At 64.0% G+C, this 54,797-nt stretch carries 55 protein-coding genes, 2 tRNA genes and 2 riboswitches (1 of these 59 running past the window's edge); of the genes, 35 read left to right on the top strand and 22 right to left on the bottom strand.

The window, feature by feature from the left end; genetic code table 11:
* Window positions 1–888, top strand: the 3' portion of a protein-coding gene (locus NKJ40_RS16325) for a PhzF family phenazine biosynthesis protein (RefSeq protein ID WP_352466889.1). The gene continues 18 nt to the left of window position 1, outside the view; 888 of the gene's 906 nt are visible here — the last part of the coding sequence; its start codon lies beyond the left edge, outside the window; the stop codon is at window positions 886–888.
* A gap of 105 nt (window positions 889–993) precedes the next feature.
* Window positions 994–1,069 (top strand) — tRNA-Lys (locus NKJ40_RS16320).
* 77 nt (window positions 1,070–1,146) lie between these two features.
* Here NKJ40_RS16320 and NKJ40_RS16315 read toward each other — a convergent pair.
* From NKJ40_RS16315 to cbiE, 8 genes are read right to left on the bottom strand one after another with little or no spacing between them, the layout of a single operon-like run.
* Entirely contained in the window at window positions 1,147–1,887 is a 741-nt protein-coding gene (locus NKJ40_RS16315) for a hypothetical protein (protein WP_352466888.1), read from the bottom strand.
* Window positions 1,888–1,913: 26 nt separating this feature from the next.
* A complete protein-coding gene (gene cobT / locus NKJ40_RS16310) occupies window positions 1,914–2,924 on the bottom strand; it encodes a nicotinate-nucleotide--dimethylbenzimidazole phosphoribosyltransferase (RefSeq protein WP_352466887.1) in 1,011 nt (336 codons plus the stop codon).
* A 24-nt stretch (window positions 2,925–2,948) separates the two neighbouring features.
* Entirely contained in the window at window positions 2,949–3,710 is a 762-nt protein-coding gene (locus tag NKJ40_RS16305) for an adenosylcobinamide-GDP ribazoletransferase (protein ID WP_352466886.1), read from the bottom strand.
* Window positions 3,707–5,020 (bottom strand): cobyrinic acid a,c-diamide synthase CobB, encoded by a 1,314-nt coding sequence (locus tag NKJ40_RS16300; protein ID WP_352466885.1) that lies wholly within the window; start codon window positions 5,018–5,020, stop codon window positions 3,707–3,709. The genes NKJ40_RS16305 and NKJ40_RS16300 overlap by 4 nt, the downstream gene beginning before the upstream one ends.
* Window positions 5,017–5,823, bottom strand: coding sequence for a uroporphyrinogen-III C-methyltransferase (gene cobA / locus NKJ40_RS16295; protein WP_352466884.1), 807 nt, complete (start codon window positions 5,821–5,823; stop codon window positions 5,017–5,019). The genes NKJ40_RS16300 and cobA overlap by 4 nt, the downstream gene beginning before the upstream one ends.
* Window positions 5,820–6,584: a precorrin-4 C(11)-methyltransferase gene (gene cobM, locus NKJ40_RS16290; RefSeq protein ID WP_352466883.1), complete on the bottom strand. Its 765-nt coding sequence runs from the start codon at window positions 6,582–6,584 to the stop codon at window positions 5,820–5,822. The genes cobA and cobM overlap by 4 nt, the downstream gene beginning before the upstream one ends.
* Entirely contained in the window at window positions 6,581–6,961 is a 381-nt protein-coding gene (locus tag NKJ40_RS16285) for a cobalamin biosynthesis protein (RefSeq protein WP_352466882.1), read from the bottom strand. Before NKJ40_RS16285 ends, cobM begins: the two co-directional genes overlap by 4 nt.
* Window positions 6,958–8,199, bottom strand: a complete 1,242-nt coding sequence (gene cbiE, locus NKJ40_RS16280) for a precorrin-6y C5,15-methyltransferase (decarboxylating) subunit CbiE (protein WP_352466881.1) — start codon at window positions 8,197–8,199, stop codon at window positions 6,958–6,960. Before cbiE ends, NKJ40_RS16285 begins: the two co-directional genes overlap by 4 nt.
* Before the next feature lies 1 nt (window position 8,200).
* On the opposite strand from cbiE, the gene NKJ40_RS16275 reads away from it, so the two are divergent.
* A complete protein-coding gene (locus NKJ40_RS16275; protein ID WP_352466880.1) occupies window positions 8,201–8,983 on the top strand; it encodes a cobalt-precorrin-6A reductase in 783 nt (260 codons plus the stop codon).
* Here the strand turns inward: NKJ40_RS16275 and NKJ40_RS16270 are convergent.
* From NKJ40_RS16270 to NKJ40_RS16235, 8 genes are all read right to left on the bottom strand, one after another.
* Entirely contained in the window at window positions 8,947–9,711 is a 765-nt protein-coding gene (locus NKJ40_RS16270; protein WP_352466879.1) for a precorrin-3B C(17)-methyltransferase, read from the bottom strand. The two genes, NKJ40_RS16275 and NKJ40_RS16270, sit on opposite strands and share 37 nt — an antisense overlap.
* Complete coding sequence (locus NKJ40_RS16265; protein ID WP_352466878.1) at window positions 9,708–10,466, bottom strand: precorrin-2 C(20)-methyltransferase; 759 nt, start codon at window positions 10,464–10,466, stop codon at window positions 9,708–9,710. The genes NKJ40_RS16270 and NKJ40_RS16265 overlap by 4 nt, the downstream gene beginning before the upstream one ends.
* A complete protein-coding gene (locus NKJ40_RS16260) occupies window positions 10,463–11,110 on the bottom strand; it encodes a precorrin-8X methylmutase (RefSeq protein WP_502903720.1) in 648 nt (215 codons plus the stop codon). Before NKJ40_RS16260 ends, NKJ40_RS16265 begins: the two co-directional genes overlap by 4 nt.
* The gene (cobG, locus tag NKJ40_RS16255) at window positions 11,107–12,573 is read right to left on the bottom strand and encodes a precorrin-3B synthase (RefSeq protein ID WP_352466876.1); all 1,467 of its coding nucleotides are present in this window, start codon (window positions 12,571–12,573) and stop codon (window positions 11,107–11,109) included. The genes NKJ40_RS16260 and cobG overlap by 4 nt, the downstream gene beginning before the upstream one ends.
* Window positions 12,570–16,208, bottom strand: coding sequence for a cobaltochelatase subunit CobN (gene cobN, locus NKJ40_RS16250; RefSeq protein ID WP_352466875.1), 3,639 nt, complete (start codon window positions 16,206–16,208; stop codon window positions 12,570–12,572). Before cobN ends, cobG begins: the two co-directional genes overlap by 4 nt.
* 18 nt (window positions 16,209–16,226) lie before the next feature.
* Window positions 16,227–17,267, bottom strand: a complete 1,041-nt coding sequence (cobW, locus tag NKJ40_RS16245) for a cobalamin biosynthesis protein CobW (RefSeq protein WP_352466874.1) — start codon at window positions 17,265–17,267, stop codon at window positions 16,227–16,229.
* Window positions 17,264–17,698, bottom strand: a complete 435-nt coding sequence (locus tag NKJ40_RS16240) for a DUF1636 family protein (RefSeq protein ID WP_352466873.1) — start codon at window positions 17,696–17,698, stop codon at window positions 17,264–17,266. The genes cobW and NKJ40_RS16240 overlap by 4 nt, the downstream gene beginning before the upstream one ends.
* A 38-nt stretch (window positions 17,699–17,736) precedes the next feature.
* A riboswitch (cobalamin riboswitch) is annotated at window positions 17,737–17,940 on the bottom strand.
* Between the two features lie 29 nt (window positions 17,941–17,969).
* Window positions 17,970–19,169: a winged helix-turn-helix domain-containing protein gene (locus tag NKJ40_RS16235; RefSeq protein ID WP_352466872.1), complete on the bottom strand. Its 1,200-nt coding sequence runs from the start codon at window positions 19,167–19,169 to the stop codon at window positions 17,970–17,972.
* 335 nt (window positions 19,170–19,504) lie between these two features.
* Between NKJ40_RS16235 and NKJ40_RS16230 the strand changes: the two genes are divergently transcribed.
* The 24 genes from NKJ40_RS16230 (at window position 19,505) to NKJ40_RS16115 (ending at window position 42,934) form a co-directional block, all read left to right on the top strand.
* A complete protein-coding gene (locus NKJ40_RS16230; protein WP_023676631.1) occupies window positions 19,505–19,870 on the top strand; it encodes an NADH-quinone oxidoreductase subunit A in 366 nt (121 codons plus the stop codon).
* Complete coding sequence (locus NKJ40_RS16225) at window positions 19,861–20,442, top strand: NuoB/complex I 20 kDa subunit family protein (protein ID WP_352466871.1); 582 nt, start codon at window positions 19,861–19,863, stop codon at window positions 20,440–20,442. The genes NKJ40_RS16230 and NKJ40_RS16225 overlap by 10 nt, the downstream gene beginning before the upstream one ends.
* 5 nt (window positions 20,443–20,447) lie before the next feature.
* Window positions 20,448–21,050, top strand: a complete 603-nt coding sequence (locus tag NKJ40_RS16220) for an NADH-quinone oxidoreductase subunit C (RefSeq protein WP_023720748.1) — start codon at window positions 20,448–20,450, stop codon at window positions 21,048–21,050.
* Window positions 21,051–22,241 (top strand): NADH-quinone oxidoreductase subunit D, encoded by a 1,191-nt coding sequence (locus NKJ40_RS16215; protein WP_352466870.1) that lies wholly within the window; start codon window positions 21,051–21,053, stop codon window positions 22,239–22,241. It abuts the gene before it with no gap.
* Window positions 22,238–22,618 (top strand): hypothetical protein, encoded by a 381-nt coding sequence (locus tag NKJ40_RS16210; RefSeq protein ID WP_352466869.1) that lies wholly within the window; start codon window positions 22,238–22,240, stop codon window positions 22,616–22,618. The genes NKJ40_RS16215 and NKJ40_RS16210 overlap by 4 nt, the downstream gene beginning before the upstream one ends.
* On the top strand, window positions 22,619–23,689 hold the full coding sequence (gene nuoE / locus NKJ40_RS16205; RefSeq protein ID WP_352466868.1) for an NADH-quinone oxidoreductase subunit NuoE: 1,071 nt from the start codon (window positions 22,619–22,621) through the stop codon (window positions 23,687–23,689).
* A gap of 10 nt (window positions 23,690–23,699) precedes the next feature.
* Complete coding sequence (gene nuoF / locus NKJ40_RS16200; protein ID WP_023676626.1) at window positions 23,700–25,004, top strand: NADH-quinone oxidoreductase subunit NuoF; 1,305 nt, start codon at window positions 23,700–23,702, stop codon at window positions 25,002–25,004.
* A 78-nt stretch (window positions 25,005–25,082) separates the two neighbouring features.
* Window positions 25,083–25,778 (top strand): helix-hairpin-helix domain-containing protein, encoded by a 696-nt coding sequence (locus NKJ40_RS16195; protein ID WP_352466867.1) that lies wholly within the window; start codon window positions 25,083–25,085, stop codon window positions 25,776–25,778.
* Window positions 25,779–25,852: 74 nt separating this feature from the next.
* Complete coding sequence (nuoG, locus tag NKJ40_RS16190) at window positions 25,853–27,934, top strand: NADH-quinone oxidoreductase subunit NuoG (RefSeq protein WP_352466866.1); 2,082 nt, start codon at window positions 25,853–25,855, stop codon at window positions 27,932–27,934.
* Between the two features lie 2 nt (window positions 27,935–27,936).
* Complete coding sequence (gene nuoH, locus NKJ40_RS16185; RefSeq protein WP_292663045.1) at window positions 27,937–28,980, top strand: NADH-quinone oxidoreductase subunit NuoH; 1,044 nt, start codon at window positions 27,937–27,939, stop codon at window positions 28,978–28,980.
* A complete protein-coding gene (locus tag NKJ40_RS16180) occupies window positions 28,980–29,237 on the top strand; it encodes a hypothetical protein (RefSeq protein ID WP_352466865.1) in 258 nt (85 codons plus the stop codon). The genes nuoH and NKJ40_RS16180 overlap by 1 nt, the downstream gene beginning before the upstream one ends.
* On the top strand, window positions 29,234–29,725 hold the full coding sequence (nuoI, locus tag NKJ40_RS16175) for an NADH-quinone oxidoreductase subunit NuoI (protein WP_023676622.1): 492 nt from the start codon (window positions 29,234–29,236) through the stop codon (window positions 29,723–29,725). Before NKJ40_RS16180 ends, nuoI begins: the two co-directional genes overlap by 4 nt.
* Before the next feature lie 118 nt (window positions 29,726–29,843).
* Window positions 29,844–30,464, top strand: a complete 621-nt coding sequence (locus tag NKJ40_RS16170; protein ID WP_352466864.1) for an NADH-quinone oxidoreductase subunit J — start codon at window positions 29,844–29,846, stop codon at window positions 30,462–30,464.
* Between the two features lies 1 nt (window position 30,465).
* Window positions 30,466–30,774: an NADH-quinone oxidoreductase subunit NuoK gene (gene nuoK / locus NKJ40_RS16165; protein WP_023676620.1), complete on the top strand. Its 309-nt coding sequence runs from the start codon at window positions 30,466–30,468 to the stop codon at window positions 30,772–30,774.
* Window positions 30,775–30,784: 10 nt separating this feature from the next.
* Window positions 30,785–32,758, top strand: coding sequence for an NADH-quinone oxidoreductase subunit L (gene nuoL, locus NKJ40_RS16160; RefSeq protein ID WP_352466863.1), 1,974 nt, complete (start codon window positions 30,785–30,787; stop codon window positions 32,756–32,758).
* Window positions 32,758–34,263 (top strand): NADH-quinone oxidoreductase subunit M, encoded by a 1,506-nt coding sequence (locus NKJ40_RS16155; RefSeq protein WP_352466862.1) that lies wholly within the window; start codon window positions 32,758–32,760, stop codon window positions 34,261–34,263. The genes nuoL and NKJ40_RS16155 overlap by 1 nt, the downstream gene beginning before the upstream one ends.
* An 18-nt stretch (window positions 34,264–34,281) precedes the next feature.
* The gene (nuoN, locus tag NKJ40_RS16150) at window positions 34,282–35,718 is read left to right on the top strand and encodes an NADH-quinone oxidoreductase subunit NuoN (protein WP_292663035.1); all 1,437 of its coding nucleotides are present in this window, start codon (window positions 34,282–34,284) and stop codon (window positions 35,716–35,718) included.
* A gap of 4 nt (window positions 35,719–35,722) precedes the next feature.
* The gene (locus tag NKJ40_RS16145; RefSeq protein ID WP_352466861.1) at window positions 35,723–36,544 is read left to right on the top strand and encodes a biotin--[acetyl-CoA-carboxylase] ligase; all 822 of its coding nucleotides are present in this window, start codon (window positions 35,723–35,725) and stop codon (window positions 36,542–36,544) included.
* Window positions 36,545–36,628: 84 nt separating this feature from the next.
* The gene (locus NKJ40_RS16140; protein WP_352466860.1) at window positions 36,629–38,299 is read left to right on the top strand and encodes a ribonuclease J; all 1,671 of its coding nucleotides are present in this window, start codon (window positions 36,629–36,631) and stop codon (window positions 38,297–38,299) included.
* A 98-nt stretch (window positions 38,300–38,397) separates the two neighbouring features.
* Entirely contained in the window at window positions 38,398–38,802 is a 405-nt protein-coding gene (gene mce, locus NKJ40_RS16135) for a methylmalonyl-CoA epimerase (RefSeq protein WP_352466858.1), read from the top strand.
* Window positions 38,799–39,083: a DUF1467 family protein gene (locus tag NKJ40_RS16130; RefSeq protein WP_292663027.1), complete on the top strand. Its 285-nt coding sequence runs from the start codon at window positions 38,799–38,801 to the stop codon at window positions 39,081–39,083. Before mce ends, NKJ40_RS16130 begins: the two co-directional genes overlap by 4 nt.
* Before the next feature lie 559 nt (window positions 39,084–39,642).
* The gene (gene proS, locus NKJ40_RS16125; RefSeq protein WP_352466856.1) at window positions 39,643–40,971 is read left to right on the top strand and encodes a proline--tRNA ligase; all 1,329 of its coding nucleotides are present in this window, start codon (window positions 39,643–39,645) and stop codon (window positions 40,969–40,971) included.
* Window positions 40,968–42,254, top strand: a complete 1,287-nt coding sequence (locus tag NKJ40_RS16120) for a lipoprotein-releasing ABC transporter permease subunit (RefSeq protein ID WP_352466855.1) — start codon at window positions 40,968–40,970, stop codon at window positions 42,252–42,254. Before proS ends, NKJ40_RS16120 begins: the two co-directional genes overlap by 4 nt.
* Entirely contained in the window at window positions 42,251–42,934 is a 684-nt protein-coding gene (locus NKJ40_RS16115) for an ABC transporter ATP-binding protein (RefSeq protein ID WP_254818120.1), read from the top strand. The genes NKJ40_RS16120 and NKJ40_RS16115 overlap by 4 nt, the downstream gene beginning before the upstream one ends.
* A gap of 390 nt (window positions 42,935–43,324) precedes the next feature.
* On the opposite strand, the gene lipB is transcribed toward NKJ40_RS16115, so the two are convergent.
* Window positions 43,325–44,068 carry a lipoyl(octanoyl) transferase LipB gene (gene lipB, locus NKJ40_RS16110; RefSeq protein ID WP_352466854.1) on the bottom strand — a complete coding sequence of 248 codons (744 nt, stop codon included), beginning with the start codon at window positions 44,066–44,068 and terminating at the stop codon, window positions 43,325–43,327.
* A gap of 177 nt (window positions 44,069–44,245) precedes the next feature.
* On the opposite strand from lipB, the gene NKJ40_RS16105 reads away from it, so the two are divergent.
* A tRNA-Leu gene (locus tag NKJ40_RS16105) sits at window positions 44,246–44,330 on the top strand.
* A 157-nt stretch (window positions 44,331–44,487) separates the two neighbouring features.
* Here the strand turns inward: NKJ40_RS16105 and NKJ40_RS16100 are convergent.
* Window positions 44,488–45,399, bottom strand: coding sequence for a phosphatase PAP2 family protein (locus tag NKJ40_RS16100; RefSeq protein ID WP_352466853.1), 912 nt, complete (start codon window positions 45,397–45,399; stop codon window positions 44,488–44,490).
* Window positions 45,400–45,744: 345 nt separating this feature from the next.
* On the opposite strand from NKJ40_RS16100, the gene NKJ40_RS16095 reads away from it, so the two are divergent.
* Entirely contained in the window at window positions 45,745–46,062 is a 318-nt protein-coding gene (locus tag NKJ40_RS16095) for an ArsR/SmtB family transcription factor (RefSeq protein ID WP_352466852.1), read from the top strand.
* The gene (locus tag NKJ40_RS16090) at window positions 46,059–46,541 is read left to right on the top strand and encodes an SRPBCC family protein (RefSeq protein ID WP_352466851.1); all 483 of its coding nucleotides are present in this window, start codon (window positions 46,059–46,061) and stop codon (window positions 46,539–46,541) included. Before NKJ40_RS16095 ends, NKJ40_RS16090 begins: the two co-directional genes overlap by 4 nt.
* 196 nt (window positions 46,542–46,737) lie before the next feature.
* On the opposite strand, the gene NKJ40_RS16085 is transcribed toward NKJ40_RS16090, so the two are convergent.
* Window positions 46,738–46,959, bottom strand: a complete 222-nt coding sequence (locus tag NKJ40_RS16085; RefSeq protein ID WP_352466850.1) for a hypothetical protein — start codon at window positions 46,957–46,959, stop codon at window positions 46,738–46,740.
* 295 nt (window positions 46,960–47,254) lie between these two features.
* On the opposite strand from NKJ40_RS16085, the gene mgtE reads away from it, so the two are divergent.
* Together mgtE and NKJ40_RS16075 are read left to right on the top strand one after the other, a co-directional pair.
* Entirely contained in the window at window positions 47,255–48,652 is a 1,398-nt protein-coding gene (mgtE, locus tag NKJ40_RS16080; protein ID WP_502903722.1) for a magnesium transporter, read from the top strand.
* A gap of 138 nt (window positions 48,653–48,790) precedes the next feature.
* Complete coding sequence (locus tag NKJ40_RS16075) at window positions 48,791–49,177, top strand: MerR family transcriptional regulator (RefSeq protein ID WP_023676566.1); 387 nt, start codon at window positions 48,791–48,793, stop codon at window positions 49,175–49,177.
* Between the two features lie 19 nt (window positions 49,178–49,196).
* On the opposite strand, the gene NKJ40_RS16070 is transcribed toward NKJ40_RS16075, so the two are convergent.
* Both NKJ40_RS16070 and NKJ40_RS16065 read right to left on the bottom strand, forming a co-directional pair.
* On the bottom strand, window positions 49,197–49,703 hold the full coding sequence (locus tag NKJ40_RS16070) for a methyltransferase family protein (RefSeq protein WP_352466848.1): 507 nt from the start codon (window positions 49,701–49,703) through the stop codon (window positions 49,197–49,199).
* 16 nt (window positions 49,704–49,719) lie between these two features.
* A complete protein-coding gene (locus tag NKJ40_RS16065; RefSeq protein WP_352466847.1) occupies window positions 49,720–50,718 on the bottom strand; it encodes a heparan-alpha-glucosaminide N-acetyltransferase in 999 nt (332 codons plus the stop codon).
* A gap of 246 nt (window positions 50,719–50,964) precedes the next feature.
* Here NKJ40_RS16065 and NKJ40_RS16060 point away from each other — a divergent pair, with 246 nt between their 5' ends.
* Window positions 50,965–52,164 carry an MFS transporter gene (locus NKJ40_RS16060; RefSeq protein WP_352466846.1) on the top strand — a complete coding sequence of 400 codons (1,200 nt, stop codon included), beginning with the start codon at window positions 50,965–50,967 and terminating at the stop codon, window positions 52,162–52,164.
* Here NKJ40_RS16060 and NKJ40_RS16055 read toward each other — a convergent pair.
* Window positions 52,143–53,330 carry an aromatic ring-hydroxylating oxygenase subunit alpha gene (locus NKJ40_RS16055; RefSeq protein WP_352466845.1) on the bottom strand — a complete coding sequence of 396 codons (1,188 nt, stop codon included), beginning with the start codon at window positions 53,328–53,330 and terminating at the stop codon, window positions 52,143–52,145. The two genes, NKJ40_RS16060 and NKJ40_RS16055, sit on opposite strands and share 22 nt — an antisense overlap.
* Window positions 53,331–53,470: 140 nt before the next feature.
* Window positions 53,471–53,668, top strand: a riboswitch (cobalamin riboswitch).
* A 36-nt stretch (window positions 53,669–53,704) separates the two neighbouring features.
* On the opposite strand from NKJ40_RS16055, the gene NKJ40_RS16050 reads away from it, so the two are divergent.
* A complete protein-coding gene (locus NKJ40_RS16050) occupies window positions 53,705–53,884 on the top strand; it encodes a CbtB domain-containing protein (RefSeq protein ID WP_023720718.1) in 180 nt (59 codons plus the stop codon).
* 15 nt (window positions 53,885–53,899) lie between these two features.
* A complete protein-coding gene (locus NKJ40_RS16045; RefSeq protein WP_352466844.1) occupies window positions 53,900–54,682 on the top strand; it encodes a CbtA family protein in 783 nt (260 codons plus the stop codon).
* Window positions 54,683–54,797: the final 115 nt, after the last annotated feature.

Raw genomic sequence — 54,797 nt, 5'->3', positions numbered from 1 at the left:
TTGCTTTACGACGTATTCACCGCCAACCGGCTGGCCGGCAATCCGCTGGCCGTGGTGCTCGACTGTGACGGGCTGGACGTTGCGGCGATGCAGGCGGTGGCGCGCGAGTTCAACCTGTCCGAAACCGTCTTCGTGCTGCCGCCGGACAATCCGAAGCACCGGGCCCGCATCCGTATCTTCACGCCCGACTATGAAATGCCGTTCGCCGGCCACCCAACCGTCGGCTCGGCGATAGCGCTCGCCGAATTGGCGGGAGAGGCCGCCGGCATCTTCGTGCTGGAGGAGAATATCGGCCCGGTGCGCTGCGCTGTCAGCAAGCACGATGGTTCGACCTTTGCCGAGTTCGACCTGGCGAAACTGCCGGCGCAGCTGGAATTGTCGGCCGATCCCGAGGCGATCGGCGCCGCACTTGGCCTCGGACCGCACGAGATCGGCTTCGAGAACCACCGCGTTTCATTCTGGTCGGCTGGAGTGCCTTACGTGACCATCCCCGTCGCCAATCTGGAGGCGGCTGCCCGGATCAGGCTGGATAACCAGGCGTGGTCGGAGCTCGCACCACGCAAAAGCGAATGGGCCTTCGCCAGCCCCTACATCTATTGCCGCGAGACGGTGCACCACGACAGTGCCTTCCATGTCCGCATGATGGTGCCCGGTAATCCGTCCTACGAAGACCCGGCGACCGGCTCAGCGGCGGCCGCGTTCGCTGGCGCGATCATGCATTTCGACCGCCCGACCGACGGCGTTTCACAACTGTGGATCGAGCAGGGGCTGGAGATGGGCCGGCCGTCGCGCATTCGCCTCGAACTGAATGTCGAAGGTGGCAAACTGACGGCCGCCCGCATCGGCGGCCATGCGATCAAGGTGGCGGAAGGCAGGCTTTTTGTTTGACGGGCGCGGCACTTCGGCAATTTGTCGGGAAATGAATCCCACCGGGCTGGACATGGCGGATGTCGGCGGCTATATGCCCGCCAACGCCGGTTTTGCCGGCCGAGTGGGTGCGTAGCTCAGTTGGTAGAGCAGCTGACTCTTAATCAGCGGGTCCACAGTTCAATCCTGTGCGCACCCACCAAAAATCTCCAGGATTTGGTGGAAAGACCCTACAGCGGGATGTTTTGCGGCCGTCCGGTGGCCGCATTCATTCGAGTGCTATTGGATGGTTGGTCGCAGATAGCTGAGGATCGCCCGCGTTATGGCGAGCACGCCGTCGACGGCTTCGAAGTTTGTCTTGCTTTTGCCAGCGATCCATTCGAGTTCAGGATGCCTGGGCAGTCGAAGTGTATGGAATAGCGCCTCGCCCGAGAGACCGCCCAGTTCAAAGAATGTAGGTTCATCGTCTGCGTAGTAAGGAAAGTGAAAATTCAGCCGGATCGGCCCACCATATCCAAGCTTGAAGGTCATTCTGACTGTAACATTGTGACCAAATCTGTCCTCAAAAATTCCGCAGAAACCAAGGTCCCTGGCATCGTAGTTATGCCATTGCCTCGCCAATCCCAAAGAACTCCATGCCTTAAGGGTATGGGCTTTCAGTTCTTTGCGATTAGGGAAAGTCGTCAATTCTGGAGTTAGATGGGTTGGCGGATCGTAATAGCCGCTTTCTGCTCGCCATTCTTCTGCGGCATTGCGAAGATCTTCAAAAATCTGGACGATTCGCGGATTCGTCGGATTCCCAGAGCGGACTGAAATCCGCCATCGAGAAATCATCTCGCACAGCTCTTCGACCGTATGGCCTGATCGCTCTGCCCAATCTTCTGTGGCCAGTATCCACGGCGAATTGTATTTCAGCCCGGCAAAAGCTCCGCTCTTGCTGTCGAAATCTCCGATAATCCGAGCAAGAATATCGCGAAGCCCCTGTTTGGGGTCTCCGAAAATCTGTGAAGGTTCGTTCATCAATGGAATCCGCGCTTAGGCCCGCATTACTTCTCCGAGACCCCAGCCTCGGCAAAACTTGCCATGCGGGCGTGGCATTCCAGTGCCGAGCGGACGATGTTGACCGCCAGGCAGGCGCCGGAGCCTTCGCCGAGACGCATGCCGAGATCGAGCAAGGGTGGCAGACCGAGCGCCTCCAAGAGGCGGCGGTGGCCGGATTCGGCTGAGACGTGAGCGGCCATGGTGTGGGCAAGGCCGGCGGGATGCAGTCCGGCCAAGGGTGCTGCGGCGGCGGTGCAGACGAAGCCGTCGAGCAATACCGGCACGCCGAGATGGCGCGCTGCCAGCGTTGCGCCCAAGATCGCCGCAAGCTCGCGCCCGCCGAGGGCTGCCGCTACCTTCAGGGGATCGGCCAGCGCCGGGGCGTGGCGCTTCAGGCCGGCCTCGATGGCGACGATCTTGCGCACGAGGCCGGCGTCGTCGACGCCGGTGCCGCGCCCAGTCCATCTTTCCGCGCCACCGCCGAACAGCGCGGTCGAGATGGCTGCCGCCGGCGTGGTGTTGCCGATACCCATTTCGCCGAAACAGACTAGGTCGAGATCCCTGCTGATCGCGTCGTAGCCTGCCGAGACGGCGGTGAGGAAGGCCTCGTCGTCCATCGCCGGCTCTTGCGTGAAGTCGCCGGTCGGACGGTCGAGGTCGAGCGGGATGACGTCCAGCTCCGCGTCGGCGATACGGGCAAGCTGGTTGATGGCGGCGCCGCCGCCGGCGAAATTCGCCACCATCTGCACGGTGACTTCCGACGGGAAGGCCGACACGCCTTGCGCGGTAACGCCGTGATTGCCGGCAAAGACGAAGACCTTGACGCGGTCGAGCTTTGGCATGTCGCGGCCCTGCCAGCGCGCCAGCCAGGCGGCTATTGTCTCCAGCCGGCCGAGGCTGCCTTGCGGCTTGGTCAGCGTGTCCTGGCGGCGGGCGACGGCATTGGCGGCGGCATCGCTGCCACTGGGCAGGTCGAGGCAGGCGGCGCGCAGTTCATCGAACGATTTGAAAGGCATGGGGACGAAATCTCCGAAACAGAGTCAGGAAAGGGAAACGGAAGCGACAAGCAGGATTGCGATCTCGCCCAGCTGCTGCAGGGCGCCGACGGTGTCGCCGGTCTGGCCGCCGATCTGGTTGAGGCACAGCGCGCGGAACGCGGTAAATAAAAGCGCAAGCAGGATGAGGGCGAAAACGGCGGCGCCGAACCCAAGCGCTAGCAGCGCGGCCGCACCGAGCACAGCACCGGCTATAGCGGTTTCGGCCGTGACTGTGCCTGCATCAACCGAGAGGCCGTCGGCGCGGGCCGGTGGCAGCAGGTGCATGAAGGCGCCGAGCAGGCCGCGCGAAGCCGCTTGCGCGGCAATGAGGGCCCAAAGGACATGAGCCGGGCCGGCGAATCCAGAGAGCACGCTCCAGCGGATCAGCAGCGAGATGCCGAGCGCGCAGGCGCCGTAGGCACCGATGCGGCTGTCGCGCATGATCTCCAATTTCCGGTCGCGCGTCTTGCCGCCGCCAAAGCCGTCCGTGACGTCCGAAAGCCCGTCTTCATGCAGGCAGCCGGTGGCAAGCAAGATTGCGGCAAGGGTCAATGCCGCAGCAGGACCCTCGGCAAGGCCGAGCCTCGTCCCGACGGCGTACACCAGCGCACCGGCCAGAGCGACGGCGAGACCGGCGACCGGTGCCGCCCAGATCGCAGCGGCAAAGCTGCGGCCACGGAAGTCGGCCCTCGGCAGCGGCAGCCGGGTGAAGAAGACGAGGCAAAGCGCGATGTCTTCGAGAATTTGCTGTTGCGACGCCTTCATGCGCCCCTCGCAATGGCATGGAAGAAGGTGCCGCTGACATTTTCGCGCCAGTAGCCAGAGGCGCCGAGCGGATTGCCTTGTCCGTCGGCGAGGTCGGCCAGCGGCTCGTCATTGCCGGTCGCAATCATCTGCGCGTAGTGGAATTCGTGGCCGCGGATCAGCGTGCCTTGGCTGCCGAGCGGACACCCGGAACGCAGCCGCGCCTCGCGGTAGCCGAGATTCATCTTGCGCTTGGCGAAGCTGGTCGAATGGCCTAGCAGGCCGAGCATCCGATGCGTCTCGCCCGAGGCGTCCTCGAGCGCCTCGCCGAGGACCATGAAGCCGCCGCACTCGCCATGCACCGGACGCGTGGCGGCGAACCTCGCCATGCCGGCCCTGAAATTCGCCGCGGCCGCGAGGCGGCCGGCATGAAGCTCGGGATAGCCGCCGGGCAGCCAACAGACATCGCTATCGTCGCCAGGCGCCTCATCGGCGAGCGGCGAGAACGGAACGATCTCGGCGCCGGCCTTGCGCCAATGCATGGCCACATGCGGATAGAGGAAGGTAAAGGCGGCGTCCTCGGCGAGTGCAATGCGCTGGCCGGGCGGCGGCAGCGCGTCGCAGAAATTGCCTGGCGCGGGTGTGAATGGCGCCGCCAGCGCCATGATGGCGTCGAGGTCGAGCGAGCGCTCGACCATGTCGGCCAGCCGGTCGAGATGCGCCATCAGATTCTCATATTCGCCGGCCTGGACGAGGCCGAGATGGCGCTCGGGCAGGTTGAGCGAGGGATCGCGCAGGATGGCGCCGACGACAGGCAGGCCGAGTGCCTCGATGGCATCGCCGCATAGCCGGCGGTGGCGCTCGCTGCCCAGCCGGTTGAGCACGATCCCCGCCATGCGTACATCCGGATCGTAGGTGGCAAAACCTTTGGCGACGGCCGCTGCCGTGGTCGACTGGCCGGAGACATCGAGCACCAGCAGCACCGGCAGGCCGTAGAGCCGGGCAAGGTCGGCAGCCGAGCCGGTTCGGCCCGGAGCAGCCGGAATGCCGTCGAACAGGCCCATGGCGCTTTCGAGGAAGATAAAATCGGCATCTTCGGTCGCTTCGCCGGCCAGCGCGTTGAGCAGGGCGGGCGGCATTGCCCAGCTGTCGAGATTGACGCCGGACAGGCCCGTGGCTGCGGTGTGGAAGCCGGGATCGATATAATCCGGGCCGGATTTGGCGCCGCGCACTTTCAGGCCGCGCCGGGCGAGCGCGCGCAAGATGCCGATTGTGACGCTGGTCTTGCCCGAGCCCGAGCGTGGCGCGCCGATGATGATGGCGCGGGTCATGGCTCACCCGCCAGCGCCGCGCGCATGCCGACGATGCCGCCGACGACGATCAGCGCCGGCGAGGTCAAGCCGGCTGCCGCCGCTTCCTCGGCAATTGTGGCGAGCGTGGCGACGACGATGCGCTCCTGCGGCGTCGTTGCGGCAACGATGACCGCGGCGGGCGTCGAAGATGGCAGGCCGCCGTCGAGCAGCGAAGCGGCGATCAGCGGCAGGTTGGCCATGCCCATGTAGATGACCACCGGCTGGCCGGTACGGGCGATGGCCGCCCAGTCGAGATCATCATCGGTGCCGGCGGCATGGCCTGTCGCCAGGATCAGCGCCTTGTTGATGCCGCGCATGGTGCCGGGAATGCCGGTCGCGGCCAGTGCGCTGAGGCCGGACGTCAGGCCAGGCAGGATACGGAACGGGATGGTTTCCCCGGCCAGCGCCAGCGCCTCTTCGCCGCCACGCCCGAATATATAGGGGTCGCCGCCCTTCAGTCGGACGACACGCCGGCCCGCGCGCGCCAGCCGGACCAGCAAGGCGGTGATGTCGTCCTGCTTCATCGAGGGCTTGCCACCGCGCTTGCCGGCATAGAACAGTTCCGCGCCCTCGGCGACGGCGACGACTTCCGGCGAGACCAGCGCGTCATAAACCAGCGCGTCGCACTGTCCGAGGGCGGCCAGCACTTCCAGCGTCAGGCAGCCGGGATCGCCGGGGCCGGCGCCGGCCAGCCAGACATGCCCGGGCTCAAGCTGGCGCGGCTTGAAATTCAGCCGGGTGAGCGCCTGCTCGACCGTAGTGTTTCTGGTGCTGCCGCTCACAATCCGTCCCGTCCGCGAAAGCGCCGCTGGTAGTGCGCGTCGTACAGTGAACTTTCGCCAAAGCCCTCCGCTGCCAGCGAGCGGCCGACGAAGATGATTGCCGTGCGTTCCATCGGATCGGCGGCCAGTTGCGCCTCGATGGTGGCCAGTGTGCCGGTCAGCACGCGCTCGTCCGGCCAGGAGGCGCGGAAGACGACCGCAACCGGGCAGTCGGCGCCGTAATGCGGCGTCAGCTCGGCGACGACGCGATCGACGGCATGGATGGCGAGGTGGATGGCGAGCGTGGCGCCGGTGCGGCCGAAGCCGGCCAGCGTTTCGCCGGGCGGCATTTTCGAGGCGCGGCCGGAGATGCGTGTCAGCACCAGGCTTTGCGCGACTTCCGGAATGGTCAGCTCGCGGCGCAGGGCGGCGGCCGCGGCGGCGAAAGACGGCACGCCCGGCGTCAGCGTGTAAGGGATGCCGTGCTTTTCCAGCCGGCGGATCTGCTCGGCAACGGCGCTCCAGACCGAAAGATCGCCGGAATGCAGGCGGGCGACATCATGGCCGGCCGCGTGGGCGGCCAGATATTCGGCCTCGATCTCGTCGAGCGACATCGGCGCCGTATCGATCAACCGCGTTCCGGGCGCGCAGTGCTGCAACAGCTCCGGCGCGACGATCGATCCGGCATAGAGGCAGACAGGACAACTGCTGAGCAGGCGGCTGCCGCGCAAGGTGATCAGGTCGGCAGCACCTGGACCGGCGCCGATGAAATGGACGGTCATGCCGCATCTCCGCTGATGGCGATGGCGCAGGTGACTGCACCGAGCACGGTGCGCGGCCCGAGCAGTTTTGCGCCTTTGCCGGCGGCGGCAAGCGCCGAGGCTTCGGAAACCGACGGCGTGCCGGCATGCTCGTGCGATAGGTCGGAGTGGCTAGTCGTAGACGCAGCTTTGAGTTCGGCCTGCTCGACAACGATTACCGGAAGGCGGAGTTCGCGTCCGGCGGCGAAGATTGCCGCTTCATCCTGCTTGAGAGACGCGGTCGCGAGGGCCGAAAGCGCGGGCAGGGCAAGCCCGTGCGCTTCCAGGGCGGTTTCTACCGCAGCAAGCACGTCGCGCGCGCTGACGCCTTTGCGGCTGCCGATGCCCGCGACCATCATGGCTTGACCCAGCTCCATTGGGTGACCGGCATAGCTGGCCGCCACGCCTGCATTGAACCGACCGGCGAAGCACGGGATACCGCGATGCGGGTGAGCTCGCCGCCGAACGCAGTCTGACGGGAAAGCAGCAGCGCCTCCATCTCCAGCGTCACCGCGTTGGCGACGAGGCGGCCGCCGACAGGTAAGGCATCGAGGGCTCTTTCCAGCACTCCGGCATCGCTGCCGCCGCCGCCGATGAAGATCGCGGCCGGCGTTTCCAGTCCGGCAAGAGCTTGCGGCGCCGAACCTTCGACGACGGCGAGACCGGGAACGCCGCAGGCCGCGGCGTTGCGTTGGATGCGCGCGGCGCGGGCCGGATCGGCCTCAACGGCGATCGCGCGCATGGAACGATGGGCCAGCATCCATTCGATACCGATGGAGCCCGATCCGGCACCGATGTCCCACAGCAGTTCGCCGCGTCTTGGCGCGAGAGCGGACAGGGTGACCGCGCGCACTTCGCGCTTGGTGATCTGGCCGTCATGCTCGAACAAATGATCGGCAAGTCCCGCTGTCAGCGGCAGGATGCGTGCTTGCGAAGTCGATTCAACTTCGATCGCGAGCACGTTGAGGGGATTGATCTTTGCGAGGTCGAAGGTGCCGGCGCTCGCCGAGCGCAGCCGTTCGTTCGGGCCGCCGAGCGCCTCCAGAACGGTCAGCCGCGAAGCGCCGAAGCCGAGCTCGGTCATAAGACGGGCAATCGCTGTTGGCGCATCGCTGTCCGAGGTCAGCGCGAGAATGCGGGTGCAAGGATGCAGCAACGGCCGGATCAGGTCGAGCGAGCGACCATGCAGCGAAATGGTCTCGACGTCCTGCAGCGCCCAGCCCAGGCGTGAGGCGGCCAGTGAGAAGGCCGAGGGTGCGGGGATCACCCGCATATCCTCCGCCGCGACCTTGCGGGCGAGGGTGACGCCGACACCGTGGTAGAAGGGATCGCCAGAGGGCAGCACGCAGACGCGCCTGCCGGAGAGCGCCAGCACGTCGCGCATCTCGGCATCGAAAGGGGTCGGCCAGACGCGGGCTTCGCCTTTGGCGAGCGACGCGACGAGGGCAAGGTGGCGCTTGCCGCCGAAAACGAATTCGGCCTCCGCGATCAACCGCTTGGCCTCGTCGCCGAGACCCGCTACACCGTCCTCGCCGATGCCGATGATCGTGAGCCACTTGGAGGTGAGCTTGACGCCGCGCGGAGCTTCAGCAGGCATGATGACCCACCGCATTCTGATCCTCGGCGGAACCACCGAAGCCCGGCAACTGGCCGGAAAGCTGGCCGCGCGCGCGGATATTTCGGTCATGCTGTCGCTGGCCGGCCGCACCCAAAATCCGGTCGCGCAGGGGGTACCGGTGCGGGTCGGCGGCTTCGGCGGTGCCGGCGGGCTGGCGGCGTATCTCCGCCAGGACCCGATCGACCTGCTGATCGACGCCACGCATCCCTATGCGGCACAAATCTCCGCCAATGCCGCGGAAGCGGCGCGCATGACCGGCGTGCCTATCGTTGCGCTCAGGCGTCCGGGCTGGGATCCAGCCGAAGGTGACCACTGGATGTTGGTCGATAGTGTTGCCAGCGCGGTGACGGCTCTGGGATCGGTGCCGCGCCGCGTGTTCCTGGCGCTCGGGCGGCAGGAGGTCGCTGCCTTCGAGGCCGCTCCCCAGCATCATTATCTCATCCGCAGTGTCGACCCGGTCGAGCCCAGGCTCGCTGTGCCCGACGCGACCTATCTCTTGGCGCGCGGGCCGTTTCATGAGGTCGATGAGCGCGCGCTGCTCGAAAGCCGTGGCATCGATGTCGTTGTTTCCAAAAACAGCGGCGGCGAGGCGACCTACGGCAAGGTCGCGGCGGCGCGAGCGCTGGGAATCAAGGTGGTCATGATCCGCAGGCCGGCGTTGCCGGACGTTATGTCGGCCGAGACCATCGAATCTCTTGCCGCGATGGTCGATCATTTTCTGGTCGGTCATGTTGTTGGGCCCGCTGCCGAACGCGGCGTGTAGACCAGCGCGGCCTTGTCACCCCGCTTGATGATCCTGGTTTCCGGCGAGCCGATGATGATGCAGGTCGCCATGTCGGCCTTCTCGGCATCGGCGTCCGCCAGCAGAAAAACCTCGATGCGCTCGTCCGGACGGCCGGCGGCGCGGCCAAAGATCACCGGCGTGGTGCCGGGTAGGATCGCCGTCAGGCATTCGAAGGCGCGGCCAAGCTGCCAGGGGCGCGCCTTGCTGATCGGATTGTAGAGCGCGATGACGAAGCCGGCGCCGGCTGCCGCCAGGAGCCGCAGCTCGATCAGGTCCCACGGCTTCAGATTGTCGGATAGCGAGATAGCGCAGAAATCATGGCCGAGCGGCGCGCCGATGCGGGCGGCGACCGCAAGCATGGCGGTGATGCCCGGCACGATAGCGATGTCGACCGCGCGCCATTCGACAGGCCCCGCCTCGATCGCCTCGCAGACGGCCGCCGCCATGGCGAAGACGCCGGGATCGCCGCCCGACACGACGGCGACATCGTGGCCTTCCGCAGCCTTCAGCAGCGCGTCCCTGGAGCGCGCGAGTTCCTCGCGATTGTCGGAAGCGACGCGAATCTGGTCGGGACGCAGATCAAGCCGGTCAAGATAAGGCTTGTAGCCGTAGAAGAATTTCGCCTCGGCAACGGCGCGGCTGGCTTCCGGCGTCACCTGGTCGGCGTTGCCTGGCCCCAGGCCGATGACGGTCAGGCGGCCGCTCATGCTTCGGCTCTCAATGCATTTGGCCGGCCCGACCAGCCGGCCACCAGCACGATGGCGAAATAGGGCGCCTGGTCGTCGTTTTTGTCGGCAAGCCGCATCGAGACGCCGCCCGGCATGGTGCCGCGCTCGACATAGATTGCCCGCGCCAGCTTGTCGGTTGCCTCCAGCGCACGCCTGATCTTGGGCAGGTTGCGTCCGACCTTCATGATCACCGCAGCGTCGGTATCGGCGAGGCGACGCGTCAGCTCGAATTCACTCATCGTGCCCGGCAGCACTGTCAGCACATCGTCGCCCTGGACGATCGGCAGGCCGGTCGCCGACCAGCAGCCGGACATGGCGGTGACGCCGGGAATGACCTCGGTCGGAAAGCGGTGCGCCAGCCGGACATGAAGATGCATGTAGGAGCCGTAGAAGAGCGGGTCGCCTTCCGAGAGCACCGCAACCATCCTGCCGGCGCTGAGGTGCTCGGCTACTTTTTCGGCCGACTCTTCGTAGAAATCCGATATCTGTGACCGGTAATCGCTGTGGTCCTTGTCGATTTCGGTCGTCACCGGATAGAGCAGCGGCAACTCAATCAAATCAGGACGAAAATGCGCCCCGACGATGGCGCGCGCATTGCTGTTGTTGCCGCGCTTGGCGAAATGCGCAACGACATCGGCCTCGGCCAGCGCACGCACTGCCTTCAGCGTCAAAAGTTCCGGGTCGCCAGGACCGGTGCCGACGCCGACCAGCAGACCTTTTGCGATCGCATTCATAGGCCCGGCCTCGCCAAAGCGTTGAGTGCGGCGGCGGTCATGGCGCTGCCGCCCAGCCGGCCGCGCACGATGGCGTAGGGCACGCCGTCGGAATTTTCGGACAGCGCATCCTTCGATTCGGCGGCACCGACAAACCCAACCGGCATGCCGATGATCGCCGCCGGCTTTGGCGCGCCGTCGCGCAGCTTTTCCAGCAGATAGAAAAGGGCTGTCGGCGCATTGCCGATGGCGACGATCGAACCGGCCATTCGCTCGCCCCACAGGTCGATCGCCGCGGCCGAGCGGGTGTTGCCGATCTTTTTCGCGATGTCGGCAGTCCGCGGATCGCGCAGCGTACAGATTACGTCGTTGCTGGCCGGAAGCCGGGCGCGCGTGACGCCATGCGAGACCATCTGCGCGTCGCAGAAGATCGGCGCGCCGGCCCCTAACGCCGTGCGCGCAGCGGCGACGAAATCGCTCGAGAAAACGAAGTGCCGCGCAGCTTCGACCTGGCCGCAGGCGTGGATCATGCGGATAGCGACGTCGGCCTCGGCTTCGGAAAAGCGCGACAGGTCGGCCTCGGCGCGGATAATGGCGAAGGAGCGCACGTAGATCGCCGTGCCATCATGGATGTAGTCGTAGGCGTTCTGGGCGGGCATGCTCATTCCTGTCGGTAGATTTCGGTGATGCCGGCCGCGCCGAGCCTTGCCAGGCAAGCGGCAGCAGTTTCGCCGGGATGTCGTGCGCTGCGGATCGCCGCTGCAATGCGGCCAATGCCGTGCGCAGCGTCGTAGCCCGGCCTGTATCCGGCGGGCAATGCCTTTGCCGTCCCGTCCACGACAAGTCCGGCTCCGTTTTCGCCGCCGACCAGGGTCAGCGCCGCCGGGCCGGGACGGGCGCAGCCCTTGGCGCAGCCGGAGATGTGCAGCGTCAGCGAGGAATCGAGGATGTCGCGGTTTTCTGTAGCGATGATCTCGGCGATGTCGCGGGTGGCGATCCAGCCGGAGGCGCAGGCGGGTGCGCCGGGGCAGGCGGCGATCCTGGTGCGCGGATCGGCTGCGTCGGTGACGAAGCCGACGGTTGCGGCGGTTTTCTGGAATGAAAGACATGCGGCTTGGGAGAGGCCGAGAAAAAGCAGCGCGCGACCCGGCGCCAGGCGGATTTCGGCGGCGCCGAGGGTGAGGGCCTCTTGCGTCAGGTCGATGAGCTTTTGCGCTGGCGTGCTGCCGAAGGGGAGGCCGATGCCGAGGGCGGTTCCGGTGGTGGCTAGGTTAAAAACTCCGATTGGCTGGCGATCCGTCGCGCCCCCCTCTGTCCTGCCGGACATCTCCCCCTCAAGGGGGGAGATTGCGCTCTGATCTCTATTTTCGGCAATCTCCGACGCTGCGGAGGAAGAGCCAACGACGAAACCGCCGATCTCCCCCCTTGAGGGGGAGATGTCCGGCAGGACAGAGGGGGGTAAAACGCGCCAGCTTGCCAGAGATCTCAGCTGTCTCTCTGTCAAATCCCGTGCATGAGCATCGCGGCCCTTTTCGGCAATCATCCTGAGAATGGCGACGGCGATGTCACGGGCCGCATCTTCCTCGGCCATAGCGAGTAGCATCGCAGTCTGACCGTCGCCGGCGACAGCCACCTGCCACTGCGTTCGCGCACCGGTCCGCATCGCAGCCAGCCTGACATCGGCCGTAACCGCATCCATGGGCAGCCGTCCGCCACCATCAATAATCACCGAAACCTTCGGGCCAAGGCGCGGCGGAAGGCCTGCTTCCTCGATCGCCGCCCGAATCCGCTCCGCCATCGGGCGCGGGTCGGCGATTTCCTCCGGGTCGAGCCCGGCCAGCGGGCCGGTCTCGACCGGCACGCCAATGCGCACCGCAATACCCAGCGCGTCGACCTCCATTGCCAGCAGCCGGGCGCTTGCCGGCGTCAGGCCACGGATCTGCAAGCTGCCGCGGGCGGTCACTTCCATGATGCCGTTGCCATGGCGCAAGGCGGATTCGCAGAGTCCGATCAACGACTTCGGCAACAGTCCTCCAGCGACCGGATTGAGCCGCACCAGCAGCCCGTCGCCGGTTTGCATCGGTGCCGATAAAGCGGGGCAGGCGCCACGGCGCGAAAAAGCGTTCATGCCGCCACCCCCAGCGCTTGCGCTTCGGCAATCAGTGCGGCGAGATCGTCATCGATCGAATTGCGCAGCGGATGCCAGAGACCGCGCCGCCGGGCCGAGAGAAAACGCTCGGCGATGACTTTTGCGGCTGAAGGGTTTTCGCGCAGGATGAAGGCGCGGACCACGGGGTCGACGAGATAGGCGTCGTGCACGGCCTCGATCAGCGTGCCTGATATGGCATGGGTAGTCTCGGCAAAGCCGACCAGCCGGTCGACCGTCTCGGCGAATTCCGAGGCGCCGCGCGGCCCGTGGCGCATCTGGCCGGCAATGAAGCGCGGATTGACGGCGCGCGCCCGCACGACCCGGGATACGGCCTCGCCAACCGAGCGCGGCTTCGGCTTTTGCGGGTCCGTGGTGTCGAGCACGATCACGTCGGCGTTTTTGCCGAGCGCGGCAAGCGCTGCCGAAAAGCCGCCGATAAAGGCGACGTCGGCCGAGCCTTCGAGGATGTCGCGGCCGGGGTCGTCGCCGGTATGAACCAGAAGGTCGGCCTCAGCGATGCGGCCCTCAAAAGCGCCGGGCGCCGAAATGCCTTCGCCCTCGGAGCCGCCATAGGCGTGCGAGGTGGCGGCGAGATAGGCGCGGCCGATCTCTTCGCGCACGGCCCAGTCGCCGCTCGACAACAAATCCTCGACACCGGCGCCGTAAGTGCCGGGCGAGGTACCGAATATGCGCGGGCTGATCTTCCCGTCTGCACGCGTCCTGGCCGCCAGCGGGTTTTCCGAATCGTCCTCGTCGCGGGTCGCCACCGCGTTGGCCGCGGCATCGATCAGCGCGATCTGGGTCGGGAACATGTCGCGGAACAGGCCTGATATGCGCCAGGTGACGTCGACGCGCGGGCGGCCGAGCGTTGCCGGCGGCAGCACCTCGATGCCGGTGATGCGGCCGGTGGCGGAATCCCATTGCGGCCGGCAGCCCATCAGCGCCAGGCCTTGCGCGATCTCCTCGCCGCCGGTGCGCAGCGAGGCCGAGCCCCAGAGGTCGATGACCAGCGAGCGCGGCCAGTCGCCATGCGATTGCATGTAGCTGCGCAAGACCTCGTCGGCGGCCGCCCTGCCGAGATCGAAGGATGTCGGCGTCGGCATGGTGCGCGGGTCGGCGGTGAACAGATTGCGGCCGGTCGGCAGCACATCGCGCCGACCCCGTGCCGGTGCACCGGCCGGACCGGCAGCGACATGCCGGCCGTCGAGGGCCGCGATGAGTGCTACTTTCTCGGCTGCCGCACTTTGCCGCCGTACCGGATCAGCCTCGCCTTCCGGCGAGCGACCGTAGATATGCAGGCCGTCCTTGATGGCGAAATCCTTGAGATCGCAGAGCCAGGCGTCGATGCGGCGCAGCGCTTCGTCGGGAGCGTCGGTTTGGGCAACCCCGGCGTCCGAGGCGAGGCCAGTTTTTTGCGCGGTTTCGACGATCAGTCTCGCCAGGCGGTCGCGGCGGCGGCGGTCGAGCCCGTCGGCCTGGGCATATTCGTCGACCAGTCGTTCAAGCCTATGCTGGTTTTCGTCAAGCCCGGCGCCGGTCAGCGGCGGCGGCAGATGGCCAAGGGTGACGGCGGCAATGCGCCGCTTGGCCTGCGCTGCCTCGCCGGGGTTGGAGACGATGAACGGATAAATGACGGGCAGGGCGCCGGTGACGATTTCGGGAAAGCAGTTTTCGCTGAGCGCGACGGTCTTGCCGGGCAGCCATTCCAGCGTGCCGTGGGCGCCGACATGGACAATTGCATGGATGCCGAGCGACTTGCGCAGCCAGAGGCCAAAGGCGATCAGCGCATGGCGCGGCGGTAGCGTCGGGTCGTGATAGTCGGCGCGGCGGTCGGCTGAGCGCCCGCGGTCAGGTGCGAGTGCCACGGTGACGTTGCCGAAGGTGGCTGCGCGGAAGGGGAATTTTGCGGCGGCAGGCGCTTGAACACCCCCCTCTGTCCTGCCGGACATCTCCCCCTCAGAGGGGGAGATTGGCAGTTCCGCTGCCGGCTCTCCCTTAACGCCCTCGGTAATTGGCGAAAGCGGAGACAACAGCGCAATCTCCCCCCTTGAGGGGGAGATGTCCGGCAGGACAGAGAGGAGTGCCTCGCGCGAACCTGTCTCATCATCCGCCTTACCCCATGCCGCCTCCACCGCAGCAATTGCTGCCGTCGACAGTTCTGCCGAAAATGCGATGTAATCGTGCAAGGCCAACCCGTCGTCTCCGCGCTCTAACCTCTCCAGCAACTCGCGCGGCGTTTGCGGAATCCCTTCAACGGCGTAGCCCTGTTCGCTGAGGTCATGCAGCATCGCCAGCACACTGGACGGCACGTCGAGGCCAACGGCATAGCCGGTGCGGCCGGGGGCGCTCGGATAGTCGGGGATCAGGATGGCGAGCTTGCGCTCCGCACGCGGCGTCCGCTGCAGGCGAACGAAGGCTTCGACACGGTTCGCCACCTGCGCGACGCGGTCGGGCTCTGGCCGGTTGGCGAAGGCGCGGAAGGCCAATGCGGGATCGGTTTCGCTTTCGCCCTTGAAGGAAATGGCGCCGGCCAGGATGCGGCCGTCGAGCTCGGGCAAGACGACATGCATGGCCAGGTCGGCGGGCGCCAGGCCGCGCTGATTGGTTTGCCAGATGTCGCGGCGGGTGGTTGCGACGATGACCTGGAACACCGGCACGCCGGCGCGGTCGAACAGGGTTTCGACGCCAGGCTCGGCACCCGAGGCGAAAGCTGTGGCGGTGATGATGGCGGCAGGCTTCAGGGTTGCGAGCGCGGTTTCGACAAAGGCGAGCGATGCCGGGTCCTTGAGGCTGGCGACGAAGATAGGAACGGGGGCGATGCCGCGGTGGCGCAGGGCTTCGAAAAGCGCATCGATGGGCGCCACGTCGGCGGCGAGCAGCATCGAGCGGTAGAACAGGATTGGCACGACGTCTCCCTCCCCCTCGAGGGGAGGGTGGCCCGAAGGGCCGGGTGGGGTCGTCGCGGCAGTGCTCGACGTTTTTTTCTGTCGGCGCGCTTCAGAGAGGACCCCACCCCCGGCCTGCGGCCGGACCCTCCCCTCAAGGGGAAGGGGGACGACACCGCGTCCCGGCTCGTAAAATCCCGCCTTTGGCACGCTGACCGGTTCGGCTACCGCCGTACCCGATCCGGCGAGACTTGCCAATCTCTGCACCAGCGCCGCCAAATTTGCCGGCCCGCCCTCGCGAAAATAGCCGAGCAAGGCGTCAAGCTCTTGGCGCGGCAGCGTCGAGCCTTCGATCAGCCGCAAATCCTCGTCGTGGCTCTCGCCCGGCAGCAGCGCCAGCTTGATACCGCGATTTCGCGCGACAACGGCAAGCTGGTCGCAGCCATAGCGCCACCAGTCATAGCCGCCGAGGATGCGGACCAGGATAACTTTGGCGTGGCGGGCGACGCTGTCGATCCACAGGTCGACGGACATCGGATGGCGCAGGTCGCGCAAGGCGGCGAGCCGCATCGACGGCAGGCGGTCCGCATCTGCCTTCCACGCCGTCGCCAGCCCGGACAGGTCGCTGTCGGTGAAGGACAGCGCCACGACATCCGCAGGCGTTTGCCTGAGATCGACAGGCTCGGCGAGATCGTCGAGCGAGGCGGATGTGGTGGTGAGGATATGCATCGCGGCTCGTACCTGGGGTCAGCCGGCGAGGATGCGCTCGATCGCCGGCCGGTTCAGCCCTTTCAGGCCGATGACGACAAGGCGCGAGCGGCGATCGTCTTCAGCGGTCCAGGCGCGGTCGTAATAGTGATTGACGCGCGGACCGACGGCCTGCAGCAGGAGCCGCATCGGCTTGCCGCCGACTTCGACGAAGCCCTTGACGCGCAACACGTTTTCCTCCTCCGCCGCCGTGGCGACGCGTTGTGCGAGCTCGTCCGGGTTGGACACCGACGCGATGTCGATGACGAACGAGTCAAAATCGTCATGTTCGTGGTCGAGCTCGTCGTCGTGATGGGTCTTGCGGTTCTCGATGTCGTCCTCGACGGCGAGGCCGAGGCCGAGCAGTACCGACGGGTCGACCTTGCCTTGCGAAGTCGGCACGATCTTCACCGCCCGCGCAACGTGCTTGCCGATGACGGCATTGGCGCGGGCCGAGCCGGCTGCGTCCATCAGGTCGCTCTTCGACAGGATGATCAGGTCGGCGCAAGCGAGCTGGTCCTCGAATACTTCCTCGACCGGATCGTCGTGTTCGAGCGTCTCGTCCTGCGCGCGCTGCGCCTGCAGGGCGTCCATGTCGTTGGCGACGCGGCCATCAGCCAGCGCCGGTCCGTCGACCACTGCAATGACGCCGTCGACCGTCACGCGGCTTTTCACCGATGGCCACTGGAAGGCCTGGACCAGCGGCTTGGGCAGGGCCAGCCCGGACGTCTCGATCAGGATATGGTCGACCCTCGGCGTCAGCGACAGGATCTGGTCGAGCGCCGGGACGAAATCGTCGGCCACGGTGCAGCAGATGCAGCCATTGGCCAGTTCGACGATGTTTTCCTCGGGGCAGGTGTCGATGCCGCAGCCCTTCAGGATCTCGCCGTCGATGCCGATGTCGCCGAACTCGTTGACGATGATGGCCAGCCGCTTGCCTTTGGCGTTTTCGAGCAAATGGCGGATCAGCGTCGTCTTGCCGGCGCCGAGAAAACCGGTGACGACGGTGCAGGGAACGCGCGAAAGGGAGGCAGCGGTCATATCGAGTCCTTCAAAAGGTCAAGGGGAGGGATGCGGGCAACCAGGCCGCGCTTCAGGCAATCGGGACGGCCGCGCCATGGAATGAGCCCATCCGTCGAGGTGGCGAACAGCTTTGCGCCGGTCACGAGATCGGCGCCGCTGGTCGCAGTCAGGTCGCCGAAGACGTAACTCCAGCAGCCGTCGCGCAGTATGGCGGCGCTGAGCCGGCGCTTGCAATTGCCGAGGCATTCGACGGTGCGGATTTTAATGTTTTCGCTGGAAGCGGCGCGGCGCGTGTCCTCGGCGAGCAGTTCGCCGGCGCGGGGATGAGCGTCCGAACCGGTCTCGTCACGGCAGGACGAGCAGACGATGACGGTAATGCCGGCCGGGGAATCACCATGGCCGGACAATAAATCCGCTGTCTCAGCCGAAAAACTGCTGTCGCGTTCCAAATCAGGCTCCTTGCCCGGAAAACCCGCCAGGCGATCGGATTCTTATGTCCTAGACGGCAGGTCTCCTGGCTCGCGGGTCATCGCCTGGGTGCCGCCTTCCCGGGAATATCCCAGTGGTTTTCGGCCGAGGCTCGTCGCTTACAGTTGCGGGGACAGCCGCGGATTTGAAATCGAGATTTCGCACCGCATTCCCTCTTGGCCCTTGCCGTTGCGGGCAGGGGACCGTCTGGAACGGATTTAGGCTTGTGAAGGCAGTCGTGTCAACGCACGTCTATGACGCGGCGATATCTGCGAGCGGCTGGCCAAGGTCGCCGGCAGCTGTCACCTCGATGCGCTCAAGCCCGAGCCAACCCTGCATCAGCTTCAATTCCTCGAAGAGTTCGGCAGCGGTTTGTGGCGGGGCACCGGGCTCCGCATAGGCGGCATGGACGCGCAATACGCCGGCCGGACGGTCGGCCCTGAGGTCGACGCGCCCGACGATGCTGTCGCCGAGCAGGAACGGCAGCACATAATAGCCATACCGGCGCTTTTCGGCCGGCGTGTAGATCTCGATGCGGTAGTGGAAGTCGAACAACCGCTCGGTGCGCGACCGCTCGAAGACGACGGGATCGAACGGCGCGAGCAAGGCGCGCCCCTCGATCCTGCGCGGCAAACGGGCGTTCTTGTGGAGATAGGCTGTTTTGCTCCAGCCTTCGACGCTCACCGGCAACAGCTCGCCAGCCTCGACCAGCTCCTCGATGCGGCCCTTGATATCGGCGGGCGAGAGGCGGAAATAGTCGCGCAGGTCGCCTGCCGTCGCAACGCCATGGGCGCGGGCGGAGATGCGCAGCAATTCGCGGTGAGCGTCCTCGGGAGCGGGCGTTGGCAGACTTAGTATCGTTGGCGGCAGTACGCGCTCCGGCAGATCGTAGAACCGTTCGAAGCCGCGGCGATGCGCCGTGGTGATAAGGCCGGCCCAGAACAGCCATTCGAAGGCGTGCTTGGCATGGCTCCAGCCCCACCAGCCGCCCGAACCCTTCTGGCCTTCGAAAGCCGACGCCGCGATCGGGCCTCGTTTGGCGACCTCGCGATAGATGTCTTCGATATAGGCGGCGTGCTCGCGGCCCCATTTGGCCAGTCCGCTGTACATTTCGTCGCCGCGCTCGGCCCGCTGCATGCGCCAGCGCATCAGCGGATAGGTTTCAACCGGCAGGAAGGAGGCTTCGTGCGCCCAATATTCGAAGACCATGCGCTTCCGCGTTACGGCGGCGGCGTCGAGCAGCGCCAGCTTGTAGGGGCCAAGTCGAGAATAGAGCGGCATATAATGGGCGCGCACCACGGCGCTGACAGAATCGATCTGCAGGAGGCCGGTACGGGCAAGCACTCTGGCCAGATGCCGGCGGTCGGGCGTGCCGCTGGGGCGCGGGTCATTGAATCCCTGTGCCGCCAGCGCAATGCGACGGGCCATGCGAAGCGAGATTTTTTCCTTCATCAAGGCGGTATCCTGATGACGTGAGACAGAGAAAATGACTTGCGATTCCGCGCCATGCTAGCAGGGTTTTGGCGGCATCCATGTCAGGAGAGAAAAGTGGAGTGAAAAGTGAAGGAAATCAAACAGGAGCGGATCGGACCAGTTTTCCCGGATATGCCGTCCAGCACCGCGATTTGAACAAGGTTTGACTTGCTTCGCCGAAAGCGCTGCGCTAACCCTCGCCGCGTTGCAGCATAGAGCCCCCTTAAGACGGTTCAGTGGTTAAACTGTCACGCTTCCGCAAGTGGGTCCGGTGCTGTAATCAGAGTGGATTGGCCGCCAACGGAAACTGCAGCATGAACGCACTTTTAGGTTCGTACCTGCCCATCGTCCTGTTCATTGGCGTGGCGCTGATCGTTGGGCTGGCGCTGCTCGCCGCACCGTTCCTGGTGGCCTACCGCAACCCCGATCCGGAAAAGCTTTCCGCCTATGAGTGCGGCTTCAACTCGTTCGACGACGCCCGCATGAAGTTCGATATCCGCTTCTACCTGGTGTCGATCCTGTTCATCATCTTCGATCTGGAGGTGGCCTTCCTGTTTCCGTGGGCAGTGTCGTTCAGCCAGATCGGCATGCTCGGTTTCTGGTCGATGATGGTGTTTTTGGCGGTGCTGACCATCGGCTTTGCCTATGAATGGAAGAAAGGAGCGCTGGAATGGGATTGAGCGACAATTCCGGCACGCTCGTCGCGCCGAAGCCCAAGGGTCTCATCGACCCCAACACCGGCAGGCCGGTCGGGTCCGACGATCCATTCTTCCTGGAGATCAACAACGAGCTCGCCGACAAGGGCTTTCTCGTCACCTCGACCGAGGCGCTGATCACCTGGGCGCGCAGCGGCTCGCTGATGTTCATGACCTTCGGTCTCGCCTGCTGCGCCGTTGAGATGATCCATACCTCGATGCCGCGCTATGACAGCGAGCGTTTCGGTGTCGCGCCGCGCGCGTCTCCGCGCCAGTCCGACATCATGATCGTTGCCGGCACGCTGACCAACAAGATGGCCCCGGCGCTGCGCAAGGTCTACGACCAGATGCCCGAGCCGCGCTACGTCATCTCGATGGGCTCCTGCGCCAATGGCGGCGGCTATTATCATTATTCCTATTCGGTGGTGCGCGGCTGCGACCGCATCGTGCCGGTCGACATCTACGTGCCCGGCTGCCCGCCGAGCGCCGAAGCGCTGCTCTACGGCATCCTTCTCCTGCAGAAGAAGATCCGCCGCACCGGCACCATCGAGCGGTGAGCGTCATGACCCAGGCGTTGAATGACCTCTCGACCTATCTCGGCGAGAAGCTGACCGGCCGGATCGGCGAGGCGGTGCTCGCCTATGGTGAACTCACCATCTCGGTCGAGCCGCGCGACCTGATCGAGGTGGTGACCTTCCTGCGCGACGACCCGAAATGCCAGTTCATCTCGATCATCGACGTCTGCGGCGCCGATTATCCGTCGCGGGCAAAGCGCTTCGACGTTGTCTATCATTTGCTGTCGCCGAGGCAGAATATCCGCATCCGCATCAAGGTCCAGGCCGACGAAGAGACGCTGGTGCCGTCGATCACCGGCATATATCCCGGCGCGGACTGGTTCGAGCGCGAGACCTACGACCTCTATGGCGTGCTGTTTTCAGGCCATCCGGATCTGCGGCGGATCCTGACCGACTACGGCTTCGAGGGCCATCCGCTGCGCAAGGATTTTCCGCTGACCGGCTTCGTCGAGGTGCGCTACGACGACGAGGCCAAGCGCGTCATCTACGAGCCGGTGGAATTGAAACAGGAATTCCGCAATTTCGATTTTCTGTCTCCGTGGGAAGGTACGGATTACGTGCTTCCGGGAGATGAGAAGGCAAAGCAGTAAATGGCTGAAACCTCCGTCCGCAACTTCAACATCAATTTCGGCCCGCAGCATCCGGCCGCGCACGGCGTTTTGCGCCTCGTGCTGGAGCTCGACGGAGAAGTCGTCGATCGCGTCGATCCGCATATCGGGCTGTTGCATCGCGGCACGGAAAAGCTGATCGAGCACAAGACCTATCTGCAGGCCGTGCCCTATCTCGACCGGCTCGACTATTGCGCGCCGATGAACCAGGAACATGCCTTCGCGCTTGCCGCGGAGCGGCTGCTCGGTATCGAGGTGCCGAAGCGCGGACAGCTTATTCGAGTTCTCTACTCCGAGATCGGCCGCATCATGTCGCACATCCTCAATGTGACGACGCAGGCGATGGATGTCGGCGCGCTGACGCCGCCGCTGTGGGGCTTTGTCGAGCGCGAAAAGCTGATGGTGTTTTACGAGCGCGCCTCGGGCTCGCGCATGCACGCGGCCTATTTCCGGCCGGGCGGCGTCCACCAGGACCTGCCGCAGAGGCTGATCGAGGACATCGGCAAGTGGATCGACCCGTTCCTGAAGTCGGTCGACGACCTCGACGCGCTTTTGACCGGCAACCGCATCTTCAAGCAGCGCAATGTCGACATTGCCACCGTCTCCCTGGCGGACGCCTGGGCCTGGGGCTTTTCCGGCGTCATGGTGCGCGGCTCGGGTGCGCCGTGGGATCTGCGCAAATCGCAGCCCTACGAATGCTATGCCGAGCTGGATTTCGACATTCCGATCGGCAAGAACGGCGACTGTTTCGACCGTTATCTGGTGCGCATGGAAGAGATGCGGCAGTCGGCGAAAATCATGCGCCAGTGCGTCGACCTGTTGCTCGGCAAGGAGGGCAGCGGGCCGGTGTCTAACCTCGACGGCAAGGTGGTGCCGCCGAAGCGCGCGGCGATGAAGCGCTCGATGGAAGCGCTGATCCATCACTTCAAGCTCTACACCGAAGGCTACCGCGTTCCGGCCGGCGAGGTCTATGCGGCGGTCGAGGCGCCGAAAGGCGAGTTCGGCGTCTATCTCGTCTCCGACGGCACCAACAAGCCCTATCGCTGCAAGCTGCGCGCGCCCGGCTTCGCGCATCTGCAAGCCATGGACTTTTTGTGCCGCGGCCACATGTTGGCCGACGTCACCGCCGTTCTCGGCTCCCTCGACATCGTGTTTGGTGAGGTCGATCGGTGAAGATGCAGAGCGCCCTGCAAATTGCTGCCGGCTTTGCTGCTGGTATTGCCGGCATGGGTGTTGTTGCCGCCTGGGGTAGCTCGCCGCGAGGCTATTGGGCATCTTGCCGACTTGAGGGTGTGAAGACAAATGTCATGTGCAGGGTAACCACGACGGGTAGGCTTTGGAATCTGGATTCCGGTTGGTATCTAAATTCCGATCCGGCGTATCCGGGTTGGAAGGTGGCGCTTGGCGCGGACTGCTCTGATCGGTACCGCGAATATCGCGACTATGTTGATACTACGTGGGAAAAGATCGGAAACGATGAGAGTACCGCCGTCTTGGCCAGGTCCGACTCTCGCTTTTATTTCGACTGCTACAACAGAGTTCAAAACTAAATGTCAGTCCGCCGTCTCGCAGAAGCCAGCCTCCAGCCAGCCTCCTTCGCCTTCAACCGGGCGAATGCGGCAGCGGCGAAGCAGTGGATCAAGAAATATCCGAAGGGGCGCGAGCAATCCGCCATCATCCCCTTGCTCATGCTGGCGCAGGAGCAGGAAGGCTGGGTGACCAAGGCGGCGATCGAGACGATCTCCGACATGCTCGGCATGCCCTATATTCGCGGGCTGGAAGTCGCCACCTTCTATACGCAATACCAGCTCAATCCGGTCGGCACCCGCGCCCATATCCAGGTCTGCGGCACCACGCCCTGCATGCTGCGCGGCTCGGAAGCGCTGATGGATGTGTGCCGCTCGAAGATCCATCACGACCAGTTCCACACCAACGACAAGGGCACGCTATCGTGGGAGGAGGTCGAGTGCCTCGGTGCCTGCGTCAACGCACCGATGGTGATGATATTCAAGGACACCTATGAGGATTTGACGCCGGAGCGGCTCGCCGAGATCATCGACCTCTACGACGCCGGCAAGGGCGCAACCGTGAAACCGGGACCGCAAAACGGCCGCGTCACCTCAGAGCCGGCCAGCGGCCTGACGACCCTCAAGAGCGAAAAGGCGATCCTGAAGGCGACCCGCGACCGGGAAACCAGGGCGGCGGCCAAGGCCGCGAAGGAAGCTGACCCGGCGGCTGTCGCCGCAGCACCCACGGCGCCGGCCCCGCCAGCCGCCCCTGCCGCGCCGGCGCCGGTTGCGCCCTCGAATGCCAGCAAGCCGAAGACCGATGCGGTCGAGACCAGCCCGGCGCTGAAATCGCCGTCGGTGACAAAAGTCGCGCCCCCGGCGGAAACGGCGGCGAGCGTTGCCGCGCCGCTGCATTCGGCCGCCAATGCCAACAAGGCCGAGCCGCAGGTCGAGGACGTCTCGAAACAGCGCAAGGGCCCCAAGAACAAGGCCGAGCCGGCGTCTGCTTTCAAAGCGCCGGAGGCCAAGGTCAAACCGGCGAAGGCTGCCGCCAAGGCGACCAAGCCGTCGCCCGGAAACAAGAGCCGGCCGACCGGCAAGAAGCCGGTCTGAGGAACGAGCAATGCTTCAGGACAGAGACCGCATCTTCAACAACATCTACGGCCGCTTTGACAAGTCGCTGGCCGGCGCCATGGCGCGCGGCGCCTGGGACAACACGCCCGGCATCGTTGCCAAGGGGCGCGAGTGGATCGTCAACGAGATGAAGGCGAGCGGCCTGCGCGGCCGCGGCGGCGCCGGTTTCCCGACCGGGCTCAAATGGTCGTTCATGCCCAAGCAAAGCGACGGCCGGCCGAGCTATCTCGTCGTCAATGCCGACGAATCCGAGCCCGGCACCTGCAAGGACCGCGACATACTGCGCCACGACCCGCACACGCTGGTCGAAGGCTGCCTGCTTGCCGGCTTCGCCATGGGCGCGGTCGCCGCCTACATCTATGTACGCGGCGAGTTCATCCGCGAGCGCGAGGCGCTGCAACGTGCCATCGACGAGGCCTATGCGGCCAAGCTGATCGGCAAGAACAACACGTCCGGCTACGATTTCGACATCTACATGCACCATGGCGCCGGCGCCTATATCTGCGGCGAGGAAACGGCGCTGCTCGAAAGCCTCGAGGGCAAGAAGGGCCAGCCGCGGCTGAAGCCGCCATTTCCGGCCAATGTCGGCCTCTATGGCTGCCCGACGACGGTCAACAATGTCGAGTCCATCGCGGTCGCGCCGACCATCCTGCGCCGCGGTGCCGCCTGGTTCTCGTCCTTTGGCCGGCCGAACAATGTCGGCACCAAGCTGTTCTGCATCTCCGGCCACGTCAACAATCCGTGCACCGTCGAAGAGGCGATGTCGATCCCGTTCCGCGAGCTGATCGAGACGCATTGCGGCGGCATTCGCGGCGGCTGGGACAATCTGCTGGCGGTCATTCCGGGCGGCGCCTCGGTGCCGCTGGTGCCGGCCGAACAGATCATCGACGCGCCGATGGATTTCGACGCGCTGCGCGACTTGAAATCGGGCCTCGGCACGGCGGCTGTCATCGTCATGGACAAATCGACCGATATCGTGAAAGCGATCGCGCGGCTGTCCTATTTCTACAAGCACGAAAGCTGCGGCCAGTGCACGCCCTGCCGTGAGGGCACCGGCTGGATGTGGCGGGTGATGGAGCGGCTGGTGCGCGGCGAGGCGCAGAAGCGCGAGATCGACATGCTGCTCGATGTGACGAAGCAGGTCGAGGGCCACACGATCTGTGCGCTGGGCGATGCGGCGGCATGGCCGATCCAGGGCCTGATGCGGCATTTCCGCGGCGAGGTGGAGCGGCGCATCGACGAGTTTTCGCGCAACGCGCACCGCGCCGAACCGGTGCTGGCGGCAGCGGAATAGAAGAATTCAAAAATGCGGGCGAATGCCCGAAACGAGGAAACGAGCGCGGGGCAGACGGAAACGACCAGGAGACCATCTATGTCGCTGTTTTCGATACCCGATCATTTGACGCCCGATATGGACCCGTTGTTGAAGATGAACCAGGACCTGACCACGATGATGCCGAAGGAGATGGCCAATGCCGTCAATCTCCTGGCGCATCCTGTCGCGGGCGCGGCGGCGATGACGGCACTCGGCATCGGCCTTGCCAACCACGCTTTTGGCATCTGGATGGGCGTGCTTTCAGGCGCGGCCGAGACCTCGCAGCGGCTTTGGCAGCCGGTCGGCGACGATTTCGAGGCCCGGACCGAACGCGTTTCCGCGACCGGCAAAAGCTCCTCGACCAAGGCGCGCGCGGCGGCCAAAACCCTGATTGCCGAGGCACAGTCCTTCGCCAATGACGTGACCGACATTGCGACGAGCACTGCGGCGCAGAGTTTGGCGAATGCGAGCACCGTTGCAGCGGATGCGTCGGCCGGGCTGATGCCGGAAGATTTCAAGCAGCCCAAGCCGATGGACCGGCCAGCCGAGCCCGCCGACCTCAAGGCGATATCGGGCATCGGACCAAAACTGGAAAAGGTGCTGAACGGCCTTGGCATCTGGACATACGGCCAGATCGCCGCGTGGACGCCGGAAGAGATCGCCTGGGTCGAGGATTACCTGTCGTTGAAGGGCCGTATCGGCCGGGACGGCTGGATCGGTCAGGCAGCGAGGTTGGCCGAGGCCAAACACTGAATTCAATGCCGCACGCGGTTTCGGCCGCGTCGAAAAAGAAAGATTGCGGAACGTCCGCAGGGGTTTGAAGGCGAATGGCAAAGCTCAAGGTCGACGGGAAAGAGATCACTGTACCCGACCACTACACGCTGCTGCAGGCGGCCGAGGACGCCGGCGCCGAAGTGCCGCGCTTCTGCTTCCATGAGCGGTTGTCGATCGCCGGCAATTGCCGCATGTGCCTGATCGAGGTGAAGGGCGGCCCGCCCAAGCCGCAGGCGTCCTGCGCCATGGGTGTTCGTGACCTGCGCCCGGGCCCGAACGGCGAGCCGCCGGAAATCTTCACCAACACGCCGATGGTCAAGAAGGCGCGCGAAGGCGTGATGGAATTCCTGCTGATCAACCATCCGCTGGATTGCCCGATCTGCGACCAGGGCGGCGAGTGCGACCTGCAGGACCAGGCGATGGCGTTCGGCGTTGATTCCTCGCGCTACCACGAGAACAAGCGGGCCGTCGAAGACAAGTATATCGGGCCGCTGGTCAAGACGATCATGAACCGCTGCATCCATTGCACGCGCTGCGTCCGCTTCACCACCGAGATTGCCGGCATATCGGAACTCGGCCTGATCGGCCGCGGCGAGGATGCCGAGATCACCACCTATCTCGAAAGCGCCATGACTTCGGAACTGCAGGGCAATGTCATCGACCTTTGCCCGGTCGGTGCGCTGACCTCCAAACCCTACGCCTTCCAGGCGCGGCCTTGGGAACTGACCAAGACGGAATCCATCGACGTGATGGACGCCGTCGGGTCGGCGATCCGCGTCGACAGCCGGGGCCGCGAAGTGATGCGCATCCTGCCGCGCACCAACGAGGCGGTGAACGAGGAATGGATTTCCGACAAGACCCGCTTCATCTGGGACGGCTTGCGCACGCAGCGCCTCGACCGGCCCTATGTTCGCAAAAACGGCAGACTGGCCCCGGCAAGCTGGGCCGAGGCTTTTGCCGCGATCAAGGAAGCGGTGTCGAACGCCGCACCCGAAAAGATCGGCGCCATCGCCGGCGATCTCGCGGCCGTCGAAGAGATCTACGCGCTGAAGCTTATGATGGCTTCGCTTGGCTCGAAGAACACCGACTGCCGCCAGGACGGTGCCGCACTCGATCCGTCGCTCGGCCGGGCGAGCTATGTGTTCAACCCGACCATCGAAGGCATCGAACAGGCCGACGCGGTGCTGATCATCGGCGCCAATCCGCGCTTCGAGGCGTCCTTGCTCAACGCCCGCATCCGCAAGCGCTGGCGGGCCGGCAATCTGCCGGTCGGCGTCATCGGCGATGTCGGCGATACGCGCTATGACTACGAGCAGCTCGGCGCCGGGCCGGAATCGCTGAAGGATCTCGCCGACGGTAACGGCAAATTCTTCCAGCTGCTGAAGAAGGCGACGCATCCACTGATCATCGTCGGCCAGGGTGCGCTGGCGCGTCCCGATGGCGCGGCCGTGCTCGGCCAGGTGGCGAAGCTCGCCGTCGCCGTCAATGCCGCAAGGGCCGACTGGAACGGTTTTGCCGTGCTGCACACCGCGGCGGCACGGGTCGGCGGCCTCGATGTCGGCTTCGTGCCGGGCGAGGGCGGCAGGAATGTCGCCGGCATGCTCGGCGAGACCGACGTGCTGTTCCTGCTCGGTGCCGACGAGATCGATATGGCCAAGACCGGCGGCGCTTTCGTCGTCTATATCGGCACGCATGGCGACAAGGGCGCGCATCGTGCCAACGTCATCCTGCCGGGCGCCGCCTATACCGAGAAGTCGGGCACCTTCGTCAATACCGAAGGCCGTGTGCAGCAGACCAACCGGGCCGGCTTTGCGCCCGGCGAGGCGCGCGAGGACTGGGCGATCCTTCGGGCACTGTCGGATGTGCTCGGCAAGAAGCTGCCGTTCGATTCGCTGCCGCAATTGCGCGCAAAGCTCTATGCGGAATACCCGCATCTTGCCCGCATCGACCATGTCGCGGCCGGCGACCCGGCCGACATCGCCAGGGTGGCCAAGCTCGGCGGGCGGCTGAACAAGGGCACCTTCACCTCGCCGGTCAAGGATTTCTACCTGACCAACCCGATCACGCGGGCTTCCGCGGTGATGGCCGAGTGCTCGGCTTTGGCGAAGAACGGCTTCAGGCAGGCGGCGGAGTAGACATGGACACCTTCTTCTCCTTCTACGTGCTGCCGGCGCTGCTGATCCTTTTGAAGTCGGTCGTGCTGATCGTCGTTCTGTTGATCTTCGTCGCCTATGTGCTTTACGCCGACCGCAAGATCTGGGCGGCGGTGCAATTGCGCCGGGGACCGAACGTCGTCGGCCCGTGGGGCACGCTGCAGGCTTTCGCCGATCTGCTGAAATTCGTCTTCAAGGAGCCGGTGATCCCGTCCGGCGCCAACAAGGGCGTTTTCCTGCTGGCGCCCTTGGTGTCGGCGGTGCTTGCGATCTCTGCCTGGGCGGTGATCCCGGTCAATGAAGGCTGGGCCATCGCCAACGTCAATGTCGGCATCCTCTATGTCTTCGCCATCTCCTCGCTCGAGGTCTATGGCGTGATCATGGGCGGCTGGGCGTCCAATTCGAAATACCCGTTCCTCGGCGCGCTGCGCTCGGCGGCGCAGATGGTGTCCTACGAAGTCTCGATCGGCTTCGTCATCGTCACCGTGCTGCTTTGCGTCGGCTCGCTCAACCTGTCCGACATCGTCTTGTCGCAACAGGACGGGTTGGGCACGCGGCTCGGCCTGCCCAACACCTTCCTCGACTGGCATTGGCTGTCGCTGTTCCCGATGTTCATCGTCTTCTTCATCTCGGCGCTGGCCGAAACCAACCGTCCGCCCTTCGACCTCGTGGAAGCCGAATCGGAACTTGTCGCCGGCCATATGGTCGAATATTCCTCGACGCCGTTCCTGTTGTTCTTCCTCGGCGAATATGTCGCCGTCGTCCTGATGTGCGCGCTGGCCACCATCCTGTTCCTTGGCGGCTGGCTGCCGCCCTTCAACTTCGCGCCGTTCACCTGGGTGCCGGGGCTGATCTGGTTCGTGCTCAAGGTCTGCCTGGTGTTCTTCATGTTCTCGATGGTGAAGGCGTTCGTGCCGCGCTATCGCTACGACCAATTGATGCGGCTCGGCTGGAAGGTCTTCCTGCCGATCTCGCTGTTCATGGTGGTCGCTACCGCCGCCTTCCTCAAAATCACGGGGTTTGCGTGATGGGCAATTTGACCATTGGTTTCTTGGGCGCGGTTACCGGCGTGCTCGTTGCGATCTTTGGCAATTTTGCCGTCCTGCCTTACGTCTTGCGGCAACAGGACCAAAGGTTGTCGGCAACCTACCGAGTTCCGGTGGTTGGTTGGGACAAGCAGAAATTGGCGTCGCTCACGAGACTTATGTACCGGTTCCAGATGCCTGTCATTTTCGGATTTGTCGGCGCAATCGCTGCAGTACAGATTTTTGGAGGTGCTGAATGAGCGCGCTTTCCCAGGCCGCCAAGTCGCTGCTTTTGCAGGATTTCGTCAGCGCTTTCTTCCTGTCGATGCGGCAGTTCTTCGCGCCGAAGGAAACGATCAACTATCCGCACGAGAAGGGACCGGTCAGCCCGCGCTTCCGCGGCGAACATGCGCTACGCCGCTATCCGAACGGCGAGGAACGCTGCATCGCCTGCAAATTGTGCGAGGCGATCTGCCCGGCGCAGGCCATCACCATCGAAGCCGGCCCGCGACGCAATGACGGCACACGGCGTACCGTGCGCTACGACATCGACATGGTGAAATGCATTTATTGCGGCTTCTGCCAGGAAGCCTGCCCGGTCGACGCCATCGTCGAGGGGCCGAATTTCGAATTCGCGACGGAGACGCGCGAGGAGCTTTATTACGACAAGGACAGGCTTCTGGCCAATGGCGACCGCTGGGAGCGCGAACTGGCGCGCAACATCTCGCTGGATGCGCCTTACCGCTGATATTTGACGCATGGACGGGGCGAGGGGCCTCGTTTAAGGAACACGCAACTTGCCGACCGGAGGCGGTGGCAAAAAACAGGACGAACGTCCTGTTCGGACAGGAACCCGGGGGAACCCCATGCTGAGTGGACTAGAGGCGGCCTTTTTCTACCTCTTCGCCTTTGTCGCGGTGGCGTCGGCGTTCATGGTCGTTTCGGCGCGTAATCCCGTGCATTCGGTGCTGTTCCTGATCCTGACCTTCTTCAACGCCGCCGGCCTGTTCATGCTGACCGGCGCCGAGTTCCTGGCGATGATCCTGCTCGTCGTCTATGTCGGCGCGGTCATGGTGCTGTTCCTGTTTGTCGTCATGATGCTCGACGTCGACTTCGCCGAAATGAAGGAAGGCGCGCTGCAATATGCACCGATCGGCGCGCTGGTCGGGCTGATCCTGGCGGCGGAGCTGATCGTCGTGCTCGGCGGCTATACATTCGCGCCGAAACTGGCGGCGACGGTCGCAAAACCCATTCCGGACCTGGCCGCGCGTTCGAACACGGCAGCGCTCGGCGACATCCTCTACACGGATTACCTCTATTACTTCCAGGTGGCGGGGCTGGTGCTGCTGGTCGCCATGATCGGCGCCATCGTGCTGACGCTGCGCCACAAGCCGGGCGTCAAGCGGCAGTCGATCGCCGCCCAGGTCGGCCGCACGGCGGCAACCGGAGTGGAAATCCGCAAGGTCAAGACGGGCGAAGGAGTCTGAGATGGTCGTCGGCATCGCGCACTACCTGACCGTATCGGCGATCCTGTTCACGCTCGGCGTGTTCGGCATCTTCCTGAACCGCAGGAACGTCATCGTCATCCTGATGTCGATCGAGCTGATCCTGCTTGCGGTCAACATCAATTTCGTCGCCTTCTCGGCGGCGCTCGGCGATCTCGTCGGCCAGGTGTTCGCACTGTTCGTGCTGACGGTCGCGGCGGCCGAAGCGGCGATCGGCCTTGCCATTCTCGTCGTCTTCTTCCGCAACCGCGGCTCGATCGCGGTCGAAGACGTGAACATGATGAAGGGTTGACGGAACCACCATGTATCAGGCCATCGTCTTCCTTCCGCTGCTCGGCTTCCTGATCGTCGGCCTGTTCGGCACCTCGCTCGGCGCCAAGGCTTCCGAATACATCACCTCCGGCTTCCTGGTGATCGCGGCTGTGCTGTCGTGGGTCGCCTTGTTCTCCGTCGGCTTCGGCGGCGGCGAGGTGTTCACCGTGCCGGTGATGCGCTGGATCCAGTCTGGCGGCCTCGAAGCGTCTTGGGCGCTGCGGATCGACACATTGACCGTAGTGATGCTGGTCGTGGTCAACACGGTGTCGGCGCTGGTCCATATCTACTCGATCGGCTACATGCATCACGACCCGGACCGGCCGCGCTTCTTTGCCTATCTGTCGCTGTTCACCTTCGCCATGCTGATGCTGGTGACGGCCGACAACCTCGTGCAGATGTTCTTCGGCTGGGAAGGCGTCGGCCTTGCCTCGTATCTGCTGATCGGCTTCTGGTACAAGAAGCCGTCGGCCAATGCGGCTGCGATCAAGGCCTTCATCGTCAACCGCGTCGGCGATTTCGGCTTTGCGCTCGGCATATTCGGCGTGTTCGTGCTGTTCGGCTCGGTCAATCTCGGCACCATCTTCGCCAATGCGGCAACGTTCATTCCGGCCGAAGGTGGGCCGCAAGGTGCGGCCGTGCTGACCTTCCTCGGCTATGCGCTCGATAAGCAGGCCGCGATGACGGTCGTCTGCCTGCTCCTGTTCATGGGCGCCATGGGCAAGTCGGCGCAGGTGCCGTTGCACACCTGGCTGCCGGATGCCATGGAAGGCCCGACGCCGGTCTCGGCACTGATCCATGCCGCCACCATGGTGACGGCAGGCGTGTTCATGCTGGCGCGGCTGTCGCCGCTGTTCGAGCTGTCGCATTCGGCACTGACGGTGGTCACCTTCATCGGCGCCTTCACCGCCTTCTTCGCGGCGACGGTCGGTCTCGTCCAGAACGACATCAAGCGCGTCATCGCCTATTCGACCTGTTCGCAGCTCGGCTATATGTTCGTGGCGCTCGGCGTCGGCGCCTATGGCGCGGCGATTTTCCATCTGTTCACCCACGCCTTCTTCAAGGCGCTGCTGTTCCTCGGCTCGGGCTCGGTCATCCACGCCGTCTCCGACGAGCAGGACATGCGCAAGATGGGCGGCCTCAGGACGCTCATCCCGACGACCTACTGGATGATGGTGATCGGCACACTGGCCCTGACCGGTGTCGGCATCCCGGTAACGATCATCGGCACGGCCGGCTACTTTTCGAAGGACGCCATCATCGAGGCCGCTTTTGCCAGCCACAATGCGGTCGCCGCGTTTGCCTTCATATTGCTGGTCATTGCCGCCTGCTTCACCTCCTTCTACTCCTGGCGGCTGATCTTCATGACCTTCCACGGCGAGCCGCGGGCCAGCCACGAGGTCATGCACCATGTCCATGAATCGCCGCCGGTCATGCTGGTGCCGCTGTTCATCCTGGCGGCGGGCGCGCTGTTCGCCGGCGTGATCTTCCACGGCGCCTTCATCGGCGACGGCTATGCCGAATTCTGGAAGGCGTCGCTGTTCACGTTGCCGGACAACCACATCCTGCACGAAATCCACGAAGTGCCGTTGTGGGTCGAGCTGTCGCCGTTCATCGCCATGCTGATCGGCTTTGCGATTGCCTGGCAGTTCTATATTCGCGCGCCGGAAATGCCTCGGAGCGTCGCCGCCAACCATCGCCTGCTCTACGCCTTCCTGCTCAACAAATGGTATTTCGACGAGCTCTACGAATTCCTGTTCGTGCGGCCGGCAAAGCGCCTCGGCAGCTTCCTGTGGAAGACCGGCGACGGCACCGTGATCGACGGGCTCGGGCCGGACGGCATTTCGGCGCGTGTCGTCGACGTCACCAACCGGGTCGTCAAGCTGCAGACCGGCTATCTCTATCACTATGCCTTCGCCATGCTGATCGGCGTTGCCGCACTCGTCACCTGGATGATGCTCTGATGACCGCCTGGCCGATCCTATCGCTGGTCACCTTCCTGCCGCTGGTTGGTGTGCTGCTCATCCTTTTCGTGCGCGACGACAGCGAGAACGCGCGCCGCAACATCCGCGCCATCGCGCTGTTCACGACTGCGTTCACGTTTGTGATTTCGTTGTTTATCTGGACCGGCTTCGACAATTCGCAGCCTGGCTTCCAGTTCGTCGAGAAGTTTGCCTGGCTGGATTCCGGCATCTCCTACCATATGGGCGTCGACGGCATCTCCATGCTGTTCGTCATCCTGACCACCTTCCTGATGCCGCTCTGCATTCTCGCCTCGTGGGAATCGATCGAGAAGCGCGTCAAGGCTTACATGATTGCCTTCCTGCTGCTCGAGACGCTGATGATCGGGGTGTTCTGCGCGCTCGACATCGTCTTGTTCTACGTCTTCTTCGAAGCCGGGCTGATCCCGATGTTCATCATCATCGGCGTTTGGGGCGGCAAGCGGCGCGTCTATGCCTCGTTCAAGTTCTTCCTCTACACCCTGGCCGGCTCGGTGCTGATGCTGCTCGCCATCATGGCGATGTTCTTCCAGTCCGGCACCACCGATATCCCGACGCTTCTGACCCACAACTTCCCGGCCAATATGCAGACCTGGCTATGGCTTGCCTTCTTCGCGTCCTTTGCGGTGAAGATGCCGATGTGGCCGGTGCACACCTGGCTGCCGGACGCGCATGTCGAAGCGCCGACGGCCGGCTCGGTGATCCTGGCCGCCATCCTGCTCAAGATGGGCGGGTACGGCTTCCTGCGTTTTTCGCTGCCGATGTTTCCGATTGCATCCGAAATGTTCGCGCCGCTGATCTTCACGCTCTCCGGCGTCGCCATCATCTACACCTCGCTCGTGGCGCTGATGCAGGAGGACATGAAGAAGCTGATCGCCTATTCGTCGGTCGCTCACATGGGCTTCGTTACCATGGGCATCTTCGCGATGAACCAGGAAGGCGTCCAGGGTTCGATCTTCCAGATGCTTTCGCACGGCCTGGTCTCGGGCGCGCTGTTCCTCTGCGTCGGCGTCGTCTACGACCGCATGCACACGCGTGACATCGACGCCTATGGCGGGTTGGTCAACAACATGCCGAAATATGCAACCGTGTTCATGATCTTCACCATGGCCAATGTCGGCCTGCCCGGCACCAGCGGCTTTGTCGGCGAGTTCCTGACCATGCTCGGCGTGTTCCGGGTCAACACCTGGGTGGCGTTCTTCGCTGCCACAGGCGTCATCCTGTCGGCGGCCTACGCGCTCTGGCTCTACCGCAAGGTGATCTTCGGCGCACTGACCAAGGAAAGCCTGAAAGGCCTGCTCGACCTGTCGACGCGCGAGAAGGTGATCATCTATCCGCTGGTCGCGCTGGTCATCTTCTTCGGTGTCTATCCGGCGCCGATCTTCGACGCCACGGCCGAATCGGTCAAGGCGCTCGTTACCAATGTCACCGCATCCATCGGCGCCGCGCAGACCGCGGCGGCGAACTGACTGGGGGTTTTGCGAACCATGACGCCGGACCTTCTCTCCAGCCTGTCGCTCTCGACGCCAGAGCTGATCCTCGCCATCGGCGCCTTGGCGCTGTTGATGCTCGGCGCCTATTCGCGCGCCAACACCACTGTCACGGTGAGCGGCCTTGCCGTCGCCGTGTTGGTGGTCGCCGGCGCCTGGCTGATCTTTTCGCCGGGACAGGGCAACGCCTATGGCGAAGCCTTCATCCAAGATCCGTTCGCCCGCTTCATGAAGGTTTTGGCGCTGATCGGCTCGGCGGTGACGCTGGTCATGTCGGTCCGCTTTGCCCAGGCGGAGCGTTTCGACAAGTTCGAATATCCGGTGCTGATCCTGCTCTGCACGCTCGGCATGATGCTGATGATCTCGGCCAACGGCATGATCGGGCTCTATCTCGGCCTCGAGCTGCAGTCGCTGGCGATCTACGTGCTGGCGGCGATCAACCGGGACAATCTGCGCTCGACCGAGGCCGGGCTGAAGTATTTCGTCCTTGGCGCGCTGTCGTCGGGCATGCTGCTTTACGGCATCTCGCTGGTCTACGGCTACACCGGCAACACCGGCTTCCAGGAGATCGCCGCGGCGCTGAGCGGCGGCGAGCGCCAGCTTGGCCTCGTCTTCGGCCTGGTCTTTGTGTTGGCCGGCCTTGCCTTCAAGATCTCGGCGGTGCCGTTCCATATGTGGACGCCCGACGTCTATGAAGGTGCGCCGACGCCGGTGACGGCTTTTCTGGCGGCGGCACCGAAGATGGCGGCGATGGCGCTGATGGTGCGCGTCACCATGGGCGCCTTCAAGCCGATCGCCGCCGACTGGCAGCAGATCATCGTCTTCATCTCGATCGCCTCGATGGCGCTCGGCGCCTTCGCGGCGATCGGCCAGACCAACATCAAGCGGCTGATGGCGTATTCCTCCATCGGCCATATGGGTTATGCGCTGGTCGGCCTTGCCGCCAACAGCCAGGACGGCGTGCGCGGCGTCGCCATCTACATGCTGATCTACCTGGTGATGACGCTCGGCACCTTCGCCTTCATCCTCGCCATGCGGCGCAAGGAGGGCAATGTCGAGCAGATCAGCGATCTCGCCGGCCTGTCGGCGACCAATCCGATCATGGCGACGATCCTCACCATCCTGATGTTCTCGCTGGCCGGCATTCCACCGCTCGCCGGCTTCTGGGGGAAATGGTACGTGTTCCTCGCCGCCATCAACGCCAACCTCTACGCGCTGGCGATCATCGGCGTGCTGGCCTCTGTGGTGGGCGCCTATTATTATCTGCGCATCATCAAAATCATGTGGTTCGACGAACCGGTCGGCGGCTTCGTGCCGATGGCGACCGAACTGCGCGTCGTGCTCGGCGTCTGCGGCGCCTTCGTGCTGTTCTACGTGCTGATTGGCGGCCCGATCGGAACCTACGCGGCAGCCGCGGCCAAGACCTTCTTCTAACGGAATGACGTTCAGGCTGGCTCCAACCGCGGCTTCGGAAGGGTTCCGGCTCGAGGCGCACGATACGGTCGGCTCCACCAATGCGCTGGCGCTGGAGCACGCGCGGGCAGGCGATCCCGGCAAATTGTGGGTCGTTTCAAAAAAACAGGAAGCTGGGCGTGGCCGCCGTGGCCGCGCCTGGGCGACGCCCGAGGGCAATCTGGCCGCGACGCTGCTAGTGATCACCAACACCGAGCTTCGACTTGCCGCGACGCTCGGCTTCGTTGCCGGACTGGCGCTGGCCGACGCGCTCGACGCCGTCGTGCCGAAGGGCAGGATCGCGATCGGCCTCGATGGTGCGAGCCAAGGCAAGAACCGTTTCGAGCTGAAATGGCCGAACGATGTGCTTGCCTCGGGCGCCAAGCTCGCCGGCATCCTGCTGGAATCGGCGATGCTGGATGGCGGCCGTTCGGCGGTGGCTGTCGGCATCGGCGTCAATGTGGTGGCTTATCCCAAGGATTTGCCCTATCCAGCGACGTCGCTCAACGCGCTGGGGTCTGCTTGCGATGCCGAGACCCTGTTTCTGGCGCTGTCGGACGCCTGGAGCGAGAACGTGCGGCTGTGGAACGAAGGGCGCGGGCTTGCCGCCGTCAGGCGGCGGTGGCTGGCGCGTGCGGCGGGGCTTGGCGGGCATGTTGCTGTCAGAATTGACGGTAATGTGGTGCGCGGCACCTTCGAGACCATTGACGAGGACTGCCGTTTCGTGATCCGCGACGATCAAGGTTCGGTTCTGACGATCGCTGCCGGCGACGTGCATTTCGGCGCGGTTGCCTCGGCTGGCGGTTGACTGGCCAATACGTTTGACTGGCCAGCATTTGACCAGCTTGAATTTGACCGGCCCGCAATTTTGACCGGCAAGGAAGGAAAGACCATGGCGATAGCGGAAAACGCCGAACTTGTCTTCGTGCCGCTCGGCGGCGTCGGCGAGATCGGCATGAACTTCGCCCTCTACGGCTATGGGCCGGCCAATGGGCGCGAATGGATCATCGTCGATGTCGGCGTCACTTTTCCCGATGCAACCCTGCCCGGCGTCGACCTGGTACTGCCCGACACGCGTTTCATCGAGGAGAATGTCGCCAATCTGCGCGGCATCGTCATTACCCATGCGCATGAGGACCACTACGGGGCGTTGCACGACATTTGGCCGAAGCTCAAGGCGCCGGTCTGGATGACGCCGTTCAGCGCCGGCCTGCTGGAAGCCAAGCGGCAGGGCGAGCAAGGGGCGCCGAAGATCCCGGTGACGATCTACCGGGCCGGCGAGAAATTCACCGTCGGCCCGTTCGAGATCGAGGCCATCCCCGTCGCGCACTCCATTCCCGAACCGATGTCGCTGGCGATCACGACGCCGGCCGGCGTCGTCATCCATACCGGCGACTGGAAGATCGATCCGGCGCCGACGGTCGGGCCGATGACCGACGAGGCGCGCTTCCGCGCCTATGGCGACAAGGGCGTGCTGGCGCTGATCTGCGATTCCACCAATGCGATGCGGGAAGGGGAATCGCCGTCCGAAGTGGCGGTGGGCGAAGGCCTCAAGAGCGTCATCCAGAACGCCAAGGGCCGTGTCGCCGTCACCAGCTTCTCCTCCAATGTCGGGCGCATCGTCTCCATCGCCAGGGCGGCGCGGGATGCCGGCCGCCAGTGCCTGGTGCTTGGCCGCTCGATGAAGCGCGTCATCGATGTGGCTGATGAACTCGGTTATATGGACGGCTTGCCGGAATTCATCGCCGAGGAGGATTACGGCTTCATCCCGCGCGAAAACCTCGTCATCATCTGTACCGGCAGCCAGGGCGAGCCGCTTGCCGCACTGGCCAAGCTGTCGCGCGACGAGATGAAGTCGGTGGCGCTGACGGCCGGCGACACGGTGGTGTTTTCCTCGCGCACCATTCCGGGCAACGAGAAGGCGATCCTCGAAATCAAGAACCGCCTGATCGATCTCGGCATCAAGATCATCGAGGACGGCGATGCGCTGGTGCATGTCTCCGGCCATCCACGCCGCAGCGAATTGCGCAAGATGTATGAATGGGTGCGGCCGCAGATCGGCGTTCCCGTGCATGGCGAAGCGGCGCATCTGGTGGCGCAGGGCTCGCTGATGTCGACGTCCGGCATCGGCCAGGTGGCGCAGGTGCGCGACGGCGACATGCTCAGGCTGTATCCGGGTGCCGCCGCCATCATCGACCAGGTGCCGTTCGGCCGCATCTACAAAGACGGAAGGCTGATCGGCAGCGACCAGGCGATGGGCATTCGCGACCGCCGCAAGCTGTCCTTCGCCGGCCATGTCGCCGTCAATGTCGTGCTCGACGACAAATACGAGCTTGCCGGTGATCCGGATCTCGTCGCCATCGGCGTCGCCGAGGCCGACGGCGGCGGCGAGAGCCTGGAAGACCTGATGATCGATGCGGCAATCGGCGCCGTGGACTCCATCCCCCGCCAGCGCCGAAAAGACCTCGACCTGGTCCAGGAGGCGGTGCGGCGCGCGGTGCGCGGCGCGGCCAACGAAGCCTGGGGCAAGAAGCCGCTGGTGACGGTGTTCGTCACAAGGTAAGGGAATAGGGGAGTAGGGCAGTACGGCAGTAGGGGGAGGAAGTATTTTTCCCTACTCCCATACTGCCCTATTGCCTTACTGCCCTAAGGACGCAGTCAATGCTCGGACGCCTGAACCATGTCGCGCTTGCCGTGCCGGATCTGGCTGCGGCTGCGGCGGTCTATCGCGATACGCTTGGCGCCCGCGTGACCGCGCCGCAAGCGCTGCCGGAGCATGGCGTTACGGTGGTGTTCGTCGATGTCGGCAACACCAGGATAGAGTTGCTGGAGCCGCTCGGCGAAGGCTCGCCGATCGCGGGATTCCTCGAGAAGAATCCGTCCGGCGGCATGCACCATGTCTGCTATGAGGTGGACGACATTGTTGCGGCGCGCGACCGTCTCAAGGCCAGCGGCGCGCGTTTGCTGGGCGACGGCAATCCGAAGACCGGCGCACATGGCAAGCCGGTATTGTTTCTGCACCCCAAGGATTTCTTCGGCACGCTGGTCGAACTGGAGCAAGCATGAGCTGGGTTTCGTTTGTCGCCCTGTTCTTCGCTACATGGTGGGTGGTGTTGTTCGCCGTCCTGCCGTTCAGCATGCGGACGCAGGACGAGGACCAGGACGTGACGCTTGGCACGGTTCCGAGCGCACCGCGCGGGCCGCATATGCTGCGCGCGGCGCTGCGCACGACAATCGCCACGCTGGTGCTCATGGGTATCTTCTATGGCATCACGAGAGGGCTTGGCCTCGGTATCGACGACATCCCGCACATCGTGCCGGATTTCAACCAGAGCCCAGCGCATTAGCCGGCTACCTACCGTGTCCGGCTATCCCAGCCTAGCCGACGCGCTGAAATCAAGCTGAGCCAGCAAGGTCAACCCAAAGTAAAGGTCGGGGCGGTTTGGGCTGACGCAACGTCATGTAGTTTGGTAATCTGTCGTGCTAACCAAGTGATTGCACAAAAAAAATGCAAGGCGCGAGGCCTTGCAATTTAAACGCGTCCGATCTGTTTCCGGTGTCCGGCGGCAGCGAGTTACCGCGCCTAGATCGCATCCTCCCAAGACTTTGACCGCGTAGGAGAGCAGATTTTTCTCTACCCTCTCGGTTATGGGGGCACACTAGCCTAAGCCAGGTGAAAATGTCACGAAGAATTTTGCCCGGAAACAGGCAATCTCGTGCTGCAGTGCACAATAGTACGGCAGGCGTTGCTTGCGAAACGCCCAGCAAGCCGTGTGCGGCAATTGCGGCGCCTGTGCAGCGCCTGGGCCGGGTTTCCATTCCGCCATGAAATGGCTATGAAGCCGAGGCAAGCAAGCCTGCGCTGCGCCGATTCCGGCGCCGCCATCCTCTCTCACGGACCAGTTCATGCGTTTGTCGCGCTATTTCCTGCCCATCCTCAAAGAAAATCCGCGCGAGGCCGAGATCGTCTCGCATCGGCTGATGTTGCGCGCCGGCATGATCCGCCAGCAGGGGCAAGGCAGCTTCTCCTGGCTGCCGCTCGGCAAGCGGGTACTGGACAAGGTCTGCCGGATCATTCGCGAGGAGCAGAATCGCGCCGGCGCGCTCGAAATCCTGATGCCGACCATCCAATCGGCCGAGCTCTGGCGCGAAAGCGGCCGCTACGAAGACTACGGCAAGGAGATGCTGCGCATCAAGGACCGGCAAGATCGCGACATGCTCTACGGCCCGACCAACGAGGAGATGGTCACCGAGATCTTCCGCTCCTACGTCAAGTCCTACAAGGACCTGCCGCTCAACCTCTACCATATCCAGTGGAAGTTTCGCGACGAGGTGCGCCCGCGCTTCGGCGTCATGCGTTCGCGCGAATTCCTGATGAAGGACGCCTATTCCTTCGACCTCGATTATGAAGGCGCCAAGGCCGCTTATAACCGCATGTTCGTGTCCTATCTCAGGACGTTTACGCGCATGGGGCTGCAGGCGATCCCGATGCGCGCCGACACCGGGCCGATCGGCGGCGACCTCAGCCATGAGTTCATCATCCTGGCCGACACCGGCGAGAGCCAGGTGTTTTGCCATCGCGACTATCTCTCGCTTGATGTACCGGGGGCGAATACCGACTTTTCGAATGACGCCGAGATCGCCGAGATCGTCAAGACATGGACGACGCCCTATGCCGCCACCGACGAAATGCATGACGAAGAGGCATGGGAAAAGCTCTCCGAAGGCGACAAGGTCTCGGCGCGTGGCATCGAGGTCGGCCATATCTTCCATTTCGGCGACAAATATTCCAAGCCGATGGGCGCCAAGGTGACCGGGCCGGACGGCAAGGATCATTTCGTCTCTGGCGGTTCCTACGGCATCGGCCCGTCGCGGCTGGTCGCGGCGATCATCGAGGCCAGCCATGACGATAACGGCATCATCTGGCCGGAAGCGGTGGCGCCGTTCGACATCGGCCTGATCAACATGAAGGCTGGCGATGCCGAATGCGACCGCGTCTGCGGCGAGCTGCATGCCGCCTTTGCCGCCGCCGGCAAGGAGGTGCTCTACGATGACACCGACCAGCGGCCGGGGGGCAAGTTCGCTACCGCCGACCTGATCGGGCTCCCGTGGCAGGTAATCGTCGGGCCGCGCGGCGTCGCCGCCGGTGAGGTCGAGATCAAGAACCGCAGGACCGGCGAGCGCGAGACGCTGCCGATCGGCGACGTGAAAAAGCGTTTCGGTGCCGCCGCATGAACGAAGCGGCAGCAGCCAAACCTTCGGGGGCAGGACCCTTTTCCAGCTTCGAGCGCATGGTGGCGTGGCGCTATCTCCGCTCGCGCCGCAAGGAGACGGTAATCTCGGTAATCGCCTCGATCTCCTTCCTCGGCATCATGCTGGGCGTCGCCACGCTGATCGTCGTGATGGCCGTCATGAACGGCTTTCGCGCCGAACTGCTGACGCGCATCCTCGGCGTCAACGGGCACCTGATCGTGCAGCCGCTCGACATGCCGCTGGAGGACTATGCTCAGCTCGCCGGCCGCATCAACGGCGTGCCCGGCGTCAAATACGCCATTCCGCTGATCGACGGACAGGTGCTGGCGCAAGGCAATGTCGGCGGCGGCACCGGCGCGCTGGTGCGCGGCATACGTGGCGAGGATCTCGGCAAGATCACAATCGTCGCCAACAACATCAAGGAGGGCTCGATCGTCGGCTTCGACACCGGCGAGGGCGTCGCCATCGGCAGTCGCATGGCCGAGAATCTCGGCCTTGTGCTCGGCGATACCATCACGCTGATCTCGCCCGAGGGCGACGTCACGCCGCTCGGCACGACGCCGCGCATGAAAGGCTATCCGGTCACCGCGATCTTCGAAGTCGGCATGTCGGAATATGACAGCTCCATCGTCTACATGCCGTTTTCGGAAGCGCAGCTTTATTTCAACATGGACGGCAGGGCGCAGACGATCGAGATCTACGCCGACAATCCCGACAATATCGACGCGCTGAAGCCGAAGGTCGAAGAGGCGGCGCAGCGGCCGATAAGCCTTGTCGATTGGCGGCAACGCAACAAGACGTTCTTCGACGCGCTGCAGGTCGAGCGCAACGTCATGTTCATGATCCTGACGCTGATCGTGCTGGTGGCGGCCCTCAACATCATTTCGGGGCTGATCATGCTGGTCAAGGACAAGGGCCACGACATCGCCATCCTGCGCACCATGGGAGCGACGCGCAGCGCGATCCTGCGCATCTTCCTGATGACGGGGGCTGCGATCGGCGTTGTCGGCACCATCGCCGGCGTGCTGCTCGGCGTCGTGATCTGCCTCAACGTCGAGCGCATCCGCCAGTTCTTCTCCTGGCTGGCCGACGAGCGGCTGTTCAATCCCGAGCTTTATTTCCTCAGCCAGCTGCCGGCCCGGATGGATGTCAGCGAGACGATCTCGGTCGTTCTCATGGCGCTGGCGCTATCGTTCCTGGCGACCCTGTTTCCGGCGTGGCGCGCGGCCAGGCTCGATCCGGTCGAAGCGCTGAGGTACGAATGATGGCCGAGGCCATTATCGAGCTGAAGAGCGTCGAGCGGCACTATGTGCAGGGGCCGCGCAAGCTGACCATCCTGAACGGCGCCGATTTTTCGCTGAAGCGTGGTGAGATGGTGGCGTTGGTGGCGCCGTCGGGCACCGGCAAGTCGACGCTGCTCCATACGGCCGGGCTGCTGGAGCGGCCGGACGCCGGCGACGTGATCCTGGCGGGGCGCGCCTGCGGCCGGCTTTCCGACGACGAGCGCACGGCGATCCGCCGCAACGACGTCGGCTTCGTCTATCAGTTCCATCATTTGCTGCCGGAATTCTCGGCGTTGGAAAACATCATGATGCCGCAGCTGATAAAAGGGCTGCCGCGCAAGGAGGCGGCCGAGCGGGCGGCGCAATTGCTCGACTATATGCAGATCGGCAAGCGGGCGCAGCATCGCCCTTCCGAGCTCTCCGGCGGCGAGCAGCAGCGCGTCGCCATTGCGCGTGCCGTCGCCAATGCGCCGCTGGTGCTTTTGGCCGACGAGCCGACCGGCAATCTCGACCCGGTGACCGCTTCCTATGTGTTCGAGGCGCTGGCAGCGCTGGTCCGGCAATCGGGCCTGGCGGCGCTGATCGCCACCCACAATCATGAGCTCGCCTCGCGCATGGACCGCCGCGTGACGCTGGCCGACGGCAAGGTCGTGCCGCTTTAGGTGCGTCGGTAGTCAGGTAGTGACGGCCCGCGAACTGGCAGAAGCCGTTCCGCTATTTTTCGTGCGCGCTCTCGGCCCGAACGGATCGGCAATCTCCCTCTCAACCCTTTCTTAACCCTGCCGAAAATGACCGCGGGCGATTTCGGTGATGCCCGGACCGCGGTCGTTGACATTCGAACAAAATTAGAACAAAATACGAACATACTAACAACAGGAGAGAGTTATGACCGATCTTGTTCAGGATGTCGTCTCGCTGGTGTGCATGAGCACGTTCCTCATTTCCATGGCGATCTGGATCGGCGCGATGTGAGGATTGGGCTCAAGGATGGGCTCGATGCTGATGAGCGAGGGCCGCCTTCGCATATTGCTGCAGGCATTGGGCTGGTAGTTTCAGCCGGCCCTGCGGGCGGCTTCGACGGGCGACACCGCGGCGGGCCCGAACACGTCCTCGAAAGCGGATTTCAGCGCCAGGTCGAGGTCGGCCATGGTCACGGGAAGGCCGAGGTCGACAAGGCTGGTGACGCCGTGATCCTGGACGCCGCACGGCACGATGCCGCTGAAATGGCTGAGGTCCGGCTCGACATTGATGGCGATGCCGTGAAAGCTCACCCAGCGCCTCAGCCTGATACCGATGGCGGCGATCTTGTCCTCGGCCGCCGAGCCGTCGGGCAAAGTGGGGCGATCCGGCCGCACCACCCACACGCCGACGCGGTCCTCGCGGCGTTCGCCGCGTACGTTGAAGGCGGCCAGCGTGACGATGATCCATTGTTCGAGTGCCGCGACGAAGGCGCGGACATCCTCGCGCCGCCGCTTCAGGTCGAGCATCACATAGGCGACGCGCTGGCCCGGCCCATGATAGGTGTATTCGCCGCCGCGCCCGGCGGCAAAGACCGGGAAACGGTCCGGCTCGATCAGGTCCTCGATGCGGGCGCTGGTGCCGGCGGTGTAGAGCGGCGGGTGCTCGACCAGCCAGACCATCTCGCCGGCAGCACCACTGCGGATTGCCTCGGCGCGCGCCTCCATCACGGCGAGCGCATCGGGATAGCCGGTGAGCCCGGGCTCGATGCGCCATTCGACCGGCGCCGAGCCGGGCAAGGGCAGGAACGACGTGGCGATCTGGCTGCGTTCTGTCATGATATCTCGTCTCGCCACCCATATGGCGGCAATTGGTACAAACGTCCAGTTCCGGGCACGCTCGGCCCCTTGACGAGTTATGCCGATGTCCGGCCGATTATTGCTGGCCGCGCACTTGTTTCACCGGAAACGATTTGCTACACGCCGCGGGCCGGTTGGTTCCGGCTCCTACCACGTGCGGTCGTGGCGGAATTGGTAGACGCGCAGCGTTGAGGTCGCTGTGGGGCAACCCGTGGAAGTTCGAGTCTTCTCGACCGCACCAATCAAATTCGAAAGCGGAACCTCCAACCCATTGAGTTCGAGCACGGCAGGGAGCGTCCTTGTCAGGGCACGAGGCTTTTGCCTGATTGCGGTCGCGAGTTTGGCCGATGCGAAGAGGCCATCGGCGGGCATGGCCATCTACCGACAAGCGCACATAATTATTCGCGCACCAGGCGTCCGGTCGCCCACCAGATCACAGATACAACGACGATCGATGCGTAGCCGTCCACCGCATAGTGCCAGCCAGTGTACACCGATCCGTACAGGATCAGGGCTGCGAACGTCCAACCCAGAACGCCAAGCCAGAGATTGATTGAGGAAAGCAAATAGGCGTTCAATGCGGCAAAGGCGACATGCATGCTTGGCATGGCCGAGATGCCGCCCCCAAGACTTGGCCGGCCGCTCTGGTAAGCCATCAGGAGATATGCCGCGGGTTCCCGCACCATGTAACTATGGTCCAGTCTGTCCAAGGCCGCATTCAATCCGTGGAAGCGATCCACGCCAATAAAGTGGTGGTAGTAAACCGGCCCGACCGATGCCAACGCCAGGGCCAAGACCGTTCCGAGGACGCACAACGTCAGCGCTGCTGCACAGAGATAGCGGATGCGGGCAATCTCGTCCGACCAGAGCGACACGAAAAGGATGGTGCCGAACCACTGGTAAAACCAAATGACTTCATAGCTGTTGAAGACGACGAGCGACCAACTGTTGCTGTCGAGCTTATGGACGATCGCCCATGGCGGCATCCCGTGCAGCCATTCATCAGCGTCGGCCAACCAGTTGTCGGCATAGTATGGGACGACGGACGGGATGGCGATCTTGTAGGTAGAGAACGCGGTCAAGCTGGCGAAGAAGAACAGCAGCACCAGCAGACAAGCGCGCCAGCGCCCTTGAACCAAATCCAGGGCGTAGCGAACTGGTTGCCGCCGGCCATGGAGTAGCGCGGCACAACAGACACCGCCGATAAACAACACCGGAATGCCAATAAGGAACTTGTGAGAATAGATTAAGGCTGATGTATAGAATAGTTCTGGATATAGTGCAGATGCGCCTAAAACGTATATCGCCATGAACAGGGAGAGGCGCAATTGCCATATGGCGGAGGGCCTGTAGCGAGAGGCTTCCGTGGTTAGGGCCAAACCAATTTACCCGTTCTTAACGTTTCGCCGGAGAGACACATACACCGATAAGGTAAAAACGTTGCCGCCAGGTTTACTTTTTCCCCGGTGATCGACATTTGCCTGCCGGCCCGCACGCGGTGGATTGTTTCCCTGAGCAATCTTGCATCCGCATTGCTGTCCATGCCCGGTGTGAAGGAACGCGCCGGAACCTCGGGGCCGAACCGGCCGGGTGTTTAAACACCGGTCCACCGCTCCCTCAGTTGACATATCATAAGTTGTAACTTATCATAAGTCATGGTTTATGATTATGCAGGAATGGTGGCCTTGGCCGATCCGACGCGCCGCAAGGTGTTCGAGCTCATCGCCGATCGGCCACGCTCGGTCATCGATCTGACGCGAGTGCTTCCGGTCTCGCAGCCGGCCGTATCGCAGCACCTCAAGGTTTTGAAGGAGGCCCGGCTGGTCCGCGCAGAGCCGAAAGGTGCCAGCAACATCTATCATCTCGACCCGCATGGGCTCGGCGAGATGCGCGCCTGGCTCGACCGCATGTGGGGCGATGCGCTCGACGCCTTCAAACGGGAAGTCGACGACAGCAAGGAGAAGAGGAAATGACGACCATGATCAAGCCCGCGCCGGTCAGGAAGTCGGTGACGGTGGAGGTGCCGCTCGACAAGGCATTCGATGTGTTCACGACAGGGTTCGGACGGTGGTGGCCTGCTTCGCACTCGATCGGCAAATCCGCCCTGACGACTGCGGTGATCGAACCCAAAGCCGGCGGCCGCTGGTACGAGATCGGCGAGGACGGGTCACAATGCGATTGGGGCGAGGTTCTCGCCTGGGATCCGCCGTCCAGGCTGACGCTCGCCTGGCGCATTGGAGCCGATTGGCGCTACGATCCGGCATTGCTGACCGAAGTCGAGATCCGCTTTGTCGCACTCGGCGAGAACGCGACGCGTGTGGAACTCGAGCACAGGCTTCTGGAGAACATGGGCAAGACCGCAGAGGCAGCGCGCCAGGCCTTCGAATCCGAGGGTGGCTGGAGCGGGCTCCTGGACCGCTATGCGGCTGAGGCCCAGCGCCACGCCGCCTGATCGGGAAGCCTCCCAGTCCATACCAGCGAGGCCGTCGCACTGTCGGCCTCGCCTCATTCCCGGTGCAGCATGTGCCGCTCTGTCCGGCCACTAATGTTGTTGGGCGAATGATGCCCCAACCGGAACGGCGGGCACACCACACCTAGCGTTGTCGCGGACTACCCGGCGGTTGGTCAGCGGCGGTACCAGAGCTGGATTACCGGTGCTTCTCGACGAAAGCCTTGCAGGCGGGTGACAACTGCTCGATCATGCTCTGAAGGTCGCATTTGCCGATCGGTGTCATTGGGCAAAGCCGTTTGTAGTCAGGCTTGCATTCCTTGCCCTGAAAAGATTTGAAGGCCTTTGCCTCGGCGGTAATCGGGCTCAAAAGTATTCCCGAACAAACCAACGCAAGGCTGGTAAACAGATACTTCGCCATAAACACCCTCCATTTATTAGCGGTAATTATAGAAATACTAAATTAGAATTATCTAATTATCAATCTTGAATTATCAATCTTGGGCAACCGGCAGCTCGCAAGGTCTGATATCCGTCCGTTGCGCACGGAGAGGCCGATTCTCAAGCCAAATCGTGCCGCCGCTCCATCTTTGTGTTCGACCAAGATCTTTTCGGAAAACCGGTTTCCACTTTTCAGGATCATGGTCTAGACCTGACAGGCACCTTATCCGGAAATCCGATGGCGGGAGGCGCTGGTGGAAGGCCAGGACGAATACATGACCGGCGCCAGGGCCGCCGAGGAGCGCCGCGCCGACATCTATGACGAGGACGGCGTCATCCTGTCGTCGTTTCTCGCCCAGATCGGTGCAGCGATCGCCGATCGCGATACGCTGACGCTGAAGCGTGAAGTCGACGATCTGCACCAGTCGGAACTCGGCCACCTGCTCGAGGCCCTGCACCCGGAACAGCGCCGCGCCCTGGTCGAATTGCTGGGCAAGGATTTCGATTTTTCCGCCCTGACCGAGGTCGACGAGGCGATCCGACGCGACATCGTCGACAATCTGCCCAATGCGCAGATCGCCGAGGCGGTGCAGGATCTCGATTCCGACGACGCCGTCTACATTCTCGAGGATCTCGACCAGGAGGACCAGGACGAGATCCTGTCGCAATTGCCGTTCACCGAGCGGATCAGGCTGCGGCGCTCGCTCGATTATCCCGAAGAGACCGCCGGCCGCCGCATGCAGACGGAGTTCGTCGCGGTGCCGCCCTTCTGGACGATCGGCCAAACCATCGACTACATGCGCGAGGACAACAATCTTCCCGACCGCTTCAGCCAGATCTTCGTCATCGATCCGAGCTTCAAGCTGCTCGGCGCCATCGACCTCGACCAGATCCTGCGCACCAAGCGTTCGGTCAAGGTCGAAGAGGTCATGCATGAGACCAGGCATGCCATCCCGGCCACCATGGACCAGGAAGAGGCGGCGCGCGAATTCGAGCAATACGATCTTCTGTCCGCCGCCGTCGTCGACGAGAACGAGCGGCTGGTCGGCGTGCTGACCATCGACGACGTCGTCGACGTCATCCAGCAGGAGGCCGAGGAAGATCTGCTGCGCATGGGCGGCGTCGGCGATGAAGAACTCTCGGACAGCATCTTTTCGACCTCGCGCTCGCGCGTGCCGTGGCTGCTGGTCAACCTGTTGACGGCTTTCCTCGCGGCCTCGGTGATCGGCCTGTTCGACCGCACCATCGAGCATATCGTGGCGCTGGCGGTGCTGATGCCGATCGTCGCCGGCATGGGCGGCAATGCCGGCTCGCAGACCATGACCGTCACGGTGCGGGCGCTGGCGACGAGGGACCTCGACATCTACAATGCCGGCCGCATCATCCGCCGCGAAATCGGGGTGGGCTTCATCAACGGCATCATCTTCGCCGTTCTGATCGGCATCGTCGCGGCTGCCTGGTTCCACGATCGCAATCTCGGCGGCATCATCGCGGCTGCGATGATCATCAACATGTTCGTGGCGGCTCTGGCGGGCATCCTGATCCCACTGCTGCTCGACCGCTTCAAGATCGACCCGGCTGTGGCTTCGGCGGTTTTCGTCACCACGGTCACCGATGTCGTCGGTTTCTTTGCCTTTCTCGGGCTTGCCACATGGTGGTTCGGCGTGCGCTGAATGGCGCCTCAATTGACTTTTACGTAAATGCCGTGCGAGGCTTGGAAGGTGCCTTGTCCGCCGATTCTGGTACGTGCCTGGACGTTAGCGGCGCCGGCCAGTTGGAACTCGCGGCGTGGCCGGGGCATTGGAGTGACGATGCGGGAATATTATTCGATCACGGAGCTGACCCGCGAATTCGACGTGTCGACGCGGACGTTGCGCTTCTACGAGGACGAAGGGCTGGTGCAGCCGGTAAGGCGCGGCCGCACCCGGCTGTTCCGTCCGTCGGACCGGCATCTCATCCGCCAGATCATGCGCGGCAAGAGGCTCGGCTTCTCGATCAATGAGATCCGCGAAATCATCCAGATGTACAGGGAGCCGCCCGGCGAGGTCGGCCAGCTCAAATTGATGATCAAGCGCATCGAGGAAAAGCGCGAGGATTTGCGCCAGAAACGCCGCGACCTCGAAGAGACGCTGGCCGAGCTCGACCAGGCAGAGGAATCCTGCGTCGAGCGGCTGGTGGAACTCGGCGTCACCACATAAGCGCGGTGTCAGCCTCGGCTCAAATCCAGCGCCGCACCCTTTTGGCGTAGTCCCTGTACTTTTTGCCGAATTTGGCCGTCAGCACCTTCTCCTCGCTCTCGATCGTCAGCTTCTGCGTCAGGAACGCCGCGATGACCGCCAGCGGCAGGAACCAGGCGATCCCAGAGACAAAGGCGAGGCTGACCAGCAGCAGCGTGTTAGCGAGGTAGATCGGGTTGCGGCTGACGGCGAAGGGGCCGGTGGTCACCAGATGGTCCGGCACGCCGTTCGGGTTGAGCGTCGTCTTGGTGCGGATCATGGTGCGGATTGCCGTGAACCAGAGCGCGGCGACCGCCACCAACCCCACAAGGCCGGCGGCGAACAGGATGTCGCCGAGAAGATCGCCGATCCACGGCAGCGGATAGAACAGCCCTAGCGCGACGCTGACGATGATGGCGGCGATATAGATCAACGGCGGCCATGGGATGTGTCCAAGCTTCGGCTGCCCAGGATTTTGCTGCACGGGTTTCGGGTGAGTGTCGCTCATTGTTGTCCTCCCTCGATTAGCGCGTTCCCGGTTCCGCCGCCTCGGTTTGGGCGGTGCAGGTGCCGGCGAGCTCGCCAATATGCGCCTTCCACTCCGGGGACTGGTCGTTGCTGTAGAGTCGGTCAAGCGAGGCTTCGCCCTGGAGAGTGTCCAGCATGCAGGCACAATAGCTGGAGCAGAACCCGGTGTCGCGTGCCTGCTCGCAGGATATCTGGCAGGATTTCAGAAAACTCACCTCCCTGGTTTCGGCCTGCGCCGGCATGAATTGCGAAAACAGCCAGACCGAGCCGATCAGCACCGGCTGATGGATCAGATAGAAGGCCAGGCTGTGCCGGCCGATGAAGACCAGCGGATTTGCCCAGCGGCCAGGCGCCAAGGCCGACAGCCGCGTCAGCGCGCCGGAGGTGGAGGCGAGCTTGGTAACCGCGATGCCGGCAAGCACGGCGCCGAACCACGGCAGCAGCGGAACGTAGTCATTGGAGCGCGGATTGGTCGCCGACAGGCCGACCCACCACAAAACCGGCTGATCGAAAGTTTCGGATCGCAGGTAGAAGGGCGCAGCGACAACGAATACGGCGACAAGCAGCGTCAGCAGCGCCGGCAGGCGCAGGAACGCCAGGCCGAGCAGGCTGGCGAGCGCGATCTCGTGCAATATGCCGAAGAAGATGAAGCCGTCGGGCGTGGCGATGCGGGTGACCAGCGATATTGCGAGCGCTGCCCCGGCAACCATGGCGAAGCGCTTCCAGAAGCCGGTCCAGCGGATTTTCTTGCCATGGGCGAGATAGAGGCTGACGCCGACCAGGAACAGGAAGCTCGAGGCGATGCAGCGCGCGTAGATTTTCCACCAGCCGAAAGCGGTGAGGCCGGGATCGGTGTAGCCGAAGAATTCGAGGTCCCAGGTGAAATGATAGCTCGCCATGGCAAGCAAAGCGATGCCGCGTGCGATGTCGATGGCGGCGATGCGCTTCGACTTCGGTTGATCCTGAACGGCGGTGGTCGGCGTGGCGATGCTCATTGGTCTCGCTGTCTTGGTTCAGCCCCGGCAGAACGACTATCACGGTTGCTCCCGACAAAAGAAGCGGGCCTTGCGTCGTGTTGGTGCCGGTTGGCATCAGAGCTGCTTTAGGCCAGAGCCGGAAAGCCTTTGGCCGGCTTCGCTTTTTGCCGTGAAGGCGTCGGTTTCCTGTTACCCGGCCAGGAATCGCCGCGGCAGATTTGTGCTCCAAACCCTGCTTCGGGCGATTCGGCTTCGGGGAAAGCAATGGCTACCCATGTGCGCCATCCGATCTGGCTTGCGGCCTTGCGGCCGGCGGATGCCCGCACTTTCGCCTCGCTTTATGCGGTCGAATCCTTCGCGCGCGCCACCGTGTCCAGCGTCATCCCGATCCAGGCCTACGAGATCCTGCACAACGAGCAGATCGTTTCGATCCTCTACACGATCGTGGCGATGCTCGGCCTGTCGGCGACGCTGTTCATGCCGATGCTGATCGCCCGCTTTGCCCGGCGCTGGGTCTATACCGCCGGCGCCTGCCTGCTGGCCGCCGGTTCGCTGTTCTTCGTCACCCATACGCTGGCCGGCCAAGTGGTCGGCATGCTCTGCCGCGTCGTCGGCGCCGGCGCGCTGGCGATCACGCTTAATCTCTACATCATGGACCATATCCGCAAGACCGATTTCATGCAGGCCGAGTCGCTGCGCATGGCGTGGTCGATGCTTGCCTGGACCGCCGGGCCGACGCTCGGCATTTTCCTCTACACGCGTTTCGGCATCTATGCCGCGCATGGCGCGGTGGCCGTCTTCGCCATGGCCTTGCTGGCGCTGTTCTGGACTTACCGGCTTGGCGACAATCCGTCGATCCGCCCCGGCAAGACGCGGCCGGTCAATCCGCTGGCCAATATCGGCCGCTTCGTCTCGCAGCCAAGGCTGAGGCTCGCCTGGCTGATCGCCTTCGGCCGCTCCTGCTTCTGGACGACGTTCTTCGTCTATGGGCCGTTGTTCATGGTGATCACCGGCGAGGGCAAGCTGGCCGGCGGCCTCTTGGTTTCGGCCGGCAATGCGCTTTTGTTCATGGCCATCTTCTGGGGCAGGGCGGGACGGCGTTTCGGCGGCCGGCGCACCATGACGTTCGCCTATTTCGCCATGTCGGCGACGCTGCTGGCGGCCGGCGCCGTCGGCGAGGCCGCACCGCTCGTCACCGGCGCCTTGTTGCTTTGCGGTGCCTTCTTCACCATCGCGCTCGATGCGCTGGGCTCGACCGCCTTCATGCGCTCGGTGCGCTCGTATGAGCGGGCGCAGATGGCGGCGGTCTACCGCACCTATCTCGACTTTTCCGAGCTGACGCCGCCGCTGGTCTATTCGGTGGTGCTGGCGTTCTTCGGCCTGGGCGCGGTTTTCGCGACACTCGGCCTGCTGGCGGCAGTCTGCGGCTTCGTCACCTGGCGCTATCTGCCCAAATCGCTTTGAAGTGCGGCATGCCGCTCGCGCACCCAGTTGTGGAAGCGGTGCAAGTCATATTCCTCGGGCATCAGCACGCCGGCCTTGTGGCGCATCGAGCGCAGGCCCATCTGGTTGACCTCGCAGATATCAGCATCCTCCTCCAGCACCTGGGTACCGAAGGCGATGATGTTGTCGATATCCGCCGCCGGATCGGCGAGCGCTTCGGGCGAAAAAAGCCATTCGGCGGTGAGTTCGGTCTGCTCCGGCCCAAGTGGTACCAGCCGCACGGTCCTGACATAGTCGACATGGCCGACGACGAACATCGACGGCAGGCTGGTGGCGTAGGTCTGCCCGGCGGTACGTTCGGCCGGCGTCAGGCCGGAAAAGACCGAGCCGTGGACGCGTCCGTCGCGCGACCAGGTTTCGGCCCCGGCACGCAAGCCGCCGGAAAATTCCGGCGCGTCATTGTCGGCGTGGCGCGCCCATTCGGGATCGTCGTGCCGGCCCATCAGGCCGCGGCCATAGATCGGCACCAGCCGCGACAGGTCCTTGTGGACGCCGGGGCAGTGCAGGCACTCGTTGAAGTTTTCCCAAAAGATCTTCCAGTTGCAGTTCATCACCTTGCGCAGCACATGGCCGCTCAGCAGCGTTTCCAGCGGCCAGTTGGCGAGGTCGCCGGATGCCGGATCGAAGGATGTTTCAGCCGAGCCGGTAACATCCTCGGCGAGGTTGACGAAGACGAAACCGCGCCACACCGAGAGCGCGACCCGGTAGAGCGGATGATCGGCCTTGTCGAAACCGTCCGGCAGCGATTTCGACGGCACGCGCACCAGATCGCCGCGCAGCGAATAGGACCAGGCGTGGTAGGGGCAGGTGATGAGCCGCGCCTTCAGTCGTCCTTCGCTCTGCTGGCAAAGCTGCGAGCCACGATGCCGGCAGGTGTTGTGGAAGGCGCGCAATTCGCCGGTCTCGTCGCGCAGCACGACGATCTCCTGCGTGCCTATGCGGAACGTCCTGAAAGCCAGCGGCTGGGCAAGGTCGGCCTCGCGGCAGACCAGCAGCCAGTTGCGATACCAGATGGCCTCGAGATCGCGCTGGTAGGCTGCGATGTCCCAATAGGCTGATGACGGCAGCGTCGGCTCGGCCCGCGTCAGGCCGTTGTAGGGACCGCGCTCATTCGAGCTGGGTTGCATGCCGGCTTCCTCCCCATCCGCCAGCCGACACCCGGCTGCGAAAATTGTCAATCGCGGCGCCGGCCGGGCAGCTTGGCGAGGCGGCGCATTCGCCACACGATCCGGCGGAATTTGGTTTGCCGGGCGCGGCGATTCTGCCTATAGTCGCTGATGTCGTCGGTTCCGTTTGGAACCAAGAGGGAATGCGGTGCGGGCGAAATTGTTTGCCCAATGCCGTGGCTGCCCCCGCAACTGTGTGCGGTAGTCCTCTCCATATGCCACTGAAGGTTCGCCTTCGGGAAGGTGGGGAAGGGCGCTGATCCGCGAGCCAGGAGACCTGCCGGCGACAGGAAACTGACTTCTATGCCCTCGGGTGGAGGGCGAAAGGACAAGACATGAATACCGCTTCCGTCTCGCTCGGCGCTTCCGTCTCCTCGCAGTCGCGTTTCATGCAGCTGGCGCTTGCTGCATTCCTCGGCATTTTCGTCATGGGCTTTGTCGGCTTCTCGCATATCGATGCGGTCCACAATGCCGCGCACGACTATCGCCACTCGATGGGCTTTCCCTGCCACTGACAAGGGGCTGACATCATGACACTGTTTCGCAACGTCGTGTTCATCGCGGCGATCGCAGGGCTTGTGGCCGGCGTCGCTCTCGCCTGCATGCAGGCCTATGCCACGGTGCCGCTCATCCTGAAGGCCGAAGTCTACGAACAGGCCGGCGGCGGCCATGACCATGCCGCGGCACCTGCGGCACCGGCCGAAAATGCCGCAGGCACAACGGCTATGAGCAGCGTCGCGCCGGCACCGGCTGAAGCAATGGCTCCGGCGGAAGAGGAAAGCTGGGCACCGGCCGACGGCTTCGAGCGCTTCGGCTTCAGCGTCGTTGCCAATATCGTCACCGGCATCGGCTTCGCACTGGTCCTGGTTGCGGTTTCGGAGTTCGCCGGCGGCATCGGCAATTGGCGCCAGGGCCTGTTCTGGGGGCTGGCTGGCTTTGCCGCGTTCACGCTGGCGCCGGGCCTCGGCCTGCCGCCGGAACTGCCGGCGATGCCGGCGGCCGACCTTGTCCAACGCCAGATCTGGTGGTGGGCAACGGTGATGGCGACCGCGGCCGGTCTCGGCCTTATCGCCTTCCGCAGATCGCTGCCGCTGGCGGTCCTTGCGGTGGCGTTGATCGTCGCGCCGCATATCGTTGGCGCGCCGCAGCCCGACAGTTTCGAGACGGCGATCCCGGAAGGCCTGCACCACCAGTTCGTGGTGGCGGTGACGCTGACCAATCTGGTGTTCTGGCTGGTGCTCGGCGCGGTCGTCGGCGTGGTGCGCGGCCGCTTCACCGGCACGGCGACCAGCCTGCGCGACAGCTTTGCCTGACCGCGCTGCCGGGGCACTGACCCTGGTCGTCGGCGGTGGGGGGGGGGGGCCGGCGCGGGGCGGCCGGCGGGGGGGGGGGGCGGGGGCGGGGGGGGGGGGGGGGGGGGGGGGGGGG

Origin of the sequence: Mesorhizobium sp. M0119, assembly GCF_040322615.1 — a bacterium.
GTDB lineage: Bacteria > Pseudomonadota > Alphaproteobacteria > Rhizobiales > Rhizobiaceae > Mesorhizobium.
Note: the sequence above shows the minus strand (reverse complement) of the source record. Positions and strands in the feature narration are given on the sequence as shown.

What these genes read in the sequence shown, in the direction of transcription:
- cobT (WP_352466887.1), bottom strand. Translation starts at nt 2,924, where the DNA reads ATGCCTTTCAAATCGTTCGATGAACTGCGCGCCGCCTGCCTCGACCTG.
- cobW (WP_352466874.1), bottom strand. Translation starts at nt 17,267, where the DNA reads ATGACCGCTGCCTCCCTTTCGCGCGTTCCCTGCACCGTCGTCACCGGT.
- NKJ40_RS16230 (WP_023676631.1), top strand. Translation starts at nt 19,505, where the DNA reads ATGAACGCACTTTTAGGTTCGTACCTGCCCATCGTCCTGTTCATTGGC.
- NKJ40_RS16145 (WP_352466861.1), top strand. Translation starts at nt 35,723, where the DNA reads ATGACGTTCAGGCTGGCTCCAACCGCGGCTTCGGAAGGGTTCCGGCTC.
- NKJ40_RS16070 (WP_352466848.1), bottom strand. Translation starts at nt 49,703, where the DNA reads ATGAGCGACACTCACCCGAAACCCGTGCAGCAAAATCCTGGGCAGCCG.
- NKJ40_RS16130 (WP_292663027.1), top strand. Translation starts at nt 38,799, where the DNA reads ATGAGCTGGGTTTCGTTTGTCGCCCTGTTCTTCGCTACATGGTGGGTG.
- NKJ40_RS16085 (WP_352466850.1), bottom strand. Translation starts at nt 46,959, where the DNA reads ATGGCGAAGTATCTGTTTACCAGCCTTGCGTTGGTTTGTTCGGGAATA.
- NKJ40_RS16285 (WP_352466882.1), bottom strand. Translation starts at nt 6,961, where the DNA reads ATGATGGTCGCGGGCATCGGCAGCCGCAAAGGCGTCAGCGCGCGCGAC.
- NKJ40_RS16235 (WP_352466872.1), bottom strand. Translation starts at nt 19,169, where the DNA reads ATGAAGGAAAAAATCTCGCTTCGCATGGCCCGTCGCATTGCGCTGGCG.
- NKJ40_RS16270 (WP_352466879.1), bottom strand. Translation starts at nt 9,711, where the DNA reads ATGAGCGGCCGCCTGACCGTCATCGGCCTGGGGCCAGGCAACGCCGAC.
- NKJ40_RS16065 (WP_352466847.1), bottom strand. Translation starts at nt 50,718, where the DNA reads ATGAGCATCGCCACGCCGACCACCGCCGTTCAGGATCAACCGAAGTCG.
- nuoI (WP_023676622.1), top strand. Translation starts at nt 29,234, where the DNA reads ATGAGCGCGCTTTCCCAGGCCGCCAAGTCGCTGCTTTTGCAGGATTTC.
- NKJ40_RS16055 (WP_352466845.1), bottom strand. Translation starts at nt 53,330, where the DNA reads ATGCAACCCAGCTCGAATGAGCGCGGTCCCTACAACGGCCTGACGCGG.
- cobM (WP_352466883.1), bottom strand. Translation starts at nt 6,584, where the DNA reads ATGACCGTCCATTTCATCGGCGCCGGTCCAGGTGCTGCCGACCTGATC.
- nuoL (WP_352466863.1), top strand. Translation starts at nt 30,785, where the DNA reads ATGTATCAGGCCATCGTCTTCCTTCCGCTGCTCGGCTTCCTGATCGTC.
- NKJ40_RS16300 (WP_352466885.1), bottom strand. Translation starts at nt 5,020, where the DNA reads ATGACCCGCGCCATCATCATCGGCGCGCCACGCTCGGGCTCGGGCAAG.
- mgtE (WP_502903722.1), top strand. Translation starts at nt 47,255, where the DNA reads ATGACCGGCGCCAGGGCCGCCGAGGAGCGCCGCGCCGACATCTATGAC.
- NKJ40_RS16260 (WP_502903720.1), bottom strand. Translation starts at nt 11,110, where the DNA reads ATGAGCATGCCCGCCCAGAACGCCTACGACTACATCCATGATGGCACG.
- nuoK (WP_023676620.1), top strand. Translation starts at nt 30,466, where the DNA reads ATGGTCGTCGGCATCGCGCACTACCTGACCGTATCGGCGATCCTGTTC.
- NKJ40_RS16275 (WP_352466880.1), top strand. Translation starts at nt 8,201, where the DNA reads ATGACCCACCGCATTCTGATCCTCGGCGGAACCACCGAAGCCCGGCAA.
- NKJ40_RS16060 (WP_352466846.1), top strand. Translation starts at nt 50,965, where the DNA reads ATGGCTACCCATGTGCGCCATCCGATCTGGCTTGCGGCCTTGCGGCCG.
- NKJ40_RS16305 (WP_352466886.1), bottom strand. Translation starts at nt 3,710, where the DNA reads ATGAAGGCGTCGCAACAGCAAATTCTCGAAGACATCGCGCTTTGCCTC.
- nuoH (WP_292663045.1), top strand. Translation starts at nt 27,937, where the DNA reads ATGGACACCTTCTTCTCCTTCTACGTGCTGCCGGCGCTGCTGATCCTT.
- NKJ40_RS16100 (WP_352466853.1), bottom strand. Translation starts at nt 45,399, where the DNA reads ATGGCGATATACGTTTTAGGCGCATCTGCACTATATCCAGAACTATTC.
- NKJ40_RS16140 (WP_352466860.1), top strand. Translation starts at nt 36,629, where the DNA reads ATGGCGATAGCGGAAAACGCCGAACTTGTCTTCGTGCCGCTCGGCGGC.
- proS (WP_352466856.1), top strand. Translation starts at nt 39,643, where the DNA reads ATGCGTTTGTCGCGCTATTTCCTGCCCATCCTCAAAGAAAATCCGCGC.
- NKJ40_RS16050 (WP_023720718.1), top strand. Translation starts at nt 53,705, where the DNA reads ATGAATACCGCTTCCGTCTCGCTCGGCGCTTCCGTCTCCTCGCAGTCG.
- nuoN (WP_292663035.1), top strand. Translation starts at nt 34,282, where the DNA reads ATGACGCCGGACCTTCTCTCCAGCCTGTCGCTCTCGACGCCAGAGCTG.
- NKJ40_RS16115 (WP_254818120.1), top strand. Translation starts at nt 42,251, where the DNA reads ATGATGGCCGAGGCCATTATCGAGCTGAAGAGCGTCGAGCGGCACTAT.
- NKJ40_RS16225 (WP_352466871.1), top strand. Translation starts at nt 19,861, where the DNA reads ATGGGATTGAGCGACAATTCCGGCACGCTCGTCGCGCCGAAGCCCAAG.
- NKJ40_RS16220 (WP_023720748.1), top strand. Translation starts at nt 20,448, where the DNA reads ATGACCCAGGCGTTGAATGACCTCTCGACCTATCTCGGCGAGAAGCTG.
- nuoF (WP_023676626.1), top strand. Translation starts at nt 23,700, where the DNA reads ATGCTTCAGGACAGAGACCGCATCTTCAACAACATCTACGGCCGCTTT.
- NKJ40_RS16155 (WP_352466862.1), top strand. Translation starts at nt 32,758, where the DNA reads ATGACCGCCTGGCCGATCCTATCGCTGGTCACCTTCCTGCCGCTGGTT.
- cobN (WP_352466875.1), bottom strand. Translation starts at nt 16,208, where the DNA reads ATGCATATCCTCACCACCACATCCGCCTCGCTCGACGATCTCGCCGAG.
- NKJ40_RS16170 (WP_352466864.1), top strand. Translation starts at nt 29,844, where the DNA reads ATGCTGAGTGGACTAGAGGCGGCCTTTTTCTACCTCTTCGCCTTTGTC.
- NKJ40_RS16315 (WP_352466888.1), bottom strand. Translation starts at nt 1,887, where the DNA reads ATGAACGAACCTTCACAGATTTTCGGAGACCCCAAACAGGGGCTTCGC.
- NKJ40_RS16075 (WP_023676566.1), top strand. Translation starts at nt 48,791, where the DNA reads ATGCGGGAATATTATTCGATCACGGAGCTGACCCGCGAATTCGACGTG.
- NKJ40_RS16090 (WP_352466851.1), top strand. Translation starts at nt 46,059, where the DNA reads ATGACGACCATGATCAAGCCCGCGCCGGTCAGGAAGTCGGTGACGGTG.
- NKJ40_RS16120 (WP_352466855.1), top strand. Translation starts at nt 40,968, where the DNA reads ATGAACGAAGCGGCAGCAGCCAAACCTTCGGGGGCAGGACCCTTTTCC.
- cobG (WP_352466876.1), bottom strand. Translation starts at nt 12,573, where the DNA reads ATGAACGCTTTTTCGCGCCGTGGCGCCTGCCCCGCTTTATCGGCACCG.
- NKJ40_RS16195 (WP_352466867.1), top strand. Translation starts at nt 25,083, where the DNA reads ATGTCGCTGTTTTCGATACCCGATCATTTGACGCCCGATATGGACCCG.
- NKJ40_RS16045 (WP_352466844.1), top strand. Translation starts at nt 53,900, where the DNA reads ATGACACTGTTTCGCAACGTCGTGTTCATCGCGGCGATCGCAGGGCTT.
- NKJ40_RS16095 (WP_352466852.1), top strand. Translation starts at nt 45,745, where the DNA reads ATGGTTTATGATTATGCAGGAATGGTGGCCTTGGCCGATCCGACGCGC.
- NKJ40_RS16265 (WP_352466878.1), bottom strand. Translation starts at nt 10,466, where the DNA reads ATGAATGCGATCGCAAAAGGTCTGCTGGTCGGCGTCGGCACCGGTCCT.
- nuoG (WP_352466866.1), top strand. Translation starts at nt 25,853, where the DNA reads ATGGCAAAGCTCAAGGTCGACGGGAAAGAGATCACTGTACCCGACCAC.
- NKJ40_RS16180 (WP_352466865.1), top strand. Translation starts at nt 28,980, where the DNA reads ATGGGCAATTTGACCATTGGTTTCTTGGGCGCGGTTACCGGCGTGCTC.
- NKJ40_RS16215 (WP_352466870.1), top strand. Translation starts at nt 21,051, where the DNA reads ATGGCTGAAACCTCCGTCCGCAACTTCAACATCAATTTCGGCCCGCAG.
- cbiE (WP_352466881.1), bottom strand. Translation starts at nt 8,199, where the DNA reads ATGCCTGCTGAAGCTCCGCGCGGCGTCAAGCTCACCTCCAAGTGGCTC.
- lipB (WP_352466854.1), bottom strand. Translation starts at nt 44,068, where the DNA reads ATGACAGAACGCAGCCAGATCGCCACGTCGTTCCTGCCCTTGCCCGGC.
- mce (WP_352466858.1), top strand. Translation starts at nt 38,398, where the DNA reads ATGCTCGGACGCCTGAACCATGTCGCGCTTGCCGTGCCGGATCTGGCT.
- nuoE (WP_352466868.1), top strand. Translation starts at nt 22,619, where the DNA reads ATGTCAGTCCGCCGTCTCGCAGAAGCCAGCCTCCAGCCAGCCTCCTTC.